Here is a 57671-nt window from a genome sequence, read left to right on the forward strand (position 1 = left end):
TTATTTAAAAGATTATAAAACTACTTTTTAATATTAAATCATAGAATAAGTAAATCTACTTAATTTTTTTATAAAAATTATATCAAAAATCTTTTATTTAATTAAACTAATTCAATTAATTATTAAAAGCATTAACACTCATGTCCATGATCTTGTGCGTAAATCGCGTGTTGTATTAAATTGTAATGCTGGTTGGATTAAAGTAAATCTTGTTTGAATTTTTTAATTATATTAATTATAATTCCCCTAACTTTAAATTAACATTTTGAATTTCACATCAGCATGAACGTAATAAAAATAAATTGCATTTTAAAACTTAAAAATAAAGAGGAAGTTATTTTCTAACTTCCTAATAAATAGAATTAGTGATACTGCACTAATTCAACGTCTTTTTCGTCCTTTTTGACTTTTTTCATAGCTTTTTTGAAGTATTTCATTTTAATATCTTCAGATTCCATATCATGCCTGAGTGTCAGCATGGCCGCTTCACGGCATACTGCTTCTATATCAGCACCGACATATCCTGCTGTATTTTTAGCTAGATACTTCAAGTCCACATCTCCTGCAATTGGCATATCCTGGGTATGGACCTTGAATATTGCAAGTCTTGTTTCTTCATCTGGTTCATCAACTTTAACATGCCTGTCGAATCTTCCAGGTCTAAGTAAAGCTGGATCCATTATATCTATCCTGTTTGTAGCTGCGATAATTGCAACATCCTGCAGTTCTTCCATTCCGTCAATTTCGGTTAGAAGCTGATTTACAACTCTTTGAGTAACTCCAGAATCGGTACTTCCTCCACTTCTTGTGGATGCAATGGAATCTATTTCATCGAAGAATATTACAGTAGGAGCTGTTTGCCTTGCCCTTCTGAAAACTTCCCTTACACCTTTTTCAGATTCACCAACCCATTTTGACAGAAGTTCAGGACCTTTTATTGCGATGAAGTTGGAATCACTTTCATTTGCAACAGCCTTTGCAAGTAAGGTCTTACCAGTTCCAGGAGGTCCGTAGATAAGGACACCTTTAGGTGGTCTGACTCCAAATTTTTCGAATTTCTCAGGATATTTAAGCGGCCATTCTACAGCTTCTTGTAATTCCTGTTTTGCCTTTTCAAGGCCACCTATATCGTCCCATTTGATATCAGGGACCTGTACAAGGACTTCACGAAGTGCTGATGGTTGAATTTCTTTTAAAGCTGCTTTAAAGTCAGCTTCTTTGACGATCATTTTCTGAAGAACTTCTTTTGGAATTTCCTCATCTGCTTTTATTTCTGGAAGAATCCTTCTTAAAACTCTCATTGCAGATTCTTTAGCAAGAGATTCAAGGTCTGCACCTACAAATCCATGTGTAACTTCTGCAATTTTTTCCAAGTCAACATCTTCATCTAAAGGCATTCCTCTTGTGTGTATTTGAAGTACTTCCAGCCTTCCATCTTTGTCAGGGACTCCTATTTCAATTTCCCTGTCGAATCTTCCAGGCCTTCTGAGTGCTTGGTCAATGGAGTCTACTCTGTTGGTTGCACCAATTACAACAACCTGTCCTCGGGATTTAAGGCCATCCATGAGGGTTAAAAGCTGTGCTACTGTCCTGCGCTCAACTTCGCCTGTAACTTCCTCACGTTTTGGTGCAATTGCATCGAGTTCATCTATAAACACTATAGATGGGGAATTTTCTTCAGCTTCTTCAAATATTTCTCTGAGCCTTTCTTCAGAGCCGCCTACATATTTGCTCATGATCTCAGGCCCGTTAATGGTTATGAAATGGGCATCGCTTTCGTTTGCAACTGCCTTTGCAAGTAAAGTTTTACCAGTTCCAGGCGGGCCGTGCATTAATACACCTTTAGGAGGCGATATTCCAAGTCTTTCAAAGAGTTCTGGCCTTTTAAGTGGGATCTCTATCATTTCCCTTACTTTCTTAACTTCATCTTTAAGGCCGCCTATATCTTCATAGGTCACATCTACAATGTTTTTAACTCCTTCAAGCTTGGAGACATCTACAGGGTTTGGTTGAATTTCAACATCAGTCATTTGGGTGACTTTAACTACACCCTTAGGTTTTGTTGAGACTACTGCAAGTTTTATTTCCCCCATAGGAGACATGTTCATCCCTACGTCCCTGAAGAACTCATCAAATAGACTTCCTCTCATAGCTGTTGCGGGTTGTCTAAAACCAGATATTATTATATCTCCTTTAGTTAAAACTCTTCCTGCAAATGCAGCCCTTACATCTCCTTTGACCATTATTTGCTGGTCTACAGGTGCTAAGACTACTTTTTCAGCATCATTTGTATCTGCACGTGTTACTGTTATTTCTTCACCGATTGAAGCGCCTACATTTTTCCTTATGTATCCATCAATCCTTATTATGCCTAAGCCAATGTCTGATTGAGATGATGCTGCTGTTGCTGCTGTTATTTTCTTTCCTTCAATTTCCACTATGTCCCCATCTATGAGACCTAATTCCTGCATACATGCTGGGTCAATTCTTGCAATTGATCTACCAACGTCAGACTGTGAAATTGCTTCTGCAACTTTTAGTTTCATTTCTTTATCAGCCATATTTTACCTCTTTTTATTTGATAATATTGATTTTATTTAATTAGAATTAATTTTAACTATGAATTACATTTTAGTTAACATTAGTTACTATAATAGGTTGTCAATTATAGTATATAAATGTTTTGGTTTTAAGCATCATATGTGCATTCTTTTTAACAATAAACACCATATATTATATTGTTAATAATAATATATGTAATTTAATTAACTTCTTTAAAAATTGTAGCCCATTGCTTCAATTTAAACATAAAATAAAAATTTAAATCGATATTTTATAATATTAATTTATAAATACGTCTAAACTTGACTATATCCATAATTTGTGCATTATTAGAACATATAAACAAATTTTAAAGGTAATATTGTGGATAAAATAGTTATAAATGCAGATGAAGCAAAAAAGAAGTCCCTTGAAGAATTATTAAAAAAAATATCTTCAAACAAGAAAGGTCTATCATCATCTCAAGCCCGACAAAGACTTCAAAAGTATGGACCTAATGAAATTTCAGAAAAAAAAGTTAACCCCCTAATTAAATTCCTTAAATATTTCTGGGGGCCAATGCCATGGCTTATAGAAGTGGCAATTATCTTATCTGCCGTGATTCAGCACTGGGCAGATTTAGGAATAATATCCGCATTATTGGCATTAAATGCCATTATAGGCTTCTGGCAGGAGCATAAAGCAAGCAATGCTATAGAATTACTTAAAGAAAAACTTGCACTAAAAGCAAGGGTACTGCGTGATGATAAGTGGCAGGAAGTATCAGCAAAAGAACTTGTTCCTGGAGATATAATTCATATAGGCTCAGGAGATATCATTCCAGCTGATGCGAAGATAATGGACAATATTTCAGCCGATGAATCTGCCTTAACTGGAGAATCACTTCCAGTGGATAAAAAGGCTTCAGATATTGCTTATTCAGGATCAATAATAAATCAAGGCGAAACAAATGCTCTTGTAACTTCAACTGGAATGAACACTTATTTTGGAAAAACTGCCCAACTGGTAGAAAAAGCTGAAACCAGAAGTTTCCTTCAAAAAACTGTTATAAAAATTGGGGATTATTTAATTATACTGGCTGCGATTATGGTAGCAATCATTTTTATAGCTTCATTGTTCCGGCATCAAAGTCTTTTTGATACACTGCAGTTTGCACTCGTCCTCGTGGTTGCATCAATACCTGTAGCTTTACCTGCAGTACTTTCTGTTACAATGGCTGTCGGTGCGGTAGCTCTGGCAAAAAAAGAAGCAATAGTAAGCAAACTGGTAGCTATTGAAGAAATGGCGGGCGTGGATGTATTATGTGCCGATAAAACAGGCACAATTACCAAAAATGAATTAAAACTTGGAGAAATAAAACCATTTGATGGATTTAAAGAAGATGATGTGCTTTTATATGGTAAACTAGCATCGCCAAAAGACAGTAATGATCCAATAGATGTTGCAGTATTATCCAAAGCACGAGAAAAATCTATCAAAATAAAAGGATATAAAATAACTAAATTCAAGCCATTTAATCCAGTTTCAAAGCGCACTGAAGCTTCAATAGCCAGTGAAAGTAAACATTTTAAAGTTTCCAAAGGTGCAACTCAAGTCATATTATCTCTTACAGGTGAAGATAAAAAAATCGCAGATAAAATGAATGAATATGTAGATAAATTCGCTGAAAAAGGATATCGTACACTTGGAGTTGCAATAACCGATAAATCAGGAAAATGGCAGTATGCAGGTCTTTTTGGGCTCTACGATCCTCCACGTGACGATTCAGCAGAAACCATAAAAACAGCTGAATCAATGGGAGTAGATGTAAAAATGGTGACCGGAGACCATATTGCAATTGCAAAAGAGATCTCTAAAGAGGTTAATCTTGGAACTAACATCATTATTCCCAAAGACTTTGTCGATGAAACAGATAGAAAAGCAGAGAAAATTGTTGAGGAAACAGACGGGTTTGCAGAGGTTTTCCCAGAACATAAATATCATATAGTTGAGTTACTTCAGGATAAAGGACATATTGTAGGTATGACTGGAGATGGTGTTAATGACTCTCCTGCACTTAAAAAAGCTAATGTTGGAATTGCAGTAGCAGGAGCAACAGATGCTGCGAAATCAGCTGCTTCAATTGTCCTTACCCAACCTGGAATTTCTGTAATAATAGATTCCATAAAACAAAGCCGTAAAATTTTCCAGAGGATGAACAACTATTCTATTTACAGGATAACAGAAACCATAAGAGTTTTATTTTTCATTACATTATCCATCATCATATTCCAGTTTTACCCAATTACAGCTTTGATGATAGTTTTACTAGCACTGCTAAATGATGCGCCAATTATGACAATCGCTTACGATAATGTAAAATATTCAAATGAGCCAGAAAAATGGGATTTAAGAATTATATTAGGCATAGCTACTTTTCTTGGAGTTTTAGGAGTTATAGAATCATTTTTTGTCCTTTATCTTGGAATTAACATATTAAAATTATCTCTTCCAGTTCTTCAATCTTTTATTTATCTTAAACTCTCGGTTGCAGGTCATTTAACTGTTTTTATGGCCAGAACAAAGGGCCACTTCTGGGAGATCAAACCTGCACTGCCACTATTTATAGCCATTATAGGTACACAAACAATAGCCACCTTAATTACAGTTTATGGAATACTGCTGCCAGCCATGGGCTGGTTTTTAGCAGGTATTATCTGGGCAGAGGCTTTAACTGCATTTTTCATAATTGATGCCATAAAAGTTCGCTTCTACAAGCTTCTGAGCCGAGAAGGAGTCGATGTATATAAATAGGCCTATGTGTGAATAAAAATAGATATTTGTCAATATAAAAAGAAAAATAAAATAATTAATCTTAATGTTATATTTAATCTCATTGAACGATGATGGTTCCAGTTATTGTAGGATTTAATGCATCATGATAACCATAAATACCAGTTTTAGCGAAGAAGAAGTTATAACTATCGCCAGGATTTAATGTATTACTCTGGAATGCTCCATTGTCACTCGATATCTGGTGTTGCACATTATCATTATTTATCCATTGGATATTAGTACCCGATTTAATTGTAATTTGGTTGGGATTAAATGTCATGTTCTGGATAGAAATTGTTGTTGCAGCAGAAGTCGTATTTGCACTGTTATTTCCCATACTTTGATTGGTTGAATTGTTCATACCGGTTTGTACATTGCGATTGGAACTTTGCGCATAATAAAGATATACACCGGCTGCGATTATAATGATTATAATTATAATCAATGCCAGAAGCCCTTTATTTGTTCTTCCATACACTCTTATCATACCTTTTTAATATTTCTCAAATATACTTTATTAATTATGTCGCTATTGTTATTAAAATGTACTGATTTAAAGCCCATTTGTACAGATATCAAACAATTTAATGAAAAAATGAATATACCCATTTAATTTTATTCCATTAATTTAATTCAATAAAATAAATATTATTCGCTCTAATTTAAGTTAAATTACTAAATAATAAAAAATTAACAGTTGATTCTAATATATTATGAAATTAGGCGAATATTTCATTTCAATAATATGTAATATCACTGCTTTTGAACTATAAATTGAGCATTAATAATTAAAATTCCCTGATAGAAAATAATAATAATATTTAGATTTATAATATTAATAGCCTAAAAAGCCACAATTATCTTAATTCAAACATTGCAAAAAGGTGATAATATGAAAATTTCTGACGAATTAAAAGGAAAAGAAGTTGTGGATGATTCTGGAAATAGAATTGGAAAGATAAGCGACGTAAAACGGAACCCTGAATCTGACAAAGTTGAATCTCTGGTAATTACTGAAGGAGGAGATGCAACCAAAATGGGACTAGGGGATAAAAAAGTGGTATCATACACTAATGTTGACTCCGTGGGAGACAAAATAGTTTTAAGAGGATCTCTTTCCAGATAGCGTATTTAAAGAAGTTAAGTCCTTATATTGTAATACAGCCTAAATAACAGAAGGTGATTAAAAATGGATGATAGAGGGCAATATTCTATATTATACTGGCTAATAGTTATAATAGTCATTATAATAATACTCAGACTACTTGGAGTCTGGTAATTAATAAATTGAGTGTAAATCATAAAACTAAGCCAGCCAACTATTTTACCATTATCCAACTAATTTAACCGCTAACTTATGAACCTTAAATTACTCATCATTTCTTTTTTTTACCACAGGTATGATCTAAACTCATATAAATTTCCCACTTAATGGTTTATGATGCGGTATGAGTTTAAGATTTCTAACCAGTTATCCTGTGAACTGATATCTGGTTAAAAAAGGAATAAATGAATCCATATAATGTATAAATAACTGGAAGTATTGTTTATGACTTCAGAATTACAGATAGTTTTACTGGCATTAATTGTAGCACTGGTTTTCGTATTTGTCCACTTGAGTTCACCCAAAATTTACGGGTTTTCAAAACGTTATAAAAAGAAAATACTATCTTTTTCTGGAGGAGTAGCTTCTGCATATGTATTTTTAGATTTATTACCCCTAATTGAAAATGCAGACCCACATCTCCATGCTATTCTTGGCAGCAGCCCATTAATAACAATATTTTTGGAAAAGGCAATTTTTGGAGTGGCATTTATTGGATTTTTAGTGTTCTTTGTACTGGAATATCTTGCATTAAAATCAAGGGGTTACAAAGCCCAGCAAACAACCAAATCATTAAAAGAAACAAATGCTTCTAGAAACGTGTTTTTTCTCCATATAATTTTAACTGCAGTTGTGAGCCTGATAATATGTTATTCCCTAAGATTTGAGATTTTAACAACCGGCTGGGGGATTGTAATTTATACAATAGCGCTTTCACTCCACTTTTTTATTTCAGACAGGTCTATGGAAGAACACTATGGTACACTTTACGTAAAATACGGGCGTTATTTACTGGCACTGATGCCAATATTGGGATGGTCTTTATCAATATTATTTCCAGAACGGACATCAGAGGCTTATGTACTGCTAGCATTTATTGCAGGTGCAGTTTTATTTAATGTAATTAAAGATGAAGTACCCAACTCAGGAACAGGTAAACCTCTATCCTTTTTTACAGGAGCTTTATTATATTCTGGGCTTATTTTAATTTTACCGTGGATCCACTAGAAATCCATTAAATTATTTTAAAAAAAAAGAAATTATTAAATAAAATTACATTCCTCTTCTTTCTTCACCCCATGCCTTAGCTACGTCTGTAGGCGACTTGAATTTGTCTTCAGGTAAATTTTCTATAGCCTGTAGAACATTTTGACTTGCATTATTCTTTTTTGCCTGTTGAACTAGATCCTGTTTATTTGCCGGGAAACTAATGCCTTTTAAGGACTTCTCTATCTCAGAAGTTATTCCTCCACGACGGGTTCCAACACTGCGTGTGGTCTGTTCACCTCTTTTTTCTTCACCCCACGCTTTGGCTATATCTATTGGAGAGTTAAACCGATCTTCAGGTAAATTCTGTATATCTTTTATAACTTCACGACTTGCATGGTTGCTTTTTGCCTGTTGAACTAGATCCTGTTTATTTGCTGGAAAACTAATACCTTTTAAAGACTTCTCTATCTCAGAAGTTATTCCACCACGGCGAGTTCCACCACGACGTGCCATGTTATCACCTCTCTTTCAATTTGTTATCTAGTTGACAAGATAACTGCTAAATTACATAATTTACAGTATAAACCAGAATTTCGCACAGATACTTTTAAAAATTCACTTTTCATGTTTGGGTTACACTTTTGAAGTTCATACTTAAAAAATATTATTTTTTTAGAAATAATTAATACTAATTAAAATCAAACTAATACTGGTCAAAACTTAAAAAATGAGGTTAGTATTTGTCATATAAAAATAAAGGAGATTTACCAGCACAGGTAAAGGAAAATTTACCAGAACATGCCAAAGAAATTTATTTGAAAGTATTTAACAATGCTTGGGATCAGTATAAAGAATCAAAAGAACGCAGAGGGAACGAATCAAGAGAGCAAACTTCCCATAAAGTTGCATGGTCTGCAGTAAAAAATGAATACAAGAAAGGTAGCTCTGGAAAATGGGAGAAAAAATAGAACATCCCTAAAATCATATTTTTTAAAGATAGTACTATTGGCTCAATTAGTTAAACTATCATGAGAAGTAAACTAACAAGATTAAATATCCATACCCTTGAGAATCCTAAAATTTTTTAAATGTATTCAAAACCATTCAAGGAATAATTAAAATGAGTAAAAAAGGACCTTTAGGACTATTATCTGTAATTTCAATCGGTATCGGCGGGATGGTAGGAGGAGGTATCTTTGCAGTTTTAGGATTTGCCGTGCAGCTTGCAGGGGGCGGAACCTATATTGCATTTGCATTAGCAGGTATTGTAGCTTTACTTACGTCTTATTCCTACGCAAAATTATCTGTAACCTACCCAAGTCAAGGTGGAACTGTTGAATTTCTTGATCAAGCTTTTGGTCCAGGATTAACCACAGGAGGGCTGAATGTACTTCTTTTTTTAAGTTATATCGTAATGCTTTCACTTTATTCTTTTGCCTTCGGTAGCTACCTATCAAGCTTTTTCCCAGCAGAATCACAGATGTTATGGCGACACATCGGTACCACCGGAATCATAATTTTAATGACCGCGCTAAACATTATAGGGGCAAAGGCCGTCGGGAAGGCAGAAGAATGGATCGTTGGGATCAAAATTTCTATTTTGCTGCTTTTTGTACTAACTGGAATATGGAGCGTAAATACTGGCCAATTACAACCATCCACATGGGCCCCCTTTATTTCACTCGTTGCAGGTGGAATGATTATTTTTGTAGCTTATGAAGGGTTTGAACTCATAGCAAATGCTGCAGAAGACGTAAAAGATCCGTCAAAAACATTACCACGAGCTTATTATTCTGCGGTGATATTTGTAGTGGCATTATATATTCTTATATCAATTGTAACTGTCGGGAATTTACCAGTAAACCAGATTATAGCTGCAAAAGATTATGCCCTCGCAGCGGCGGCACAGCCATTTCTGGGAGTCATTGGATTTACACTTGTAGCAATCGCCGCCCTTCTTTCAACAGGTTCAGCCATTAACGCTACTCTTTATGGAAATGCAAGAGTCAGTTATATCATCGCTAAAGAAGGAGAGTTACCTGTTGAACTAGAAAATAAAATCTGGAACCGCCCTATTGGCGGATTGCTACTTACATCTGCGATTACTTTAGTAATAGCCAATATTTTTGACATATCCAATATTGCCACAATGGGGAGTGGAGGTTTCTTAATTATTTTCGCAGCAGTAAACTTATCTAACCTGAAGGTACATGCAAAGACTTCAAGTAACAAATATCTTCCCATTTTAGGTGCTACAACATGCTTATTTGCATTGGCTGCACTGGTATGGCAAACTGCACTTACATCCCCATTTAATATTTTAATACTTGCAGTACTGGTAGTATCAGCCTTTGTTATTGAAATAATATACAGCAGATTTACAGGAAAACATGTTAAGCCTGTAGTAAAGCCTACTAAAAAAATGAAAGACATTAAAAAAGCTGAATCAAAAATGGAATCTGAAGTCCGTGAAAAATAAGTATTTTAAACCATTATAACGCTTTAATAAATTTGTATCGTCCCATAATATTGAATTATAGAAAATAGGTTTAATTTAAATTAATTTTAAAAAAATAAGAAGATGAAAACATGATAGAAAAAATGAGTGAAAGTGAAGGTAAAATATTGGGCTTTAAGGCAGTAGGCACTGTTACTAAATCAGATTATAAAGTGCTGGTGCCAGAGGTTCAAACACTTATAGAAAAAGAAGGGTCAATCTCTATGCTCCTGGATTTGAGACAATTCAAATGGGAAGATATAGGTGCATGGATGGCTGATATGAACTTTGGCCGTACCTACCACGATAAAATAGATAAAATGGCTATCGTAGGAGATAAAACCTGGGAAAAATGGATGACAGCACTTGCAGAACCTTTTTATTCCAAAAAAGCACGATTTTTTTATTCAGAAGACATAGATTCTGCATGGAAATGGTTAAAAGAATAAATTCCAGTTTTATACTGCAAAAATATATCATCCCAGCAATAAAACACCGAATATTCCACGATAAATAAGAATTAAAACTACAAATATAGAAAGTAAGGAAGTCCATAATAATAGAGCAATATTTGTCATTTTTTTAGCCCGGTTTATCCTTTCAGGATATATGGGCCTAATTTTTTGAGCCTTAAATGTTATGATACCTGCCAGATTAACACAGACCAGGTTTATAAAAAACAGCAAAAATGCACCTAATGCCAGCGAAAATTGTCCAGAACCGAATAACAATCCACATGTTACAAGTGGCGGGAGCAGTGCCACTGCCACCATTACCCCAATTAAAGTGGTACTGAAACCTGCAGTAAATGCTAATGCCCCTGCAATACCTGATGCAAAAGCAAGGGTTATACTCCCCAAATTAGTTTTAGCCCTCAAAGCGATTTCTGGAACACTTGGATTAACAGTAAAAATTAATCCCAAAACCGAAGATAAAATAAACACTAAAAAAAGCCCAAAATAATTAGTTTTAATTGATTCTACTGCTAATTTTGTATCTCCCAATATAGTTGCAAGTGATAAAGCCATATTTGGCCCTAAAAATGGTGCAATTACCATGGCCCCAATTATAACTGCAACGTTACTATTTAAAACGCCGATAGTTGCCACGATAGATGATAAAATCACCATAAGCATGTAAACCTTGGATAACCTGGCAAGATCAGATATATTTGAATATATTTCATGGCGGCTAAGCCTATCTACAAGTTCTCGCGGGTCAAGACGGTCTGTTAATTCTTCAATGGTACTATCACTTTCGTCCGGAGGCCCTTCTTGTTTTGACACTGCCTTTTCAATAGGTTCAGGTACTGGAAGTGAAGCTTCTACCGGGACTAAACTTATTCTAAAACCTTCTAAATCTGAAAATCGTTTTTGTAAAAGGTTAATTAAAGATTCTGTCTTTTCACGCCTTATAATTACATTAATAACTATCTGTTCACCTGAAGACTGAACATCCCAGTAATTAAGCACATCATATCTCTTTAATATATTTTTGATTTCCTTCAAAATTCCATATTCAGGTATAACAATTATGATCAATCGATAAGCCATAAAATCCACCAGATACACTGATTATAATTATATTATTAAAAATAATTAAATTTTTCATACAATTACATGACCCAAATATACCTAATTACAGAAGTATAAAACACATACATAATACAATACTTTTCATTCATACCTTAATAAATTATATGAAACCTTATTAATGCAAATAAAATAATTAAAATTGACGCCAATACCATAATTGATTTTTGGGTAATTATTTTAGCTTTTCTAGATTCTTCTTCTTCAATTGGTTTAATGTTTTGTGCCATAAATGAAATAGTTGCTGCAAGGTTAATGCTGATTAAATTAACTAAAAACAGCAAAAAAGCACCAAATGCCAGATAAAAATTCCCTGATCCTATAAGAAGACCAAATGCAGCAAGTGGGGGCATAAGTGCCACCGCAATCATCACACCAACTAAAGCACTGGTTAACCCAGTAGTTAAAGCTAAAGACCCTGCAAGTCCTGATGCCAAAGCAAGGAAAAAACTTCCCCTCCCAATATCAGTTCTCAAAACTATGGAAGGATTCTGAGGGTTCACTGCAAAAATCATTCCTACCACTATAGAAACAGCAGCTGCAATTAAAAACCCTATTAAATTAGTTTTAACAGATCTAACAATAAATTTCCTATTTCCCATAACAGTCGCTAAAGATAAACCTATATTAGGGCCTAAAAGCGGAGCTATAATCATTGCACCGATTATTACTGCCACATCATCATTTAAAAGCCCAATTGACGCAACAAAAGCTGATGCCGCAACAAGAACCATGTATATCCGGGTAAGCTGGCTCATCTCAGAAACATGGGCATATATCTCTTCCCTACTGATCCTTTCAGATTGTTTTTTCGTTTCCAGATTCCCAATATTTGATTCCTCTTCAGGAAAGGGAATGTAAGTCTCTATTGGAATTATTATTATTCTGAAACCATCAAGCCCCGAAAACTCTTTTTGAAATATTTCCAGTAATTCTTCAGATCTATCCATTTTAACGATGATATCAAACTTTAAATGGGTTTTAGAAAACATAGAATATGAATAATCCATTACATCCATTTTTTCTATTATTCTTTTAGTTTGTTCTTTTTTATCGTTGGGCAAAACTATTTGAATTAACCGAAAAATCATTATTAACTATTTTATATTTGTTATTATAATAATTTATCGCTGATTAATTAATTTAATCTGGCAAATCAACATAATACTCTTAAAAAATAGTTTTCAGTTAGTTATTGGCTCAGATGAAATATTAAAATACGCTCATGCCCATACCATGGATTAATGTTAAATTGTAATTTTAATTATCTTAAACTAGAGTTACTTCATGATACATTGGTAAATATAATTACATCACCTACGCAATGGGACATGAGCATTTAAATCCATTTAAATCTGATTCACCTTATAACAGCACCAAACCCTTTCAAGAGATTCTCAACATCAAACCTGGCATCAGAGTTTATAACTTCATATTTAATGGTAATGCTTATCTTCCCTGATGGTATTTGACTTCCATGATACATATCATCAACCGAAGCGCCAATAACTCCTTTTAAGCCCTCAATCGTATTTACAATGATATCGGGACTGCAGTTTTCTGGAAATACAGCAGAAACAAAGTAAGTTTTATGGAGGTAATTTTCAACTTTCAGGTCGTATATTTCTTTATCACTTAAAATTTCCACGTTAGATAATTTCAGCTTTGTTTTTTTGCCATTGATTTCCAAAGTTAAAAAATCGTGGGATAAACCTTTTAAAATTCCAATATGTACTTTTCCAGAGTATATATGCCTTAAACCTACTTCTTTACCTATAGACCCTTTAAGGATATTTACTTCCTCGGTTAAGGCAGATATCGCTTTATCTGACCTTCCAAGTGCAGCTTCCAGGTCATCCATATGTTTTGCAGCAGACCCCATAACTTTCACGAACCCTTCCTCATTTCCACTTGAAATCATTTCATTAAGCTCTTTGTAAATGGAAATAAAAGTTTCATGGGTTTTTTTAGTATACTTATTATGGGTTTGTATAGAATAGTAAAGGTAAGGATTTTGAGCTACAATTCTTGCAATCATATCAACCATAAGATCATATATTGGGCTTGCAAAATTTCGAGATTCTTTAATATCTACATCAAGCTTTTCTATGGTCGCTGCAATACTTATATAAGCTAAATGAGTCAGGCCCTGCACAACGCTCATCATTTGGTCATGTATCTCAGGAGTTGTAACTATTATCCGTGCGTTTTCCCTTTCAAAGAAATTATAAACTTTATTATACCATCTACCTTTATTAGTAGGTGTAACTACAATTACCTGACCATCTAATGATCTTATTCTTGGACCAAACATTGGATGAATCGGTAAAACTTCAACACCATAAGGAACATATTCTTGCATAATTCGGGAAGGTTCTTCTTTTACAGAAGTAACATCCATAATTAAAGAGCCTTTTTTCATAACTGGAGCCACTTCTTTTATAGCAGACAGTGTAACATCTATTGGAACTGAAACTATAACTACATCTGCTTGTGATGCTGCACTGGTATTGCTTGAGGTATAATCGACCCCCAATTTTTTTGAAACCCTTTCCCCAGCTATTTCATCTCTTCCAGTTACAGTTATATCAAATCCTTTGCTTTTTAAAAATCTAGCAATCCACTCACCTAATCCCCGTGTACCTCCAATTACTGCAATCTTCAAGAAAAAATCTCCAATTCATTTTTTTAATATAATCCGATTTATTTTATACTCTTTTTTTATGCTCATCTTATATAAAAAAATAGTTAAATTAGTAAAAATTTTCCAATTAATTCTTACAGATTCTCTAATTTCTGTGTGATATACCCCACAAAGAACCTGACCAATATATAATAACATGTGAAAATAACTTAAAAAGCATTATGTTAAAAAATAAGAGTATAAAAAGACTTATTTCAAGATATAATTTAATAGTAAAGTAATAACTGGTTTAAATCAGACTGTAATCTTAGATAACACTAAAAAAACCACACTTGTTCTTTAATAATACAGTTATAACATCTTTTATTTAATTGATTTTGTGTTTACCGAATGCAAAATCAGCTCATCTCTAATTTATGATTAATGAGATTTACAAGATTTAAACTACAAAAACAATTTCGTATTAAGACATGCAAATAGGTAAAAATACAGTACATGGCAAAAGATTAAAAAGATTTAAATTGCACTCAAACTCAGATTATAGGGGGAATTTAGTGTCAGATGAAAAAATTCTGATAGTTGAGGACGAAATCATCGTTGCAATGGCTCTAGAACAAAAATTGCTGGATCTAGAGTATGTTATAGTGGACACTGTTAGCACCGGCGAAGATGCAGTCAAATGTGCTAACCAGTTAAAACCAGATTTAATATTAATGGACATAATTTTAAAAGGGAAAATGAATGGTATAGAAGCTGCAAAGCAGATAAAAGATAAATTAGATATCCCTATAATTTACTTGACAGCATATTCTTACAGTGAAGTGGCAAAGTATGCTTCCATAATAGAACCCTATGAATATTTAGTTAAACCATTCAAGAAAAGTGAATTGAATAATTACATTAAAATGTCTCTTTCAAATCATAGATCAAAAAATACGGAAAATACCAACAAAGCATTGACTAAATTTCAGGGTTTTGTTAGAGCAACGAGAAACTAAAATTTACCTAAATAATTGAAATCTAAGACAGATTATACCTACAATCTCTCAATTATGTTCTAATCCCTTAAATTCAATTCCACTGCAAAATTTGTTATTTTATGATTAATTACAACTTAAAACACATGTCCATGAGGTTGTGTAAAATAATGTAATTTATATTCCCCTGCGGAATATCCCGAATTACATGTTTTTAAGATAACCCATAATAAGTATAATTCATGCACGTATTAGACATAAGCAACTTAAAATTGTATAATTAAAAGTTAAATATAAAAATAAAAAGTTGAATTTAAATTATAATTATATTTCAATAGCCCTAATTTCTTTCTTTTTAGCTCCTCCAGCTATAGCTTCAATAGCATCCAAAAGATCCATGACTCTATCGTTTTTAAAAACACTTTCAAAACCTTCAAACTCGGAGGTACTTTTTAAAAATAGACCTTTTCTTTTCATAGAGGTACCTCTCTCGTTTAAGGGATTGATTTCTACCATTATTGTTTCCCTATTATCATTTGCAGGAGTTTTGACCAGAAATACTCCTTCTACAGTAGTTGGTACTCTTTGCCATGGCTTAACATCTTTTAATGCTTCTTTTATTTTATTTTCTAACTCTGTACTCATTTAATGCCTCCAAATATAGTTTATATAGCTAGTTACTCACAGCACAGCTTACGGAACATATATTCATAAATATACTGCCATAATTATTATATAATTTTAAAGTATGCTATTTAAATAATTTCCAAGTAAAAACATTTGATTATAAAAAAATAGAATATTTATAACTGAAAAATGGATTTATAACATTCTACCGGTTAATTTTTCAATTTTTTCCGGGCTTAAAAGAAGATATATAAAAATAGAAAATAGAATTAATAAACAATAAAATCCAAATTTATTTTTCATTTAAAATTAAATAATAGAAATAAAAGAGATTATAAAGAAAAAAATCGTTTTAAATTAAAAATTTAAAATAATATTTAATTTAAAAGATAAATAATTTAAAGAAGAAATTTTCAAAAAGTTAATTTTACAGGATTAATTCTTAAAATAACAGTTTAAATGGTGTGAAAATGCGTATTGTTCATCAAGATAGAAAAAGAGGAGTAATTGAAATTGTTCCTGAAACATTAGACGACCTCTGGCATTTATCACATATTATAGAGCCAGGAGACCTGATATCATCTAAAACTACTCGAAGGATACAGGATACAACAGGAGAACGTTTAAGAAGTGATAGGGGTATTAAAAAAACATTTTTTATAGGTATAAGGGTGGAAAGTATAAATTTTCACAAATACACAGGAAAATTAAGGGCAACGGGAATAATAGAACAGGGCCCTGAAGATCTGGTTCCACTTGGAACCCACCATACACTTGATTTGAAACTTAAATATTCAGTTAGAATAACAAAGGAAAAATGGTCAAGATGGGTCCTAAAAAGGCTAAAAGATGCTGTTGACTCATCTAAAAAGCCATCAGCAATTATAGTGGCTATTGAAGAAGATGTTGCGGATCTTGGAATCATCAGGCAGTATGGAATAGAATACTACGGACCTATAATAGGAGGAATATCTGGAAAAAGAGTTATCTCCAAAAATAGGGGAAAAACTATAATCAACTTCTTTGATGAAGTTGCAAAAACTTTACTTGGGTTTGAAGATATTCAAGGCATAGTTGTTGCTGGACCTGGATTTGGAAAAGGTGACTTTTACGATTATTTAAGCCAGAAATATCCGGAACTTGCCAAAATTGCGACAGTTGAAAATACAGGTACTGGAGGGCGAGTTGGAATAAGAGAAGTCCTTAAAAAAGGTACAATCGAGCAAATGGCTACTGAGGGTCGAATAGCTCAGGAAATGAGATTGATGGGAAAAGTTCTGGAAGAAATTGGAAAATCATCACATTTAGCTGCATATGGAAAAAATGAGGTTACAAACGCAGCTAATGCAGGTGCAGTAGAAAGATTACTTGTTTTAGATGAAATGGTGCGCGAAGAAGATACCGAAGGTATTATGAACCTTACAGAAAGTACCGGCGGCAAAGTAACTGTGGTAAGCAGCGAACATGAAGGCGGGAAACAGCTGAAGGCATTAGGTGGACTTGCAGCTATTTTAAGGTATAGTTTGAGGTAAATATTAATATAATAAATTTTTTTTGTTTTATTTGAAACTAAATTAACATTCCGGACTATCTCATCACCTAAAAGTAAAGTTTTTAAGATATATTGAATAAAGAGAACACTTTAACATTTTGGAGGAGTATGAATAAAAAAAATAACCGGAATTAGTCTAATTATCATATTTATCATTTTAGCCTCATTATTTATAGGACTAGATTTGAATAGAGCATCTAATAATATTTCCTCAGATAATAAGACCACTGGAGAGGTTATAGGGAATACAAGTTATGGTTATGTTGAAGAAGAAGTTTATGGAAACCAGAGCTCCAATGAAACTGTAGTAATAATTACAGGTGTTCATCCCCGTGAATCTGGATTTCACAATGCTACTGCAGCTGCAGTAAATGACAAGTCAAAAAATTTATCTAAAAAATATATCCTTTACAGGATCCATGTCACAAAAAACGCGCTGAATTTTGATACAGGTAGAATGAACGGGCAGTTACTGGCAAATAAATTTGTAGTTCCAGATGTAATTAAAATCAAACCCCAGATCGTTGTAGATATACACGAAGATTTAGGAGAATCTGTCGGTTACAGGTACAACCGGTTTATATATCCCCTCTCTAAGGATAATGAAACTCAGAATTACTTAACCAGTATCACCCAAAATATGTCATTTTTAGAAATTTATTCTCCAGGTGGATCAAGTCCATCATACGTTACAAAGCCCATAGCACGCAAAGGAATTCCTGCTATAGTGTATGAGACTTATAAAAAGGATTCATATGAAAAAAAATATTCTGATGCATGCCAGTTTATTGATATACTGGACAAATTATAAATTTACACTTTCTTTAAATTTTTTGCATTCAAAGCCATATTTTTTTATTAAATAAATATGCGTAAATTGGAATATTAACAAATTTAATATAGCTCCATTCCTAATTTTTAATACAGGTGAACCAATGTATACCGAGATCATTCTAGCATTCCTGATATCTGCCATTTTAACACTGCTGTTCAGCTGGATAATTAAAAAAAGCGGCAGTAGTTTGTATACCAGTGTTAGGGGAGGAACACCCCGTGCCGTTGGAATTGCACCATTTATAGCCATATTGCTATTTTTACCTTTAAATTATAGTTATCTTGTAGCTTTAATTGGGATTTTTGCATTTTTAGATGATTTAATTGGAAGGAAAAAAACTAAAAGACTGCCGTTCGAGATAGGTCAGCTTTCAAGAGGCATGGGAATGCTTGCTGTAGCTGTAATTGGATTTTTTTATGTTGGACCCGCTTCAATCTTGATTGCACTTATGATTCAACCTTTAAATATTGCAGATATGCAGCCGGGAGCTGCCTGTTCTACTGTGATTATTATGTGCATTCTTGCGCTTATTTTAGCAGTGCCTGCTGGATTATCCATTTATATTCCCCTGGTTGTTCTGGCAGCGTGTATTGGCTACGCCCCGCTGGACTATAAAGGAAAGATCATGATGGGTGAAATTGGAAATCACTCATTTGCTGTAGCACTTGGAATTGCTTATGCCGTTTTAGGTGGATTCTACGGCAGTGTTTCCAGTATGGGATATCCACTTGGAAGTTTTTTAGGAGTATTGGCCTTATTTATCATTACATTATTTGTTATAGCATTCATAAGAAGAAAGAATCTAAACATCTTTTTAGAGGAGAAACTAGGCATAAAAAATCCATATTTTGGAGATTATGTCATGGATGTTCTTACTGGAGGGGGCCTTGGAGACCTAATACGTAAAATCATCCTTGGAAAACGTGAACTCATTATAAAAAGGCATGTATTTAAAATTTTAGGATTTAGAAGACTTTTCTATAACCCTCATGCTTACAGATAATAACTAAATTTCAATTTATTGAAAATTACAAAACACAGTACTATAAAATCATATTTTTCCAGTTATTCCAAAACAAAAATAAAAAAAATATTTTTTTTTTAAGATTTTATTTGAGCCTTATGTAACCTAAAATAGCAATAATTATACCAAATACAGGCCATATTACTCCAGAATAAATATCTTTAAGGTAAATGAAGCTGTAAACTCCAAGAATTATCATCACAACCGCACATAAATATACAATTAAGTTTGCTACTTTCATAGAACTTAATCGTCTTTTTTAAGTATTTAAGTCTTTTCAAATGTTTTTAACCAGCAGATGTAATGAGATAATTTTTATTACGCCATAAATTTTAGTAACGGCTAAATTTTAATCCCGATATCTTCCTTTGATTTTGTACCCTAGAGCTAGTCTAGAATGCCTAATTGGTAATTTTAACAGTATTAGCGCCATAAGCAAACATTTAAATATTTTTAGAGCAAATTATTAATATTAATTATTAAAATAATATATAATAGTACCATAAGGGATAATATATGAATATAAAATGGAATTTATCCAAATTTAAGCCTTTAATAATTATAATTTTAGTATTTATACTTGCATTTTCTCTTAGAATACAGTCAGCTTATTTACCCGGAGTATCTGGAGAAGTAAAGTCCAATTTCCAGGATCAAAATGGGCTTCCATATTTCAGTGAAATGGACTCATATTACAACTACAGGATGACATACGATTATCTTGATCACAATTATCTAGGTGACACACTACTTAATGGCAGCCCATGGGACCTGCACTCGTATTATCCTTCAGGTAGGCCCGCGGCATATCCTCCGCTGATTGTTTATATTACAGCATTTATTTATGAATTAATTAATTCATTTGTAAATGCACCTTTAAATGAGGTTGCTATCTGGTTAGCACCATTTATAGCTTCTTTATCCGTTATTCCAGCATACCTATTTGTAAGAAGACTTACCAATGAATATGGAGGGATAGCTGCAGGAATTTTAGTCGGTACAGTTCCGGCCTATTTTACCCACACATTTGCAGGATTCTTTGATACTGATATGTTCAACATGCTCTTTCCAATCTTGATTGTAGGATTTTTTATTGCAAGTATCACTGAAAAGGATATTAAAACCAGATCAGTTTATGTATCATTATCAGCAGTTTTTCTGCTTGTTTATTCCATGGCCTGGGAAGGCTGGTGGTACATTTTCTATTTGCTAGTTGGGACAGCCGTTGTATATCTCCTGATTTCAAATTACATGTTTGAAATGGAAACCATTAAATCATTTAATTACTATTTCGATAAAGTCAAATATATTATGCATCAACCGGCACTCTTTTCATTAATTGTGTTTGTAATTTTAAGTATTACATTATTAAGTGTTTATTTTGGGCTTCCAGGACTTATAGAGACTTTGACAAGATCTGCGGGTAATTCACAGCTACATACATCTATCCAAATTACCAGTTATCCGAACGTATACATATCTGTGGATGAACTTAAAATACCAACCATTACAGAAATTCTAGGAAAATTAGGCGGTATCATACCATTCATATTCGGCATTTTAAGCATTCCATGGCTTATATGGAAATTAAAACCAGAAAAAGATAAAAAAACGGAAAACATCCCTAAAAAGAAAAATAAAAATAGACGAAATGCCCGGGAAAAAATAAAAATAAATGAAAAGAGTACAGAGAAAAAGAATACAGTAAATCCCCATTTAATTAAAAATAAAAAGAACTATCTATTATATGCAATTTTGTTTACAATCTGGCTTTTGATCATGGGTTTTGCTTTAACACAGGGGTCAAGATTCATTGAACAGTTCTCAATACCAATAATATTGGGTGCAGGAGCATTTGTAGGCTTAATGACACCTTATTTTGCAAAAAATATTCCAAATAAGAGGTACTGTACAATAGCAGCCCTGATATTAATTGCACTTGTAGCATACGCTCCCCTATCTTCATCATATACATTTTCAAGTTCAATATATCCAAATGTTGATGATTCAATGTACAATTCACTAACGTGGATTAAAGATAACACGCCTCAAAATACAGTTATAACTTCATGGTGGGATTTTGGTCACTTTTTTACTGCAGTGGCAGATAGGCCCGTTACCTTTGATGGGGGGTCTCAAAACACACCGCGTGCTTACTGGGTTGGAAAGGCACTGCTAACAAATAATGAGAATTTATCTGCAGGAATACTCAGAATGCTGACTTCAAGCGGCGATAAGGGCTATTTAACCCTTGAAAATTATACAGGAAATACAAGTAAAAGTGTAGAAATACTGGATAAAATTCTACCTGTTGATAAACCGGCTGCCCAAGACATACTCACAAAAGATTATAAATTAACTTCTGATCAAGCTTTAAATGTGCTAAAATACACCCATCCCACTAAACCATCCCCACATGTCCTGTTCTTAAATAATATGTACCTCCTTTCAAAATCATACTGGTGGTCTTACTTTGGGAACTGGAACTTCCAAAATAACACAGGAAAAGGCTACAGTTATTCTGCTGAACAAGCGGCTTCCCATGAGGTTAACGGTACAACCGTAATTTCAGCTCAAAACGGTATTGTTGCACAGATAAACGGATCAAAAGTAGTTGCAGGTTTTCAATATGAGCAAAATAACCAGATCCACGTACTGGAGCCTCACAAGTTAATTGTGGTTCAAAATGGTAATGTTTCAATGAATAAGATCGTTTCCAATTCTAGTTCATTTAGTATAATCTTAGTAAAAGAAAATGATATTAATCTTGCTGTTATGTTGAATAAGGAACTTGAAGATTCCATGTTTACAAGATTATACCTTACAAATGGTGCAGCTTTAAGTAAATTCAAGCTTTTACATAAAGAGGGTAAAATAATAGATCCATATGGCGTAATGATCTGGGCTGTGAGTTTTAATAAATAATTTCATTTGTAGTAGCCTCTTCCCATCCCTTTTAAAATCACAAGTATCTTTACCAAATTTTCTTATTTCTAAGTAACTTGGATTTCAAACCAATTTGAAATTACAAAATAGCAAATTATATAATATTTATTTTATAAAAAGTATTAACGCATGATTTATATTAATGTAATGGCCCCACCAGGTAGAGTTATCTTCTGGCCATTGCCAAGTTCAAAGATAATTTTAATCTTTGAATTAATTTAAAAAAGGCAGGTGATAGAATGCATGCAAAAGATTTATCTGGAAAAGATATTGTTGATTCAAATGGAGATACCGTCGGTGTAGTTGATGATTTAGAGATAGATGTGTCAAAAAAAATGGTAACAGGCATCATAGCAAAAGAAGGCACTATCTCAGGAAAACTAGGTATGGGTGAAGAAAGAGTTATTTCCATAGATATGGTTGATGCAATAGGTGATAAAGTAATTTTAAGGCGTATGGAAAGACGAATGTAATGTTTCTTTTTTCTTTTTTCTTTTTTAGTAAATAACAATTTTTCTTTTTTGCCAAAACATTTATAACCAATTCCATACATAATCTATAGAATATATTAGTGTCTATAGATTAAAAGGAAGATTAAAAATGCTGATTTTAAACACACCCAATATTGAGGGGAAGAAAATAAGCGAATACTTTGGTCTAGTAACTGGAGAAGCGCTCTTAGGTGCAAACGTGTATAAAGACCTTTTTTCAGGCGTTAGAGATGTTGTCGGCGGGAGAACCTCAGCTTACGAAGAGGAATTAAAAAAAGCAAGGGAATTAGCGCTGTCCAGTATGCAGGAAAAGGCAGAAAAACTTGGCGCAAATGCCATACTGGGTGTTCAAATAGCCTATCATAACCTTGGAGGGACTATGGGAAACACCATCCTTGTCACCATGTACGGTACCGCAGTGCACTATGAATAATTGTCACGGGGGATAACTCTTGTTAATTTCACTAAAAAACAGCATCATAGACAAAAGATGGGGAATTCTTGCAGTAATTATAGGGACCACCCTAGGATTTATATCTGCCGTTATTTGTGTATACGCAAATTTAGTTATTTTCGGATTTAACATCATGTTTATACTATCCCCTTTAATTGCAGGGTTTAGCGAAGCATATATAGCCCAAAAAAAGTATGGCAGGAGCACGGGAGCCATCAGTGCCCTTTTAATATTTGTCATCATCAATATATACGGCTGGTTCTTCCCTAAAAATCCAATAACCATTAATTTATTCACATTAGGAGGTATTGCACTCACCATACAGGCTGCTGTCCCAATATTCGTTAATTACCTTTTGTTTGTTGTTTTCCTCGGGACTATAACTTACGTTATAGGGTTAATAGGAAATTTAATCTCAAAACTGCTTGGAAAAGAAATAGAAGAAATAGAAACTCCTAAAAATGTGGATTTACCACAGCTAGACCTTTTATTTGCAACTACAACCAATCTTAATGGAAAAAATATAGTTAAACAATTGGGCTTAATTACAGGAGAAGCTATCTTAAAAGAAGAAAAAGATGAGAATTCATCGCGTTTAAAAAAAATTGCCTCAAAAAATGGTTCAAATATAGAATATAAAATAGGACTGGTAAGAAATGAGGCGCTTCAAAACCTGGAAAGTGAAGCAAAAAAAATAGGTGCAAATGGTATTTTAGGCGTTAATATCGATTATAAAAGCGTTGGCGGGATCAAAGGGAGTACAGTAATAGTAACAGCTACCGGCAGTGCTGTACTGTACGAATAAATCTTCAGCCCCTAAATTCTTATTTTTAAACCATTTATTATCAAATTTTGTGGTTGGGAATCTATTATATTTATGATAATACATCAGCAATGTTTATATAACATCCATACAAATTTTGATTTAAATTAGCATAACTCCATTTAACAAACTTAAAATTAGAATTAACTAATTTTAAATTATGAAAAATCATTTTAGTAAAACTAAAAAATGATAATGGTTTCAAATGGATTTCAAATTTATAGATTTTTAGTTAAAAGGTGAATAAATGAAAGTATTATTTATGGTTACAGGGCGCGGGATCGGAGGAGACGCCGCAATTGCCCTTAATATAGCTAAGGCACTGTCTGAACATGGCGCCCACTGTGAATTTGCCCTGAATCACGACGCTCCAGGGTTATTATTTGAAAAGAACGGTATAAAATGGCATGAAACGAGTATTCCACAGGCAGGAGGGCATGCTGCTACTAAACTTACCCTTGTAAAAGGCGGTTTTAGAATTATCCATGCTGTTTTTGAAGCTATAAGCCTGTACCGGAAACTAAAACCAGATGTGGTTGTAGGATCAATAGGTGGAGGAGCAGTAGTCGGGTGCCTGGCAGCTAAAATTGCAGGTATTCCATCAGTAGGAGTTGTATCTACCCCTACTGATTCAAAAGTATCCAAATTTACCACTGTTGTCGCACTACCAGAATCTCCATTATTTAAATCATCAGTGAATAATAAAAATGTGCACAAAGTTTATATGCCTATAAATCCTGAAGTTGTAAGCGGAAACAAAGAAAAAGCACTGGAATTAATGCCCGAAGGTTACGACCCTGCGCTGCCTACAATACTCTTATCATCAGGATCTACTCTTTTTGAAAAAATGGCCCTTGCTGCACCTAAACTTAGAGACAGCGGAGTTAAAGCAAATATAGTGGTTATAGGGCATCCGCTGGATGAAAAATATCGAGAATATCTTGAAAGTGATGGAATACTCTATTTAGGTTATATCGACTGGGTGAGTGATCTCTACAAACTGGCAGACTTCGTAATCATCACAGACGACGGAGTGATGCTTCATGAAGCCATTGCCTGCAATTTGCCAATTATAACACTGCTTCGAGTTAAATACGGGCGTTATCACAATATGGGTGATGTATTCAGCGGTGCAATGGTTGAAAGCGATCTTGATAATCTGGATGAAGTTGTAAATGATTTCCTGAAAAACATCGACCAAACTAAAGACAGAGCTTCAAAATATGGGAAAGATGTTTTAGAGTCTGCAGATAAAATCGCAGGAATAATTTATGAGAAAAGAAAATAAAAAAAATGTGGATTTATTGTTTTTCCATTAATTTATTTTTAATTGCAGCACCGGCAATACCAAAAACAGCTCCAATAACTGCATAAATGACACATACTGCTATTAAAGTAACTACGTTAAGTCCTAAAGGTATAGCTGTCTTTGAAAAATAACTGATAAGTGCACTATACAACACTATAGAAATTATACTTCCAAAAAAGCTTATTGCGGCCCCATAAATAGCTGCCATCTTCAGTTCACCGCCGAGGATATATGTTCCAACTAACGGTGCAATAATAAAGCTTAAAATCGCCAGCGAAGACGCATTAAACATAAACATGAAAAACATCACAATTGCAAGAGCAATACCAAAACCTAAAGATTTCCAGTTAAGCATTTATTCACATCCTTATACTAATTTTTCCTTAAGTAAACTATTAATCTGCTGATATATAATTTAGTCTGAAAATCGTTCCACTTTAAAACCATAAAGATATATTAAAAGTTACTACCCACGTTATAACAGTGATCGTTATGCTAAATAAGATAAAAAACATCTATAATTTCTATGTGGCGCGCTACAAAAAACGCTTTTTATATTGTTTTGCGATTTATTACGGGCTTGTTATTATTGGAATGGTAATAGGATTGTTATACCCCCCAATAAGTACTGGAACAGGAGGAAATATAAGCAGTCAGTTTTCCACAGTATTTCCAGGATTACTGCAGGCTATTGGTGCAGGTGATGTAATTAAGGTAATTTTAACCATTTTCGTATTTAACAGTATTTTAGGGAGTTTTCTCGCTATTACATTGTTAAACCTGATTGGTATAGGAACACTGGTGTTCATTTACAGGCCTATCATGTGGGGATTGATTTATGCCCCTACAAGCCCCAGTGCAGCAGTGCTCTTAATAGCTGTCATTCCAACTTTAATATTAGAAGGAGTAGCTTATGTTATTGCATTTGCAGCCAGCCTTGACTTTATCCTGGCAATTGCAAAACCAAAAGCCCTTGGGGAAGAAAGCAGGTTTAAGGCATGGAAAAAGGCATGGGTATACAATTTAAAGTCGTATGTACTGGTTTTAATCATGCTGTTTGTGGCTGCAGTTGTTGAAAGCGTTACCATAATATCTTTAGCCAGGGTTTAACTCCCTTATTTTTTTTAATTTGATTAAATGATGTTTGAAAATTGAGAAACTTTATGTATAAATTAAATTCCAGAAAAAGTTTGATCCGAGCCTCTTTCAAGACTGTTTTCATCTTTTAAGTTATAGTAACATTAACAATTTTTCATTTTATAGCAGATTGGTAATATTGAGGTTAACTTACTGCATTCTATCATTTACTTCTTAACTTATGTTTATATTATCATTTGGTGCATTCACACTAATTATTGTGTTGGTTATGGCTCTTTATATCTCAGTTTTCAGAGGAATATTACTAACCATGTCTGAAATTTGACTAAATGCCATTCAAAACTCTGCCAGGCTGTAAATAATGAAAAAAGATTAATTTCTTTCATATGATTAATAACAATATATATTAGTAATGACTGATTATTCATTCATAATGAGTGATTAGTCATTCAACTATAAAATTTTTATACGTAAAAAAAGTACAAATGGAGGTAAAAATTATGAAAATAAGTGATGAAGTTTACGCATTGGATTCAACGAAAGGAAATTATGTTTATCTTATTTTGGCTGAAGAAATAATATTAATCGATACAGGACTTCCTAAGAATGGAGAGAACATTTTAAATGATTTAAAATCCATGGATATTAACCCTCATGATATTAACCATATTTTAATTACACATGATGATATGGATCACGTAGGTAGTCTGGCTTTACTGGAAAAAGCTAGTGGAGCTAAAATCTTGGCTTCAAAAGAGGATATACCTTATATCCTTGGTGATATAAATCGCCACGTGATTAAAAGAATTCTTAATTACATTATTAAACTTAAAAAACCGGAAAATATTAATTCATATCCTGAAGATGGAATGATTGGTAATATTAAAGTTATATATACTCCAGGGCATACACTGGGGCATGTGTGTTTGCTTTATAAAGATATAATGTTTGTCGGGGATTTATTTAGAACCAAAAATGGGGAAATAGCCATGGGGCCATCATTTGCTAATTGGAATAATTCGATTTTAAAAGAATCTATAGTCAAAATTGACGAGTATGATTTTAAGTGGATTTGCCCAGCTCATGGCGAACCAATTAAAAGGGATAATCACTTGAAAGATTTTATAAACAATCTAAAATAACTGAATTAAAAATTGGGACATATATACCATATCATAAAGAGTCTAAAACCCTTATTATAGGAGATACAATGAACATCAAAGATGAACAGCTTACTGGAAAGAATACTCAAATCAGGAATGAAGAAGAGATTAAAAAAGCTATAAATTCCCTTAAAAAGTTAAGGGAATACAACGTTGAAAATGTGATAACTTATCACAGCTGCCATTCAACGACAATCCCAATCAAAAAATTAAAGAATTAATCTTAGGTGATTAAAAATGATTGATATTCATTTGATTCTGCTTCCATTATTCGGATTGATTATAGGCCTCCTAGTATCCATGTTTGGTGGTGGTGGAGGAGGATTCTTTGCACCAGTCTTGATATTGTTTTTCGGTGTCACACCACAAGTAGCTGTCGCTGCTTCTTTAGCATCAGTGTTACCCACCTCAGTAGTAAGCACATTTAGTCACTTTCGCCAGGGCAATGTAGATTTCCGCACAGGATTAATCCTAGGAATCGGAGGAATAATAGGTACACTAATAGGAGCTGCCGTTGCCAATATTATTCCGCCTACCCTTTTACAAAGGATTCTGGGTATATTTACGTTGATAATGCTGATTCCAATGTTGAGAAGTTTAATACAAAGACATCGAAAACTGAAAGAAAAAAATGATGATAAAAAGGAAACATTAACCCTTACCGGTTCTAAAAGAATCATAGCATCTTTTTTTGGAGTCGCATCCGGATTATTAGCAGGAATTTTTGGAATAAGTGGAACACCACCAATTGTTGCAGGACTCTACAGCTTAGGCTTACCCGCTGCGATGGTGGTAGGTACCTCTGTATTCGTACTTATTTTCAACTCAATTGCAGGTATAGGAGGTTTTTACCTATTAGGACGGTTAGATCTGACTTTGATTATTCTCCTTGGCGGTGGAGCGGCTGTAGGTGCATTTATAGGACCTCTCCTGCTTAAGAAAATTAATCCTAAGACTTTTGAGAAAATCTATGGACCTGTAATTATAGGCATAATGGTTATTTTTGGCTTAGGTTTAATACTGGCATGAAAAATTAGATATTTCCTTTTTTTTTAAAAGTTTAAAATACATTTTAACTATAATTAAATTAAAATTGATAAAATATTAAAAAAAAATTGTGGTCAAAAATGGTTGTAGAAGATAAAAAAAAGAAAATTCTTGAAGCAGCATTGAAGCTATTTAACGAAAAAGGCATAGATAATACTTCAACTTCTCTAATTTCTAAAGAAGCAGGCGTTGCAACAGGGACTCCCTATTTATATTTTGAAAATAAGGTAGATTTGATTACTGAATTAGGCACATCTATACAAGAAGAAAGTTTAGGAAGCTTTCTGGATCTTATAGAATCTCTAGTGAGTTATAAATCTTTAAAAAAGTTCTGGCTCGAAAGAGTAGAGTGGGGAGTGAATAACCCCAATAAACATAAATTTATGATACAATTTAAGTCATCACCCTATAATAATAAAAAAAATACCAAACTTAAAATCCCTGATCATGAAAAAAAATTGTTAAATTTAATAGAAGATGGAATTAAAAACAAAACATTGAAGGATTTACCTCCTAAATACATTTCTAAGTTTTTTTCAGCTCACGTTACATTTACAGTTGAATACATTATCCAGACAAAGACCAAAGAAAGAAAAATATTTTTTGAGACATTTTTTGATGGAATAAAATACTAGTAAAAAGTTATTTTCATTGTTTATTAGTTATAGTCCTTAAATGCCGCTTTAAGTTTGAATTTGCATCGTCTCACCAATTATAGAAGTTTGTTGTTTAAATAATTAGCTTTCTTTCATAAATGTAATATATAACATAAATTATTCTAGATATATTAAAAGTGAAAAACTATTTTAAAATCTCAAAAATATAATTTGGTAATTGGCAAGTGGTTTATAAATCTAAATAAAATTTATCCTTAAAAATAACACATCATATATCAAAATAATGCTCATTGGGTTCCAAATAGCTTCAGTAACCGTCTATTTAAAATGATTTTAAGTATTTTTGTTTAATTTCATCAAACTCATCCTGACTGAGAACTCCCATATCCAATAGTTCTTTAGCTTCTTTTAATTTGTCTGCTAAACTTTGTTCAGGGTTTTCCTTGTTTTTAACTTGAAAAATACGAAAATTCAACCTGTCTACGAACTCCTGTAAAATCTCCATGCCAGCGACGTTTATTTCAATTTTTTTAGAAGTTGCGGCAGTTTCAAGGTATAGCTTGGGCCATTTGGATAAAAACCCTTTACCATAACGAACGTTTAATATATCCCCATATTTAATTAGCTCACTCTTTACATTATCTGAAAGAGGATTGTTACTTCTTAAGCTAATGCAAAGCCCTTCATCTTTTAATATAACGCTCCCATAGTTGGAATTATGGTTACAGGGTAAACTTATTTCTTCTTCTTTTTTCATCATTTCCTTTTCCTTAGATTAATTGTGTAAAATTAGTAAATAATTCTTGTAAGTTTTTATATTAAAAAATTTGGTGTATTTTGTGATAGATAAAAAATGCGCAAATATAGATTAGAAAACATTCACAAAAAGCTATTGCGCAACTCGGTTTGGAGAAATAATCCCAATGACCAGAAATTTAACATTAAATACACGAAACCTAACTAAAAGTACAACTACATGAACGGACCAGTTAAATGATATGAGATCCAGGTATGAAAAATAGGCGGTAACTAATGAAATCCTCTTAACTTTACATAGATCAACCCTAATCTAAAAAAAAGGGTAATTATATGATTGTAAATTATGTATTCTGAAGTAAGTTGGGTGAATTTAGATCATGGTCATGTCCATGATTCAGTTTATGTTTTAAGTTGAATTTTCATTAAAACTCATTTAAGGTACCATTTTTGTAACTTGTCAGTGATGGCTTTGAAAGTTAATTCAAGTAAGAAAATATCGCTATGTAATGCCTCATCAATTTTTATGACATCTAAATTTTTGGATTTTAAATCTTCACATTCCAATATAATCTCCGATAAATCACGCGTACCATAAATTAGAAGTAGTTTATCAAGATCAAACTCTAATAAATCCATATCATCATTTAATATATCAAATAAGCTATTATTGGAAGATTTATGAACTAAATAATCCATAGATTCTCTTATATTATTTTGTACCTCATTGCTAAAATTCTTACCAAGTGCAGGTGAAATTCCTATAGCATAATCTGCACTGCTTATAAGTGCAAACCTTCCCCCAAAAGAGTGACCAACTGCAGTTACTTCTCCATAGTTTTTGAAACGTGAAATAGCAGTTTCAATGTCTAAAAGAACGTCATCATCCAGATCAAGCTGGTGCTCGCCATGACCACGAAGATCAATACAACCCGTTATAAATCCTTTTTCAGCTATACGCCATGCTAAACCTAATGTCTTTTCTTTTGTACCACCATAACCATGAACCACAACAACAGCTCCTTTTGGATCTTGAGGAGTAATAGTCACGCAAGGTACCTTAAAACCATCGCCATCAATAAATTCTCTCATAATCTTCATTTAAAACACCTTAACTAATTTTTAAACCATAAATTGTGAAACTCATTGTTTTAGGTATTTTCCTTCTTTATAGGCTAAACCGACCTTATCCCCTAATTCCCAGTAAGATGCATTAGCAGAAGTGAATAATAATGGATTTATTTTATAAAAATCTAATTTTCCATTAGTTATGCATTCTTCATTTACATAGGTTTCAATAACTTCACCTATGAAAATATCACGGCCAGGAAGGTCAACTGTTTTTGTAAGTTTACAAAGCATATTTACAGGACAGTCTTCGATTAACGGTGCCTTATCTACTTTACCACAAAATGTTTTAAAAACAGTTGATTTATCAGTATTACTGCCAGAAATAAGGCCCACATAATCTGTTTCCTTCATTTGATCTACTGAAGGTATATTAACACCAAAATATCCATTTTCTTTGATCCCAATGTTTGTGTAATGTGGATCAACTGAACCAATATAAACATATGTAGTAGGTCTAGGTGCTAAAAGTCCAAAACATCCATAAGTGGCAAAATTAGCTTTTCCTTTAACGATTGAACTCGCTATACAAACAGGAACTGGAAATGGAACAACTTTAGTTTTAACTTTTGACATGATTAACCTCTCAAATCTTTCTATCCCCTACTTTTACACCATAAATTATTTATATATACCAGTAGGGCAAAAGTAACATTATTTCCTAAAAGTAAGTAATGAGTAGATTAACATGAGATATAAAAAAGAGAATAGATGCAAACTAGTAGATGCAATGGGAATTATTGGAAATAAATGGAATCTCCTAATCATCTGGCATCTCCGTGAACAGAAATTAAGATTTACAGAGCTTCAAAAAAAGATGTACAATGTTAACCCAAAAACCATCACAAAACACCTGCGAGACCTTGAAGAGAATAAAATCATAAAAAGAGCCGTATACCCTGAAGTTCCTCCCAGAGTAGAATATTCATTAACAGATAGGGGAATAGAGTTGATCCCCATTTTAAAGTCTATTATGGGATGGGCCTCAAAATATATGGGTATTGAGTTAGAATAGTTAAAAAAAGCGTGTAAAATTAAATATAAAAAGATAATTTTAAATTATTTTTGGAAAAGTAGCTACTCTGCTAAAATAAGTCGCATTTACCGAATTGGGTAATCTTGTTTATTTAAGTTTATATAACATTTTTACTATTTTATGCCAGATGATAAAGATTTAAAAATAGAAAGTTAATTTAAAAGATAAAACTTGTACTTGGCCGGAAATTTATATTTAAAAATAAAGATGATCGTTAGAATAACATTTATATATAAATTCAACCAATCTCCTAAAACACAAAAATAAATTTAATCATTTAATCAAAACTTAAAGGTGATTCTATATATGGTAAATTTACTGCTCAGCACTTCAATATGGAAATTAGGCGGCGCAGCAAAACTGGGAGGGCTTGGAAAGATAGGTTTTCTTGGTAAACTGGGTCTTCTTGGAATATTTGGAATGATAGCAATAGTAGTTGTAGTGCTTATTATACTGGCCATAGTTGCATTCTTCCTGTTTAAATTCATGAACAGATCCAAAAGAGTACATTAAATTTCTTTTTACCATTTAATTTTTCATTTATGCAATAGCTTAAATGTTATAAAATTCATGAACTTTTGTTTTTTTTATATTTATTCGGTTAAATTTGTTTTTTACTTTTCACATGCTCTTAGGTTAGATATATCGAACCTCAAAACAAGTTATTTATAACACTTATGGAGGAATTGAAGTGATAACAAACAATGTAATGCTGAAATTAAAAGATAACAACAATAAAATTATTTCAAATGTGAAAGAAGAACTGCTGAGTATGAAAGGCAATATCGAATTCCTAAAGGACATCACAGTAGAATTAAATATCCGTGAAGGAGCATCAAATTTTGACATTTTGTTTGTTACAACATTTGAATCAATGGCAGATTTCGATGCTTACCTCACCCATCCAGTTCATGTTAAGGTCTCGCAAAATATTGGAAGTAATATAGAAGAAAGTGCAGCTGTTTGTTTTGAGTCAAGTATAAATTAAATTATGTTTTATGTGTGGCAGATATCTTAAATATAGCTTATTAATCTGTTATATTAACTGAAAAGAGTAAGGTAAACCAATATGATATTGATTTATCTAGAATTTTTTACTCAAACCTTGCAAAAAATCTTAGCAGCTTGTATATCGCATCTGTAGAAGGGTGCACTTCCATAAAATCATCAAAATCATCTACTTTTTGCCCTTCCCTCAAGAGCTTGGACATATAAGCCATGCTTGTACGTGATGAAGGCGAAATTGAAAATATTTCATTTATATCCCCGTCTTCGCTGACATTCATCTTTGTAAGGCCTGTTTTACCGTCATGTACTCTCCAAAAAGATCCAGGGCCTGCAGAGCCTTTCATATGTCCATTAATACCATCCGTTTTATTTTCAGCATTTATAAATGCCACGTCCTGCTGCAGTGAAATTGCACTTGGTATAAACCTGTAATCCATCTCCTTAAAGATTCCACAGGCGTTTCTTGCTGCTGTGATCCCTTCTGCCCTTGCAACTGGTGTCGTGCCTATTCCCCCAGTTACGTCTCCAGCTGCATATATATCTTCATGGCTTGTCTGCATCATTTTATTTACAAGTATATTTTTCCTTTCTCCAAGATCTACAATATTAGATACAATTTCAGAATTTGGGACCATACCTGTTGCAAAAAATGTGAGCCCATTCATTTCTCCATTATCAGTAGAAATGCCGTCTTTATGAATACTGCTTACGTTTAAATTTTCATGTATGGTGACATCAGGAATTAGATTTTGAGTGACATATCTTTTAATATCCTCGTCAAGCATTTTTAAAAACTTATTTCTGCATAAAACATTCACTTTAGTTCCGAATCCAGAAAATACATTTGCAAACTCTGCGGCGATAACCCCGCTCCCAATAATATTCAGTTCTTCTGGGAGTTCTGTTAAACTCAATATATCTTTATAAGTTAGGGCATTTTCAAATCCTTCAGTTTGGGGAACAAACGGCTTTACACCTGTTGCTATTATCAATTTATCATATTCAAGCTCTTCACCATCAAAAATAACTTTACTGTCATCAAGACTTGCGTTACCCCTTTTAATTTCCACACCGGCATCAATGGTTTCTGTTTCAAGTATGTGCCTTATTTTGGCCACGGTCTCTTTAATGCCATCTATAAGTTTATCAAAATGCAGCTGGTAATCGCAGTCAATCAAACCCAAATTTTTGAAATTCTGTGCATCATTTATGAATTTTGCAACGTCATTTAAACCAGTAACCATAACACATCCTTCATTAAGACATGTGCCTCCAATTTTATCTCTTTCAATAAGAGTTACGCTTTCTCCAATGCTTGATGCTTCAATTGCAGCAGTTCTGCCTGCAGGCCCTCCCCCAATAACTACAATATCCATAAAATTTCCTCCGCAGAATTTTGAATTTAAATTTAATACGCATTTAAATATCTGATTTTTATTATAAAGCTTTATTTCCGGTTAATTTTGTAACCTAGATATCATTATACATCATATTCAATATTATGCAATTAATAATAGTTTAAAATAGATTTATAATTGATAAAGTTCTCCATGTCAGCCATTACCATTACCTCTAGATTTATTTATCATGCTCAATTATATGGACATTTTTTAAAAATCTTTAGCATATTTTTATATGTTAAGAGTACATATTAAAATTGATTAAAAAATTCATTTATAAAAACAAAAGATTAAGTTTATAACCATACTTTACAGCTAAAATTTAAATAAGAGGAGATTTTCAATGTGTATCGCAGCACCAGCACAAATAGTAGAAATTAACGATAATGTAGCAGTTGTTGACTTTGGAGGCGTAAGACAAAACGCCAAACTTGATTTAGTCGAAGATGTTGAAGTAGGTAGATATGTACTCGTTCACTCGGGATATGCCATAGAAGTTCTAAGTGATCAGGAAGCTAAAGATTCCTTAGAAGCATGGGAAGAACTGCTAAAAGTATTAGATGAAGAAGACAACCAGTAATTTAATTTTTTTAAATCTTATTTCATCTAAATTTCTATTTTAATTTATCAATTTTATTTTAAAATAATTATCAACATGTTAATTAGTTTTTAAGAGTGTTTTAATGGCATTTTCTAAATCTTTTCCCATAAAAGGTTTGGTTATGTAACTGCAGTGCCCTATTTGTCGGGCTCGTTCTAATAATTCCCTATTGGTACTGGCCGTGAGGTATATAATAGGTATCTTTAGAGTTCCAACGATTTTTTTAGCTGCATCTATTCCATTTATTTTTCCCTTAAGCAAGATATCCATTAAAACCAGATCTGGTTTGTATTCATATGCTTTTTCAACTGCTTCCTCTCCAGAAGAAATTACAGGAAGTACAATAAAACCTAAACCTTTTAATCTATTTTCGATATCTAAAGCAACTATATTTTCGTCTTCTACAACTAAAATTTTTATATTTTCCATTTAAATCCCTTTTAGCGCCATATTAATTATTAATATACGTTTAAACTTATTTTTAATAAATTAAACGCCTATTATATTAACACATTTATTTATTAATGATATAAAGGTTATATTATAGATATTAATCATTCCAACGTAAAGTCAGGTTGATGAACCCATGAATTTCACAATAAATAAGAATAAGTTTGCTCTTTTTCGAGGGATGTCAATCTTCTTTGCTGCTAGCTTGATAATTACAGCCATAATTATAGTTAACGAAAATATTGATCCCTCCAATAATACATTTGGAAATTTAGCCTTTTTTATACTAAATCTGATTGTTATAACCACCCTATTCTGTGTAGCAAAAAAATCATTTAAATACGGTAGAAGAGCATTTGTAAGCTGGACTTTAATAGCACTATCACAGTTAGTTACCATTTTAGGCAATGTACTATGGACCATTATGTATGCAGAACTTAATAAGTCCCCTTTTCCATCAATAGCCGATATACTTTATCTATCATATTACCCTTTACTTATACTTGGTATTTTGTTTTTACCAGTTGCCAGGATTCAGGAAACAAAAAAGTATCAAATTCTTTTAGATACTGGAATTATGATTTTATCGGCAGGCCTGGTGTTCTGGGCAGTTTTAATACCAATAATTGAAGTTCATAATTCAGACGTATTTAGCATGTTCATATATCTATCCTACCTGCTTATGGACATTTTTATACTGTTTATACTACTCTACCTGTTATTTGACTGGTTTGGACAGGTAAAAAAGATGCCTTTATTGTTACTCGCCTTAAGTGTGACAGTTCTGGTTATTACCAATGCTATTTACATCTGTCAATTTTTATACGTCATATACATACCCGGTAACTTTTTAGATCTAGGATGGCTAAGCTCATATTTTCTAACAGCACTGGCTGGTATTTCCTATATAACTGATAACTCCCAATCATCATTTAAAAGTTTAAAATATAAAACTCCATTCCTGAAAGCCAGCAGGAGTTCTTATTTACCTGTACTATGGCTTGCTTTTATATATATGCTGTTATACTGGATTTATACGCAGTTAACAGATGATAATTTGAATATTCTTGTTTGGGGAGCAGTAATTATTCTAACGATGATGTTTGTCCGTCAGATTTTGGATTTAAAAGAAAGTAACCAGGCACGGAAATTACTGCAAACAAACCAGGAAATATTAGAAAAACGGGAAAAGCACTTAAGTTTAATAACTGACAATATGATGGATTTAATAACAAGAATCGATACCAATGGAAAATATAGATATGTTAGCCCATCTGCACCTAAAGTTTTAGGTTATACACCCGAAAATATGCTGGAAAACAATATTTTAGATTTAGTGCATCCCGATGATCTGGAGAAGCTAAAATCATCAGCTCAAAAAGCAGTGAATACTCGTGCCCCTAATGAAGTTGAATATCGTCATAAAACACCTTCTGGAGAGTATATATGGATTGAAACAGCAGGCACTCCCATATTTGACAAAAATAAATTTAAAGGATTTGTATGCGGCAGTAAGAATATAAATTACCGGAAAATCGCAGAAGAGCAAATTAAAACCTCACTTGAAGAAAAAGAAGTACTGCTGAAAGAGATCCACCACAGGGTTAAAAACAATATGCAGATAATTTCCAGTTTATTAAGCCTCCAGTCCAGATACATCAAAGATGAAAATTACCTGGCAGTTTTCAAGGAAGGTCAAAATAGAGTTAAATCTATGGCCATGATCCATGAAGGCCTCTACAAAAGCGATAATTTGGCCAGAATTAACTTTGAAGAATATGTACACAACTTGATATCATGGCTTTTCAGTTCCTACGGAATAGATAAAGATATAATTAAAACAAAAATTAATCTGGATAATATCCTGTTGGATATAGATACTGCCATCCCATTGGGGTTAATTCTTAACGAATTGATTTCTAACAGCCTGAAACATGCATTTCCACACAATATTCCAAATTCTAAAAATTTCACATTTACAGATCATGCAGTTGAAATCAATAACTCATCAAACATACAATTTGCCCCTTCTGGAGGAATTACATCCGAAATAAATATTTTACTTTCACAAAATGAAGACATGCTGAAACTGGTAGTTGGAGATAACGGAATAGGATTTCCAGAAAATATCAATTTTAAAAACACAGAATCCTTAGGCCTACAACTGGTAAATACACTTGTAAACCAGCTCAACGGAGAAATAAAACTCGAAAAAGAAAATGGAACAAAATTTACGCTTAATTTAAAAAAATGAATTTGCTAAAATAATATAAAAAAACTAAAAATAATAAAAAAGATTTATAGATAAATTATTCAGCATTTAAATTTAATACATGAGTAACAAGAGATACAACTATAAATCCTGCTATGATGACTGAAAGAACTAAAATTGCCTGATCCATATTTAACACCTTACCAATTTTTTATCTTTTTAAACATTAAATTTTAACCAATATAATCTTTGCGTATAACTATTTAATAATTGGTTATAAACACTATTGATTTAAATTATAGTTACATATTACATGTTATTTTTAATTATATAAAGTTATATGACTACTACAACCTAAAATGTATAAATTTAATCATATCCATAATAATTTGAAACCATTTTATGCAATTACCACATAGTAATCCACGCTTATTCTAATTATATAAAGTCATATGACTATTACGACAACCAATTAGTTATATCCTAAAATAACCTGAAACCCGTTTATGTAACTTATCCCATATAATTCGAGCTTATTTTTACATAAATTTTGTTGTTAATAAATAGAAACCCTTTTTACACCTTCAATTTTTAAAAAATCATTGATTAAATTTCCCTCAATTGGTTTTTCTGTTATAATTGTAAGTAAAGGATATTCTTCAATCTCAGGGTCTCCAGCATGCACCTGCCTTATACTTATGCCTTTAAGTGATATCAATTCTGTAGCTCTGGCAATTATCCCAGGATTTTGAGCTTCAGCCTCTATTTCTACAACTCCAAATCCCAATTCTTTTGCTACGCCCTTAACCAGCGTGCCTGCAGGAGTAATATTCTGGAATATCTTTGCAAGCTGTTCATCGGAAAGTATAACATCTACTGTGGTTTTAATACTTCTCCTGTCCACATTTACCGCCCTTGCAAGCGCTACATCACTTATTTCAATATTACCACAGTATATTCTACCATTTTCTCCAACACGCAAACCGTGCTCAACTATTTTCCTTGCAACACTCATACGTGCCGGGAATTTTTCGAATTTATGCTTTATTTTCTCCCACATAAAGATCCGCCAGACTTTACTTTTCCTTTTTTACTGAAAAACATTATTTGGATAATATTTCAGTTATTAGCCACAAAATTGGATAAACAACATTGCTTTTGTTTAGTGCATTTTTGTATAAAATCAATCATGAATGTATAAAATCAAGCATATAAATTTTTCCGACTTTCAAAAAATTAATTTAAACTATCCTCAATAATACTAATTTCTTCAAAAAGCCCATATAACTAATATATAATCAAATTTATTCATAAATTTTAGAAACGTTATCCCCTATCTAATTCATTTAGAATACAGTTATATTTTCGTTTTACACCAACTTTAGGGTTTAATTTTAATGCTTTACTATAATTAGCTACAGCATCTTTTTTCGATTCATTTTTTAAGTGAATATCACCTATCATTTTATATACTTTTGCTTTAGTATTATCTGAGATATCGTTTTCTAATGCTCTTTTTAAAATAGGTATAACCTCTAAATAATATTCAGATCTGATTCTTTATTATTTAATCCATTTATTTTTTCTTCAGCTATGTTAAAAGCAATATAACCTACTGCAGATGATTCATTATATTTCATTAATTCTTCATTGTTTCTCTGTTGTATATCATCAGCAAATGTCTGAGCTTCCTTTTTATCATAAAAGAACATCGGAACGCAACTACATTCAAGATGAATTGGAGGAAGCATATATAATTGTTCAATATTAAATATATGACCCTTATATTTCTCATTGCAATAATTACACCCTCTTGGATCATAATCAATAATAAAATATTTCGCTCCTTCAATTATCCTTTGTGCCCATTCTGATAAATTTGAAGCTTGCATGGTTTCTGTATATCGAATAGATGTTGCTAATGATTCATTTCCTTTAAGAATTAGAGTTAAATCTTTAGTAATTTCATTAGGCATCCTAGAATTAGTATAACCTTCATTAATCGTGTTAATTATTTTTTTCTTTGTTTTATCATCAAAGTCATAATTATTCATAATACTTTCATTAATTATCATTTGATACATCTTATTTTCAGTTATTTCTTCTACATTTGGATTATCAGTTAAAAAAGTGCCATTCTGTAAATTTTGAATTATTTCTGATAGAACTTTAGGATCTTTGAATTTTTTAATAACTTTCTCATTTTCAGCATGCGCCATAATTAATATTTCTTTAATTATGTTTTTATTTTCCTTTAAATTAGCACTAACTGTAAAATTAATCTTTTTACCACATTCAAGACAAAAATTAGCATTATCCGGATTTTCAGTTCTACATTCAGGACAAAAAACCATATTTAACCCCCATGCTAATTAATAATACATTCAATACTATAAATTTTATGAAATAAGTCCATTCATACAAAAAAGCAGGGAAATAAGGATTTTAACATTAAGAAACCAAAAATTAATTAGAATCGAAACTATTCTCTATTTAATTGGTTTATCAAGCTAAAAAGTTACATTAAACAATACAACTATTATAATAAATGCCGTTAAAAATATTGCAAAAGCGAGCAGGATATACATCATATATCTAGAAATTCTTAGTAACTTGTAAAGAGGTGGATGTTTTTTATATATTTCCAGAGCTTTCTCCCTAGATTCCTCCTGTTTTTTCTTCATTTCGGGGTTTTTAATTGAAATATATTTGGAGTAAATATGGCTTATAATAGACATTATAAACAATAGTAATATTATAAGCCCAATATAACCTGTAATAGCACCCATAATGCCAATAATTCCTAAAATAAATGGAAACAAAATATATATTAAAGCTCCTTCTTTTTCAGGATGTAGTCTATAATGATTAACAGCTAAAATACCTAAAATTATAAAAAATATACCTATTATCAAAAATAATATAGCACCAATTCCCATAATCAATCCTTTCTAAATAAAATATAAAAATTTTTCGACAATCCCAAAAACAAGTAACAGGTAAACCTACCACGACCAAAAAAATCCCAAGGATACCCATAACTCGGCACGTTCTAAGCTCACATATTAAACATCAATTTCTAAACTAAACTTCAGGACTTATACTACCTAATTTTACTTAAAAATAGTTTTTACAGCGTATTATTCCTTAAATTTCAATATCCTAAAGGAAATCTCTCATCTTATCATTAATGTACATATCTGTACCTGAATCTACATATAAATCATTCTATTTTTAAAATTAGATGCATCCAAACACACGTTCACAATCTGAAAATTACATGTTTAAATATCTAAAACGTTAATATTTGGATGTTAAGAAAAAGGATTTTTGTAACAAAACAGTCCTTTGAAGTATTAATTGTGTAACTATTAATTAAATGAAAAAGTAATGGATCATTTAACAAAAATCAGTATTTAGAATGATTTTTTCAATGGTTTTTTAGTATAATTAGATTCAATCAATTTATCCTGCTACACACACCGTAACGGCCATACCATGAGTTCAAAAAAATCAAAAATAGCAAGTGGAAGTATTGTAATCCTCATAGGGTCATTCGTATTTCGTATAGGTGGATTCATCTATAGATTTATAATGAGCCGGTTACTGGATACTGCAGGATACGGTATCTTAGGCCTTACATTACCTTTCCAGAACCTTCTTACCATAACTGCCAACGGGGGCCTCCCTCCAGCTATTGCAAAGTACGTGGCACAGTATTCAGCGGTAGAACAGGACGATATGGTGCGGCAGATTATAATTACTGCCTTAAAGATCGTGGCCGTGACCGGGACCATCGGCGCTATTTTAATGTACATTCTTGCAGGAATTATTGCAATAGACTGGTGGCATAAACCTGAAGCACTTCTTCCCCTCCAGATTGTGGCCGTTATGGCACCGTTCAGTGTTATCGTAGGGGTTTTTAGAGGTGTTTTCCAGGGATACTACAAGATGACCAATATCCTGATCACCCGTGCATTTGAACAGGTATTTACAATCGCATTTGCCATAGCTCTGGTTATAATTGGTTGGTACGTTGCAGGGGCTGTTGTAGGTACTGCCATAGGTTTCATGGCATCTGCAGTAGTTTCAATATATCTCTTTAGAAAGCAGATATGGGGCAGGTTAAACCGCAGACATGACCCCCACAGCCTTAAACCAAATAAAGATAAAGTATTCACGCTTCGAGAAGAACTGAGAATAGCCAAAATGCTCATTAAGTTCTCAGTACCTGTAGTTATAACTGGACTGGCTGAAATGTGTCTTTACGACATCGGTACCATATTCATAGGAGTATACCTGGCAAGCCAGTATGCAGGGTACTATACCAATGCCAGCGCAATTGCAAGGCTTCCACTTATAATATCAACAGCAGTAGCTACATCAGCGCTTCCCGCCACTTCTGAAGCCCTTAGTCTCAGAGACGGCCCCTTACTTCAGACTTATATTTCCCAATCTTACAGATATGTGGGATTCTTTGTAGTGCCCATGTGTACAGTTACAATTATTTTTGCAGCCCCTATACTTGCATTACTCTTTGGTGATGCGTATACCCCTGGAGCAGGGGCTCTCCAAATATTTGTAACAGGAATGGTATTCTTTACAATATACAATATTTCATCAAGTATATGTCAGGGCCTTGGAAGACCATTTATTCCGATGCTTGCACTTATTGTAGGAACAACTGTAGAATTGATTCTCAGTGTGCTGTTGATTCCAAGTATTGGAATAGAAGGTGCTGCAACAGGTACAACAGTAGCTGCATTTATTATAATGGTAATAACTCTTTATGGAACCTTTAAACTCTCCAAAGTGAATATTCCAGTGGCAGATTTTACCAGAATAATAATGGCTTCCTTTTTAATGGGAGTTATCTTAATGCTTCTCCCCAAAACCATAGAAGGGTTCTTACTGTCAATTATATTGGCGCCTTTACTTTATGCATTATTCATTGCAGCAGTTGGCGGGTTAAGAAAGGATGATATTTCAGTTATGTACAGATTTGCAGGTAAATTCGGACCGGTTGCAGGAATACTCAGGAAATTAATTGGTTCTTTAGAGAGATTCACCCGATAAAAGTATATATCTGTGAATTTATGTGAAAATAAGAGTTTATTTTTTTAATTATTTTTTTAAAAGTATACATCTTAAAATATCAACGTACATATATGTACTATAAAGCTTTAAATAGGACTATATAGTATATAGGATACTGTAAGAAATACGTTAATAGGTGATTAATATGAAAGGCAGTGAATGTTTTTGGCGATCTTAAATTAAATGAGCCAGTTAGTATCGAACTTGATTTCGATTCCCCATTTGAATTGTTTAAAAATATTTATAGAAACTATGACAGTGCGTTTCTACTTGAATCCATGGAAAGTGACAGCGGACTTGCAAGGCTCTCAGTTTTAGGCTTCAAGCCGGCTGCAGTTCTACGAGCTTATGGAAATGTTTTACAGATAGAAAAAGATGGAGTTCAAGAAGAAATTGAGACTGAAAACCCATTTGAAGAACTTAAAAAATTAACATCTAAAAGTAATGGGAAAAAGGGATTTAGAGGGGGACTCGTAGGTTACATATCCTATGAATCAGTTCGACATTTTGAAAATATTGATGTTCAAGATTCAGAGTATCCTGATTTTGAGTTTGGTTTATTCTTAGATACCATTACGTTTGATCGGTTGCAGAACAAATGCGAATATGTGACCCTTGGTGAAAATAGAATCGAAGAAATAAACCAGATTGCAAAGGAATCACATGATATCGGTAGTATTGATTTCAAGTTTAAGAAGCACTATTTTTCCAGGGAAAAATATGAAAACATGGTTAGAGAAGCTAAGGAAAGAATAAAAGCGGGTGAAATCTTCCAGAGTGTCATATCAAATGCCCGTGAATATGAAATCACTGGTGATAAGCTTTCAATTTATAAGGCACTTCGTGAAATGAATCCCTCACCATATATGTATCATTTAAAACTTGGAAACCGTGAGATAATTGGTTCAAGTCCTGAAATGCTCGCCAGAGTTGAAGGAAGCGATGTGGAAACATATCCAATTGCAGGGACAAGGAAACGCGGTAAAACAGATGCTGAAGATGAAAAACTGGAAATAGAACTGATGAATGACGAAAAAGAACTTGCAGAACATTTAATGCTTGTGGACCTTGCAAGGAATGATGTGGGAAAAGTAAGCAAGTTCGATTCAGTACGAGTTCCAGAATACATGGGTGTTAAGAAATTTTCACATGTACAGCATATCGTTTCCCATGTAACAGGAAAATTGAGAGATGATATGACAGCAGTTGACGCATTCAGCTCCATTTTCCCTGCAGGGACATTAAGCGGGGCTCCAAAAATCAGAGCCATGGAAATAATAAACAAACTGGAAGGACTTCCAAGGGGACCTTACGGTGGCGCTTTAGGCTACTTCTCATTAAATGGAAATGCAGACTTTGCAATTGTTATAAGGACGCTGGTCTGCAATGGAAATAAAGCTAAAATACAGGCAGGTGCTGGAATTGTACATGATTCCGTCCCAGAAAATGAATATTTTGAATGCGAAAACAAAGCACAGGCAGTTATAAAGGCTCTTGAAGTTGCAAGCGGTAAGGGGGAACTGAAATGATACTGATACTGGATAATTATGATTCATTTACATATAATCTCTATCAGTTAGTTGGACAGCTTGAAAAAGACATAGTGGTTAAAAGAAATGATAAAATAACCATTGATGAAATAAGAGAGCTTCAGCCAGACAGCATAATAATTTCTCCAGGACCTGGAAACCCAACCAATAAAAAAGATTTTGGGGTTTGTAGCGATGTCATTAAAGAATTTAAAGGTAAAATTCCAATTTTAGGAGTATGTTTAGGGCATCAGGGTATTTTCGCGACATTTGGAGGGAAAATTAAAAGAACAGAGCCTATACACGGTAAATTAAGTGAAATTTCCCATAGCAACGAAGGGATCTTTAAGGACGTTGAAAACACCCTCGTTGCAACGAGATACCATTCACTTATCTGTGATGAAAACAGCACCCCTGATTGTATAGAAGTCATTGCAAAAACAGAAGACGGAACTATAATGGCCATAAAACATTTAGATTGCCCTGTTTTTGGTCTTCAGTTCCATCCAGAGTCTATAGGGACAGCCAGCGGATTAAAGATAATTAAAAATTTCCTGGAAGTTGAAGGAACCTGCAGTTCCAGAACACCAAAAACAAGGTTTCTGGAGGACTGTACATGATCAATTTCTCACAGATAATAACTGAAAGGGAAAAAGTGCTCAAAAGAGACATGAAATACAGGCCTTTAAGCGAATTAAAAGAAAATATCCGCGGGACAAAAATAAGGGCCGATTTTAAAAAGGCACTGCTTAATAAAGAGGATGTTTCTGTAATCTGCGAATACAAACCAGCGTCTCCATCTAAAGGCGACATTTCCAACATTCTGGTGGAAGATGTTGTTCCTCTCTATGATAAAGGAGGGGCAAGTGCTATCTCGGTGCTTACAGAACAGACATTTTTTAAAAGCAGCATTAAAAATCTACGTATTGCGTCTAAAGTAAGCAAGCTGCCACTTCTTAGAAAGGACTTTGTAATGGATGAATACCAGATCTATGAAGCCAGGTCCTGTGGGGCCAGTGCAGTGCTTTTAATGGCAGGTGTTTATAAAGATCTCAGATTTGGAATCGACCTCTGCCATTACCTTGAAATGGACGCCCTTGTGGAATGTAAAAACAGGGAAGAAATAGAAATGGCCGTAAAGGCAGGTGCGGAAATAATAGGAATTAACAACCGGGATTTCAGCGACTTCAGTATTGATTTTGAACGGACTGAAAAGCTTGCAAAATACATACCTGAAAATAAGGTTCTTGTATCAGAAAGCGGGGTTAAAAATTCTGAAGATGTTAAACTTCTTGGAAGCTACGGCGCAGATGCAGTCTTAATAGGTTCAACCATCATGGAATCAAACAACATACTTGAAACAGTACAGGAACTGGTTAAAGCAGGTAAAAACGCAAAGGTGAGTTAAGTGGAATTCAAAATTTGCGGGATTACAAGACTTGAAGACATTAAAGTGTGTGAAAATAAAGGCCCTGCTTTTATAGGGTTTATAAACATAAAGCGGTCCAAAAGATTTCAGGATATAGAAAAAATAAGAGAACTTGTGGACTCCATGAAAAATAAAGAAAAAGCAGTGCTTGTACTTGAGCCTGAAACTGTTGAAGAAGCCATGGACTCTATAGAAAAAAGCGGCGTTAAAAATATACAGCTGCATTCATTACAGGCAGAGGATATAGATAAACTAAAAGAAATTAATGTAATTAAAGCCATTGGAATTCCTGAGAAAATCGATGAATCTAAAAAAGAAGAAATAAAATCATTTGCAAAAGTTTGCAAATATCTAATATTTGATTCTATGATTCAAGGTAAAAGTGGCGGTACTGGAAAGCAAATTCCACTGGAAGTTGCAGCTGAAGCAGCAGAAATTGCAAAAGAAAGCAATAATGATATAAAACTGTTTCTTGCAGGTGGAATTAGTGCACAAAAGATGAAAAATAAAGGAAATTTAATTAAAGACATTTTTGATTATGTAGATGTTAATTCAGGCGTTGAAGATAGTCCTGGAATTAAAAATAGAGATAAAATAGCAGAATTTGTTGAAAATTGTAAGGTGATTTAATGATCTCAGATGGTAAATTCGGTAAATACGGCGGGATATTTGTTCCAGAACTTCTAATTCCTGCCCTTGAAGAGCTTGAGAAGGCATTTTTAAAGTACAAAGATGATAAAAAATTCAACGCCGAACTTGAATATTATTTAAGGGAATTTGCAGGTAGGCCCACCCCTCTTTACTACGCGGAAAATCTTTCAGAAAAACTTGGGTGTAAAATCTACCTTAAGAGGGAAGATCTGCTCCATACAGGTGCCCATAAAATAAATAACACCCTTGGACAAGGACTTCTTGCAAAATATATGGGTAAAGAAAGGTTAATAGCAGAAACTGGAGCTGGACAACATGGTATTGCAACTGCAACTGTAGGTGCCCTGTTTGGGATGCCTGCAGATATCTATATGGGTAGCGTAGATGTGGCACGTCAGAAATTAAATGTATTTAGAATGGAAATATCTGGGGCTAAAGTTATCCCTGTAGAAAGTGGAGCTAAAACTTTAAAGGATGCTATGAACGAAGCTATGAGGGACTGGATAACAAATGTTGAAAATACCCATTACCTGCTGGGTTCCACTGCAGGGCCTCACCCATACCCCGCAATGGTAAAACACTTCCAGACAGTTATTGGAAAGGAAACAAAAAAAGACATCCTTGAAAAAGAAGGTGAACTCCCAGACGCTGTAATAGCATGTGTTGGTGGTGGAAGTAACTCCCTGGGAATATTTTCAGAATTTATAGACCATAAAGAGGTAGAACTTGTAGGTGCTGAAGGTGGGGGAGACGGTTTAGAAGGAAAACACGGTGCCACACTCAGTGCAGGTACTGAAGGAGTTCTACATGGGTCTTTATCATTTGTCCTTCAGGATGACTATGGACAGATCTCTGAAGCCCACTCCATATCTGCAGGGCTGGATTATCCTGGTGTTGGGCCGGAACATTCATATTTGAAAGTCACTGGACGTGCACAGTACGGCCCTATTACTGATGAAGAAGCATTTAGAGCATTTAAGCTTCTGTCAAAATATGAAGGTATCATTCCAGCACTTGAAAGTTCGCATGCTGTTGCAATGGCTGAAAAGTACGCTAAAGAGAATCAAGGAAAAACAATAGTTATAAACCTCTCAGGAAGGGGAGACAAAGATGTTAATATAATTGCAGACTACATGGGGGTAAAATTATGAAGATAAAAAGTTACGACGAGGCATTCCAGCAGGCTAAGGCCAAAAAAGAAGGCGCATTTATTCCATTTGTAGTTGCAGGCGACCCTGATTTCGAAACATCCCTTGAAATTGTAAAAGTTTTTGTAGAAAACGGCGCTGATGCACTTGAAATCGGTTTCCCATTCAGTGACCCTGTTGCTGACGGGCCTACAGTTCAATTAGCCGATATAAGGGCGCTTAAAGCAGGTATGACTGTTGAAAGGGGTTTTGAATTCATAAGGCGGATCCGTGAATTTACAGATATTCCAGTTGGAGTTCTCACATACTATAACCTTATTTACAAAATGGGCCTCGATAAATTTTATGAAATGGCCAGAGATAACGGTGCAAATGCAATACTTGCAGCAGATTTACCCCCTGAAGAAGCAGGTGATGCTCTGGAAGCCGCTCAAAAGAATGGTGTCCAGCAGATTTTCATGGCAGCGCAAACCACAGGTAACGAGAGGCTGCAGGAGATAACAAAAATGTGCTCTGGTTTCCTTTATGTGGTTGCAGTTATGGGAACCACCGGTGCAAGAGCTGAACTCAAAACAACCACTGTTGACCTTATTAAAAGAATAAAAAGCCACAGCGACATTCCAATAAGTGTAGGGTTTGGTATCTCAAAGCCGAAGCACGTTAAGGAAGTTATAAATGCAGGCGCTGACGGAACAATTGTTGCAAGTGCCATATTAAACATAATAACTGAAAATCTCGAAGATAAAGAAGAAATGCTGCAAAAAGTTGGTGAATTCTGCGCCGAACTTAAAGAAGCTACTAAAAGTTAAAAAGTGATTTTTATGATAGCTGAATGCATAAAAAAGGTCGCTTCATTTGAAGATCTAAATGAAAAAGAAGCTTACGAATGTATGACCCAAATAATGAATGGGAATGCAAGCGACATTCAAATAGCTTCTTTTTTAACTTCCCTTTCCATGAAGGGCGAAACTGTTCCAGAAATAACCGGTTTTGTAAAGGCCATGCGAGAAGTCTGCGTACCAGTATCTCCAGATATAAACGCTCCCCTTGTAGATACATGCGGTACTGGTGGCGATAAACTAAAAACGTTTAATATAAGTACCATTTCAGCGATAATAGCAGCATCCTGCGGTGTGGTAATAGCAAAACATGGTAACAGAAGTATAACAAGTAAATGTGGTGGTGCAGATATACTGGAAGCCCTTGGTGTAACCATTGACAGTGGGGCAGAAGAAGTGGAAAAAAGTATGGAAAAATCAGGCATTGGGTTTATGTTCGCGCCCAACTTTCACCCTGCAATGAAGTACGTGATGCCTGTGAGACGGGAGCTTAATATAAGGACAGTCTTTAACATCTTGGGCCCACTTACATCACCGGCAAATGCAGATATTCAACTCCTTGGAGTTTTTGATCCGGACTATGTTGAACTGGTGGCAGATGTACTTAAAAATTTAGGTGTAAAAAAAGCCATGGTAGTTCACGGGTTTGACAGCAATGGAAATCCCGCGATGGATGAGATATCTACACTGGGAAAAACCAAAGTGGCAATTGTTGATAATGGGGAAATCAGTATTAAAGAAATTTACCCTGAAGACTTCGGTATCCAGAGGACCCGTGAAGAACTGATAAAAGCTTCCTCAGATATCGATGAAAATATGCAGATCGCAGTTGATGTCCTTAAATGTATGGAAAGAAATGAGACTGAAAAGGCAAGGCTTGATCTATGTCTCACAAATGCCGCAGCTATCCTTTTTATAAGTGGAATCGTGGATAATTTTCCAGAAGGCGTGGAAGTCGCTCGAGATGCAGTTGAATCAGGATCAGCCCTTAAAAAGCTTTATGAATTTGTAGAAAATAGTTAATAGAGTAAAATACAAATAATAAATCCTTAAAATAGCATTATGTGAAAACAGAAGGTATTTAAAAAGGTTTATAAAAAAAATATAATAAAATGAGGTAATTGATTACCATCATTGCTCCAATCTATAATATGGAACATCTTGAAATATAAATTTTTTTATAACCAAAATCCCCCTTTTTTATTAAAATTATAAAAATTCAAAAATTGACTTATTTATTAAATAAAGTTTCAATAACTATTTTATCCAGTTAATTTCCAACCATACACCTTTTTAGAACAAATAGGAAATTTTAATACAATTATACTGTTTTAAAGAAGTTTATGTTTAATATTAAAAATTTGTTATTATTTAATTAAAAAAATAGAGTTAATTTAAGCTCTCTAAAATCGCCATATATCTATGAAATTATTATTAAATTTCGTGTAGCTACTTTTAAACATCTTCTTAAATATTATATAATTTTTTCAATGTTTTCAAAGATTTTACTCCAAAATCATTGATTTTCGAACCTTTTCTACAATACATTGATTTTCAAAGTACCATCAGATATTAAACAAATTATTAGTGAAAGTAAAAGAATCTGTTTAAAAAATAGACCCAAATCATACCAGTTCATACTAGAAATATCTTAAACTGCAGCCATGTAAAAACAAAGCCACTGATAGCACCTGCAACAACCTGTGCCAGTGTATGTTTGTTAAGGTAAAGCCGGCTCCACATGACCATAAACAATGGAAATAAAAATAAAAGTCCTGAAGATCCAAAGACATATACCATTGCTGCTGTAGGTCCAGCAATACCCATAGAATGCAGACTGATTTTCCAGAAAAACGTTATGAATATGGTCAGTAATGCATTTGAAAAGTAACAGAACATTAACACGGTGACAGCGGCAGGTGCTCCCGCAATAAAAAGTATAACTGTACCAATAATGTATGATAAAACCCCAAAAAGTAATGGAAATGTGCGTTCATCCTTATCAGCTATATCCAAATCTAGATCTCTATTTTTAATCCACATCCAAACTGCTGTAAATGGTAAAAAAGTTGCAAAAAGCAGGCAAATTAATGTAAATATTAAAAAACCAGTTCCACCCGTTACAAAATAATTTAAAATGACAAAAATAGGTATAGTAATTATTATAGGTTGTACCAGGCGTGAAATAGATCGGGCAAAGTCATATTTTGGTTCAAAATTGGAGTTAATAAATCTCATGGTAATACCTATTACAACTGATATCCCACTTTTTAATTTTCTCTTTATTAAATTTATCTATTTTAATTATTAAATTATGTTTAATAGCATATAATAAATAAATTTTACAGTAAATTTATCTTATTATCAATCTATTCATATTTTAAGGCATATTATGTTCATTTAATCATCTAATAACATTCTAAATATTAATTTAAATGAATAAATAAACTATAAATAGATATTAACTTCAAATAGCTATAAATTCAGGAATTCAATCATAGAATAAAGCATATTTACCAAGTTATATCTTTCAAAATAAGTTCAAATTAATTAGATAATTAAAATTTGATTTTTTTAATTTAATACCGATATAACTTTAACTAAAAATAAGAGAGTAATTTTCGAAAATATGAAAATATTAGACCTATATTATTAAAATAGAGAATGTTTAACATTCTTTATTAAAAGTAAATGGGCCCGCTGGGATTCGAACCCAGGGCCTCACGGTTATCAGCCGTGCGCTCTAACCATGCTGAGCCACGGGCCCCATTTGATTTATAGAAACAAATTATTTCACTTATACAGTTTTACAATTTGAAATCTGTAAAGGGGTAGATTCAAGATTTAGTCTTCATCCTATATAAGCTTTACGCTTAAATTTGGATTTTTTTTATAATAAACTGCCAGTACCCAAAAGATTTTTTAGTTTTAAAAAACAATCTTCCAAATTATCATTTTCAAGTACTATCAAATTACACCCCAAAATAGCAGAACATACAGCCATTGAAGTCCTCAATATATTCATATGTTCATTTAAACTATTTATAGTATCAATTATCCTTTCTTTAGTATCTTTATGCCTTCGCTGGAGTATATTATCCTTAGAAGACTCTATTACCACAATTATATCTGGAGATATAATTTCTATGGGTAATGAAAGAATATAACCAATTGGGGACTGATCAACACCGTGTAAATCTACAAGAACACAGTTCATATCTTTTATTTTTAAAGATGCGCCCTTCCAAATTTTTTGCTGGGTGTCTATATCCAAACTAAACATTTCAGAATCTGTAGAAGCGAGATCTTCGCTTTTAGCTATTTCAAGCATCAGATCTCCATAGTTTACGTAATTGTAACCCAAATCTTCAGAAACTCGTCTACAGAGAGTTGTTTTACCAACTCCAGGAACACCAGTAACAACTACAACGTTCCAAGGTAATTCCATTTCATTACACCATTTGCATGTTATGAAGTTCAAACGATGAGTTATTAGGGTAATTCCAGTTGAATCTTAAAAATTATTTGTTGACCATTTCAGAAATTGCATCAGCCATCATGTGGCCTTCGATAAGTATTTCAACTTTATCTACGCCTTCTACCTTTTCAGCTGCGAGTTTTGCATTCATTGCTATGTTTGCTGCGCTCATACAGCCAGGGTTTGTTGGCCTAATTGTAAGTTTTGCAACGGTAGTTCCATTTTTTTCTATTTGAACGTCCTGGAGAATTCCCATCTCAACTATGCTAATACCCATGTGAGGGTCAGCTACTGTTGAAACTGCTTCTTTTATCTTTTCAACTAATTCATCTGCCATGATATCTCCTCAAATACATAAATTTAATTCATATCTATTTTAAACAGTTAAACTTGTTTTTGTTTATATTTATTCCTATTTCAACAAATTTTAAATAATATCTAAAAATAGGGTGTTTTTATATGTTTTTATTTATTGCATTTATAGTTATTTATAATTTTTTGCCCCCTATTTTTTTCTATGCCTTATTTTCACTGCAACACCTTTAACGGCCCTTTCCATTTCTTCCCCACTTAAAATAGCCTTTCCAACTGCTACAGCTTCATCATCTTTTAAAATCACCACTTCATCACCAGGTATAATATCTGGATCAGCTTCAGTTACCCCTGGAGAGAATAAAGTGTTTGTTTTAAGCTCAAAGTTAATTTTAACCCATTTTTTATTGATATTCTGCAAAATTTTTCCGCCTTCTAGATTCAACGAATATAATCCATTATTGAAATGCAGAGTAGCGATTTGTTTTCCATCCTTAAATATTCGTTTGTCAAATCTTCCACGGGTTTTAACATCATCAGGTATTAAACAATCAGCTTTTTTGCTGTTAAATTGATATCTTGCAATTGATCTGAGTTGATGTAGTGTTTTAGCTCTTCCTTTAAGTTTAGGGTGCTTTTTAACTTCCATTTTAAGGTTGTTCATAGATTCTGACGATGTGGTTTGACCAGTTGATGTGTAGACAGCATTGTCCAGGTATTCTTCGCACACCTGCTTATAACCGCCTTCAACATGAGCTATTACTTCCTTTTCACCGACATAATCCCTTAAACATTCCCCAACAACTTTAATTTCTTCATGTGACCATTCACCTGTTGTTGAAGTGTCGTATGATTGTATGGGATATATTTTTTCCACTTCACGGGGACAAACTCCAAATGGAGAGGTCAGTATGACTTCCTGTATGCCCTTTGTCGCTTTCATAAATATTGAGTGAGATCGTGATGATGAATAGGGTTTTTTCATACTGCACGGCAAAATAACCAGCGCATCGCCCAATGGTTCAAGAAGGCCCATTCTCTCCCGCCATCTTACTGCTTCTGGACGGAAGAGTGATTCTTCAGTTATACAGAGAACTTTCATAGTTTTTTTCCTCTAAATTAAATAAATAACAAAATTTACAGATTATTTTTTTTCATTTATACAGTTTTTATATTCCGTACTATTTATCCTTTATATTTTAGATAATTAAAAATCCAGCACAAAACGAATGCCTCCAAATTCAAAATTGTTTATTGAATTAATCGCTGAAACATCTAAAACGTGAAAATTTAATTTAAAATTAACGCAAACAAACGAGTTGAATTATAAAAAAGAGATAAAAATAAAAAAAATGTACCTGAAAATATTCTGCATTTTAATTACCATAAAATCAGACTTGTTACATATTGACGTTAGCTGACCTGACAGTTATACTACCCACACTGTTCGAGTTAGTCAAAATTATAACCGGGTTAAACGTGTTAGTATTTCTTATAATATATGTATTGCTTGAAGAGGAGTTACTAGCTGCCCCGTTAGCATTGATATTTGATAAACGGTTGTTGTTTACAATAGTTGAAGTTTGAGATTGGGATTGAGCTTGACCAGGGTCCTGAGTTTGACTTGGGCTCAATATTGATGCATTGCCCCCAATAGTTACGTTTCCTGTAACCTGCAGTAATGGAGGATCAGCTAAAATTGAGGCATTTGCTTCATTATTTTCGATATTTGGATCGTACATTTGTGCTGTAGCTACACTACATGCTGCAAACACTATAAATGCCATTAAAACTGCTGTTGTAATTTTTTTTCTAATTATTCCACCTCCGTATGTTCAGTAATTGCTTTAGAAAATAGTTATTCGTTGAAATAATCGCAGTAAATTTAGGCAGTGCAATTGATAAAATCTCAAAGGGTGTGTGAGATTAAAAATCCATTTGAAATTTACAATCAATTCACCGGCACTTATTATGCAAACAGAAAACACTATTTTCCTGTTATGATAGTATGTTATTACTTACTATATTAATATTATTATTTATATCTGAAAAAACATTAAAAATCGTTTAATCCCCAACAAATGGTGAATGTACACTTTCCTAAATAAAAATAGAACTAAAAATTAAATTTAATGTTTAAGACGCCGAAACATGTTTAGATAAAAAAAATAAGATATTTAAAACAAAATTAATCTAATTAATCATTCATTTAAATCTTACAGGATCTGTATTGATATCTACAATAACTGGTTTATTTTCCAAAAGAGCTTTTTCAACTGCATCTTCTAATTGTTCAGGCTTTTCAACATTGATTCCAATACCACCACAAATTCGGGCATATTCTGCAAAATCAAAGTTGTAAAGTTCAGTCTGCCAGTTTTCATAGCCTTCCATCAACTGTTCCTGGCGAATCATGCCAAGCTCCCTGTTATTTAAAATAAATATCTTTACTGGAAGTTCATATTTAATAGCAGTTACAAAATCCGCCATTAGCATTGAAAAACCACCATCTCCAGCAACGCATACCACCTGCCTATCTGGATAGATAAGCTGTGCTGCAATCGCTGCTGGAAGTCCAAATCCCATAGAAGCTAAATAACCCGAAAGTATCATCTTCTGTGTGTCTTTCATCCAGAAATTCCTTCCAAACCACCATGTATTTTCCCCAATGTCCAGAGTTATAACCGCATCATCTGCAAGTTTATCATTGAGAACTTTAATTATATACGGCGGACGTACTGGTGTTGTTTTTGAGTCTATTTCCCCCTCCAATAACTTTAACCAGTCCCTTTTAAATTTTTTAATTTCATCAAGGTAACTTTCTTTCTTGTTTTCTTTAACCAGGTCATTAAGTTTAGGTAGTATCTCAGCACTGTTTCCAAGCAGTCCAACTTCTACAGGGTACTGCTTGGCTATCATCATTGGATCTATATCGATTTGTATGGTTTTCTTCTCGGGTATCTGGGTCATATCTGAGAATGAAGACCCGACCACAATTAAAAGATCAGCACTTCGAACCAATCTGGTGGCTGCAGTTGACCCAATTCCCCCATGGCTGCCTACATAAAGATCATTAAACTCATCTACCACCCCTTTACCTCTAAAGGTACTGACAATTGATGCTGAAATTTTTTCTGCAAGTTCTAACAGGTTAGCTCCCTGTCCCATTGCACCAAAACCTGCGATTATCACAGGTCTCTTTGACTGATTAATGATCTGGGCAGCCTGCATTATCACAAACATTGGCGGCGATATAGCTTTATTCGGAAAACTGCCGTCAAATGAAATTATTTTTTCAGTATGAGGTAATTTTTGGACATCATTTGGAATACCAATATGTGCCACGCCCCTACCTGTGATTGCATGTTTCATTGCAAAGGTTGTAAGGGTCACTGTCTGGTTTTCAGACATCAATATCTCATCAAATATAGTAATAGGCTTAAAAAAAGAGTGCTGGTCTATTTCCTGGAAAGATCCCGGGCCAATTAACTGTCTTTTAACCATTCCAGTAAGTGCTAAAACAGGTGAATGGTCCAGTTTAGCGTCGTATAGTCCTGTAGCTAAGTTTGTAGCACCCGGCCCTGCTACTGTCAGGCATGCTGACACATGCCCCTTTAATTTACCGTGGGCAGATGCCATAAATGCCGCGGATTCCTCATGACGTACCTGTATGTATTTAATTTTTTCATTTTTCCGTATTGCATCTATAATTCCAAGGGATGAAGTTCCAGGTATCCCAAAAACATATTCCACTCCCCACTCAGCCATCTGTTCCACTAAAACATCAGAAACTGTTGATTCACCCTCCTTAAGCTCCTTAACTTCTTCAGTAAGCAGTACAAATTCGCTCTTTGGAGAATTACAAACTGGACACGTCCAGTTTTCAGGCAAATCCTCAAATTTAGTGCCTTCTTTTTCCTCATCATACACATAGTTACATACCGTACATCTATATTTTGCCATGTGAGTCACCAAGCCATTTTAAATTTCAATACAACTTAAAATATTTTATTTCATTATATTAAAAACGTTCATATTCCGCAATATGCCATATAAACTGCAAAACATCGAAACTGCGCATAATAAGCTAATTTTTACCATAAAGTTACCATCATACATTAATATGATCGTAAAAAGTAATAAAATATTCTATGCCACATTATAAAGCGTTCCCCCATTTAAAGCTTTAAATTATTAAAAATAGTGATTTAAGATATGATTGATTCATAACTGAATTTTATTATAATATTTTCAATTAATGAACTTACAATAATCTAAATGCTTAACCAGTAACTCAAAATTTTATTATAAAGGTTCCAATGTTGAAACAGCTATTTTACCGGTTATCTGCATTTATATACTTTTAAAATCAAAACATTACTCTATGGAAAAATATAAAGTAAGTTCTGCAGGTAATAATGAACTTTTCCTAATCACCGATTGCTACAAAAAGCTTTGCCAGATAATGAAAGGCTTGAAAAATGACAGAGGTAAAATAGTCCACGTAATCGGGGCTCCAGGTACTGGTAAATCAGCGAATATTTACCACGCCATAGGTGATCTTAATTTAAATATTTATGATATGAAATTACGTTTAAAATCAGTGAATGTAAGCTCAAAACATGTTTTTAACACCATGTTTGAAGGAATAAGTGAAGATCTGGAAGTAAAATCAAAAGAAGAGATTTATAGAAAACTTTCAGAATATGATGCAGTTTTAATTGCAGATAATTTTCATGATTCACATAATTTAGACTCTAACTACATAGGTTTTAGTAAATGGACTTATTATTCAGGTTTTAAAGCTCTTTATTTTTACTTACTGTGTATAACTGAATATTTAAGGCACAGAAAATACTTCAAAAATATAAACATTATTTTACAGACTGCATGGCGAATTCATATAATGGGGAAAAAATATGATTTATTTTCAGATCTGGGCTTATTTTCAAAAATTCTTGTAAATATACTCAACATATTTTTTGATGTCGTCGTGATATGTTACTCAGAAAAAGAAACTATAGAAATTGTAAAAATGCATGTTAAAGATGCAGATACAGATACAGTTAGAGAATACATCCATAAATATGGCCATAAACCAAGATTTATATGTGATGCACTCAAAAAATAAGATTAAACTTTTTTCGCAGTTAGCTGTCAAACTACAAATAGATACATGAATCAAGTTGAGTATGTAATGAGGATAAAAGA

58 protein-coding genes and 1 tRNA gene (1 of these 59 only partly in view) are annotated in these 57671 nt (G+C 33.3%); 35 read left to right on the top strand and 24 right to left on the bottom strand.

The window, feature by feature from the left end; genetic code table 11:
- Positions 1–362: 362 nt before the first annotated feature.
- On the bottom strand, positions 363–2561 hold the full coding sequence (locus AAGU07_RS03340) for a CDC48 family AAA ATPase (protein WP_342457795.1): 2199 nt from the start codon (positions 2559–2561) through the stop codon (positions 363–365).
- 364 nt (positions 2562–2925) lie between these two features.
- Between AAGU07_RS03340 and AAGU07_RS03345 the strand changes: the two genes are divergently transcribed.
- Positions 2926–5355: a plasma-membrane proton-efflux P-type ATPase gene (locus AAGU07_RS03345; protein WP_342457796.1), complete on the top strand. Its 2430-nt coding sequence runs from the start codon at positions 2926–2928 to the stop codon at positions 5353–5355.
- Positions 5356–5434: 79 nt separating this feature from the next.
- Here the strand turns inward: AAGU07_RS03345 and AAGU07_RS03350 are convergent, their stop codons facing one another.
- Positions 5435–5863: a cupredoxin domain-containing protein gene (locus AAGU07_RS03350; protein ID WP_342457797.1), complete on the bottom strand. Its 429-nt coding sequence runs from the start codon at positions 5861–5863 to the stop codon at positions 5435–5437.
- 405 nt (positions 5864–6268) lie between these two features.
- Here AAGU07_RS03350 and AAGU07_RS03355 point away from each other — a divergent pair, with 405 nt between their 5' ends.
- Together AAGU07_RS03355 and AAGU07_RS03360 are read left to right on the top strand one after the other, a co-directional pair.
- Positions 6269–6502 (top strand): PRC-barrel domain-containing protein, encoded by a 234-nt coding sequence (locus tag AAGU07_RS03355; protein ID WP_342457798.1) that lies wholly within the window; start codon positions 6269–6271, stop codon positions 6500–6502.
- Between the two features lie 423 nt (positions 6503–6925).
- Complete coding sequence (locus tag AAGU07_RS03360) at positions 6926–7708, top strand: hypothetical protein (RefSeq protein ID WP_342457799.1); 783 nt, start codon at positions 6926–6928, stop codon at positions 7706–7708.
- 45 nt (positions 7709–7753) lie between these two features.
- Here AAGU07_RS03360 and AAGU07_RS03365 read toward each other — a convergent pair whose 3' ends face one another.
- Entirely contained in the window at positions 7754–8203 is a 450-nt protein-coding gene (locus AAGU07_RS03365; protein WP_342457800.1) for a DUF2795 domain-containing protein, read from the bottom strand.
- 227 nt (positions 8204–8430) lie between these two features.
- Here AAGU07_RS03365 and AAGU07_RS03370 point away from each other — a divergent pair, with 227 nt between their 5' ends.
- The 3 genes from AAGU07_RS03370 (at position 8431) to AAGU07_RS03380 (ending at position 10636) form a co-directional block, all read left to right on the top strand.
- Positions 8431–8658 (top strand): ChaB family protein, encoded by a 228-nt coding sequence (locus AAGU07_RS03370; protein ID WP_342457801.1) that lies wholly within the window; start codon positions 8431–8433, stop codon positions 8656–8658.
- 152 nt (positions 8659–8810) lie between these two features.
- Complete coding sequence (locus AAGU07_RS03375; protein ID WP_342457802.1) at positions 8811–10169, top strand: APC family permease; 1359 nt, start codon at positions 8811–8813, stop codon at positions 10167–10169.
- 110 nt (positions 10170–10279) lie between these two features.
- Positions 10280–10636: an STAS/SEC14 domain-containing protein gene (locus AAGU07_RS03380; RefSeq protein ID WP_342457803.1), complete on the top strand. Its 357-nt coding sequence runs from the start codon at positions 10280–10282 to the stop codon at positions 10634–10636.
- Positions 10637–10663: 27 nt separating this feature from the next.
- Here the strand turns inward: AAGU07_RS03380 and AAGU07_RS03385 are convergent, their stop codons facing one another.
- The 3 genes from AAGU07_RS03385 to AAGU07_RS03395 all read right to left on the bottom strand — a co-directional run bounded on the left by AAGU07_RS03385 (position 10664) and on the right by AAGU07_RS03395 (position 14444).
- Positions 10664–11740 carry a TIGR00341 family protein gene (locus AAGU07_RS03385; RefSeq protein ID WP_342457804.1) on the bottom strand — a complete coding sequence of 359 codons (1077 nt, stop codon included), beginning with the start codon at positions 11738–11740 and terminating at the stop codon, positions 10664–10666.
- A 134-nt stretch (positions 11741–11874) separates the two neighbouring features.
- Positions 11875–12870 carry a TIGR00341 family protein gene (locus tag AAGU07_RS03390; protein WP_342457805.1) on the bottom strand — a complete coding sequence of 332 codons (996 nt, stop codon included), beginning with the start codon at positions 12868–12870 and terminating at the stop codon, positions 11875–11877.
- A gap of 269 nt (positions 12871–13139) precedes the next feature.
- Positions 13140–14444, bottom strand: a complete 1305-nt coding sequence (locus tag AAGU07_RS03395) for a prephenate dehydrogenase (protein ID WP_342457806.1) — start codon at positions 14442–14444, stop codon at positions 13140–13142.
- A gap of 533 nt (positions 14445–14977) precedes the next feature.
- On the opposite strand from AAGU07_RS03395, the gene AAGU07_RS03400 reads away from it, so the two are divergent.
- The gene (locus tag AAGU07_RS03400; protein WP_342457807.1) at positions 14978–15421 is read left to right on the top strand and encodes a response regulator; all 444 of its coding nucleotides are present in this window, start codon (positions 14978–14980) and stop codon (positions 15419–15421) included.
- 303 nt (positions 15422–15724) lie between these two features.
- On the opposite strand, the gene AAGU07_RS03405 is transcribed toward AAGU07_RS03400, so the two are convergent.
- On the bottom strand, positions 15725–16045 hold the full coding sequence (locus tag AAGU07_RS03405) for a hypothetical protein (RefSeq protein ID WP_342457808.1): 321 nt from the start codon (positions 16043–16045) through the stop codon (positions 15725–15727).
- Between the two features lie 452 nt (positions 16046–16497).
- Between AAGU07_RS03405 and AAGU07_RS03410 the strand changes: the two genes are divergently transcribed.
- The 3 genes from AAGU07_RS03410 to AAGU07_RS03420 all read left to right on the top strand — a co-directional run bounded on the left by AAGU07_RS03410 (position 16498) and on the right by AAGU07_RS03420 (position 19417).
- The gene (locus AAGU07_RS03410) at positions 16498–17559 is read left to right on the top strand and encodes an mRNA surveillance protein pelota (RefSeq protein ID WP_342457809.1); all 1062 of its coding nucleotides are present in this window, start codon (positions 16498–16500) and stop codon (positions 17557–17559) included.
- Between the two features lie 204 nt (positions 17560–17763).
- Positions 17764–18390: a hypothetical protein gene (locus AAGU07_RS03415; RefSeq protein WP_342457810.1), complete on the top strand. Its 627-nt coding sequence runs from the start codon at positions 17764–17766 to the stop codon at positions 18388–18390.
- 124 nt (positions 18391–18514) lie between these two features.
- On the top strand, positions 18515–19417 hold the full coding sequence (locus AAGU07_RS03420; RefSeq protein WP_342457811.1) for a cell wall biosynthesis protein: 903 nt from the start codon (positions 18515–18517) through the stop codon (positions 19415–19417).
- A gap of 106 nt (positions 19418–19523) precedes the next feature.
- Here AAGU07_RS03420 and AAGU07_RS03425 read toward each other — a convergent pair whose 3' ends face one another.
- Positions 19524–19679, bottom strand: a complete 156-nt coding sequence (locus AAGU07_RS03425; RefSeq protein ID WP_176720215.1) for a hypothetical protein — start codon at positions 19677–19679, stop codon at positions 19524–19526.
- Positions 19680–19954: 275 nt separating this feature from the next.
- Here AAGU07_RS03425 and AAGU07_RS03430 point away from each other — a divergent pair, with 275 nt between their 5' ends.
- From AAGU07_RS03430 to AAGU07_RS03450, 5 genes are all read left to right on the top strand, one after another.
- Positions 19955–22363 carry an STT3 domain-containing protein gene (locus AAGU07_RS03430; protein WP_342457812.1) on the top strand — a complete coding sequence of 803 codons (2409 nt, stop codon included), beginning with the start codon at positions 19955–19957 and terminating at the stop codon, positions 22361–22363.
- Positions 22364–22623: 260 nt separating this feature from the next.
- A complete protein-coding gene (locus AAGU07_RS03435; protein ID WP_342457813.1) occupies positions 22624–22857 on the top strand; it encodes a PRC-barrel domain-containing protein in 234 nt (77 codons plus the stop codon).
- A 127-nt stretch (positions 22858–22984) separates the two neighbouring features.
- Complete coding sequence (locus AAGU07_RS03440; RefSeq protein ID WP_069583303.1) at positions 22985–23308, top strand: YbjQ family protein; 324 nt, start codon at positions 22985–22987, stop codon at positions 23306–23308.
- Positions 23309–23327: 19 nt separating this feature from the next.
- The gene (locus AAGU07_RS03445) at positions 23328–24134 is read left to right on the top strand and encodes a heavy metal-binding domain-containing protein (protein WP_342457814.1); all 807 of its coding nucleotides are present in this window, start codon (positions 23328–23330) and stop codon (positions 24132–24134) included.
- Between the two features lie 265 nt (positions 24135–24399).
- Entirely contained in the window at positions 24400–25440 is a 1041-nt protein-coding gene (locus tag AAGU07_RS03450) for a glycosyltransferase (protein WP_342457815.1), read from the top strand.
- Between the two features lie 13 nt (positions 25441–25453).
- Here AAGU07_RS03450 and AAGU07_RS03455 read toward each other — a convergent pair whose 3' ends face one another.
- A complete protein-coding gene (locus AAGU07_RS03455; RefSeq protein ID WP_342457816.1) occupies positions 25454–25816 on the bottom strand; it encodes a DUF5518 domain-containing protein in 363 nt (120 codons plus the stop codon).
- A gap of 137 nt (positions 25817–25953) precedes the next feature.
- Between AAGU07_RS03455 and AAGU07_RS03460 the strand changes: the two genes are divergently transcribed.
- The 5 genes from AAGU07_RS03460 to AAGU07_RS03480 all read left to right on the top strand — a co-directional run bounded on the left by AAGU07_RS03460 (position 25954) and on the right by AAGU07_RS03480 (position 29404).
- Positions 25954–26571 carry a stage II sporulation protein M gene (locus AAGU07_RS03460; RefSeq protein ID WP_342457817.1) on the top strand — a complete coding sequence of 206 codons (618 nt, stop codon included), beginning with the start codon at positions 25954–25956 and terminating at the stop codon, positions 26569–26571.
- A gap of 488 nt (positions 26572–27059) precedes the next feature.
- Positions 27060–27701: an MBL fold metallo-hydrolase gene (locus AAGU07_RS03465; RefSeq protein ID WP_342457818.1), complete on the top strand. Its 642-nt coding sequence runs from the start codon at positions 27060–27062 to the stop codon at positions 27699–27701.
- Between the two features lie 68 nt (positions 27702–27769).
- Positions 27770–27943: a hypothetical protein gene (locus AAGU07_RS03470; protein WP_342457819.1), complete on the top strand. Its 174-nt coding sequence runs from the start codon at positions 27770–27772 to the stop codon at positions 27941–27943.
- A gap of 16 nt (positions 27944–27959) precedes the next feature.
- Positions 27960–28751: a sulfite exporter TauE/SafE family protein gene (locus tag AAGU07_RS03475; protein ID WP_342457820.1), complete on the top strand. Its 792-nt coding sequence runs from the start codon at positions 27960–27962 to the stop codon at positions 28749–28751.
- Between the two features lie 98 nt (positions 28752–28849).
- Positions 28850–29404, top strand: coding sequence for a helix-turn-helix domain-containing protein (locus AAGU07_RS03480; protein ID WP_342457821.1), 555 nt, complete (start codon positions 28850–28852; stop codon positions 29402–29404).
- A gap of 304 nt (positions 29405–29708) precedes the next feature.
- Here the strand turns inward: AAGU07_RS03480 and AAGU07_RS03485 are convergent, their stop codons facing one another.
- The 3 genes from AAGU07_RS03485 to AAGU07_RS03495 all read right to left on the bottom strand — a co-directional run bounded on the left by AAGU07_RS03485 (position 29709) and on the right by AAGU07_RS03495 (position 31846).
- Positions 29709–30146: an SHOCT domain-containing protein gene (locus tag AAGU07_RS03485; protein WP_342457822.1), complete on the bottom strand. Its 438-nt coding sequence runs from the start codon at positions 30144–30146 to the stop codon at positions 29709–29711.
- 428 nt (positions 30147–30574) lie between these two features.
- A complete protein-coding gene (locus tag AAGU07_RS03490; protein ID WP_342457823.1) occupies positions 30575–31243 on the bottom strand; it encodes an alpha/beta fold hydrolase in 669 nt (222 codons plus the stop codon).
- A gap of 42 nt (positions 31244–31285) precedes the next feature.
- On the bottom strand, positions 31286–31846 hold the full coding sequence (locus tag AAGU07_RS03495) for a flavin reductase family protein (protein WP_342457824.1): 561 nt from the start codon (positions 31844–31846) through the stop codon (positions 31286–31288).
- A gap of 112 nt (positions 31847–31958) precedes the next feature.
- Between AAGU07_RS03495 and AAGU07_RS03500 the strand changes: the two genes are divergently transcribed.
- The 3 genes from AAGU07_RS03500 (at position 31959) to AAGU07_RS03510 (ending at position 33294) form a co-directional block, all read left to right on the top strand.
- Positions 31959–32285, top strand: coding sequence for a helix-turn-helix domain-containing protein (locus tag AAGU07_RS03500; RefSeq protein ID WP_342457826.1), 327 nt, complete (start codon positions 31959–31961; stop codon positions 32283–32285).
- Positions 32286–32612: 327 nt separating this feature from the next.
- On the top strand, positions 32613–32819 hold the full coding sequence (locus tag AAGU07_RS03505) for a hypothetical protein (protein WP_342457827.1): 207 nt from the start codon (positions 32613–32615) through the stop codon (positions 32817–32819).
- A gap of 178 nt (positions 32820–32997) precedes the next feature.
- Complete coding sequence (locus AAGU07_RS03510) at positions 32998–33294, top strand: Dabb family protein (protein WP_342457828.1); 297 nt, start codon at positions 32998–33000, stop codon at positions 33292–33294.
- A 106-nt stretch (positions 33295–33400) separates the two neighbouring features.
- Here the strand turns inward: AAGU07_RS03510 and AAGU07_RS03515 are convergent, their stop codons facing one another.
- Entirely contained in the window at positions 33401–34690 is a 1290-nt protein-coding gene (locus AAGU07_RS03515) for an NAD(P)/FAD-dependent oxidoreductase (protein ID WP_342457829.1), read from the bottom strand.
- Between the two features lie 367 nt (positions 34691–35057).
- Here AAGU07_RS03515 and AAGU07_RS03520 point away from each other — a divergent pair, with 367 nt between their 5' ends.
- Positions 35058–35294, top strand: a complete 237-nt coding sequence (locus tag AAGU07_RS03520) for a HypC/HybG/HupF family hydrogenase formation chaperone (RefSeq protein WP_048081265.1) — start codon at positions 35058–35060, stop codon at positions 35292–35294.
- Between the two features lie 78 nt (positions 35295–35372).
- On the opposite strand, the gene AAGU07_RS03525 is transcribed toward AAGU07_RS03520, so the two are convergent.
- Entirely contained in the window at positions 35373–35744 is a 372-nt protein-coding gene (locus AAGU07_RS03525; RefSeq protein WP_342457830.1) for a response regulator, read from the bottom strand.
- A 157-nt stretch (positions 35745–35901) separates the two neighbouring features.
- Here AAGU07_RS03525 and AAGU07_RS03530 point away from each other — a divergent pair, with 157 nt between their 5' ends.
- Entirely contained in the window at positions 35902–38019 is a 2118-nt protein-coding gene (locus tag AAGU07_RS03530; protein WP_342457831.1) for a histidine kinase dimerization/phosphoacceptor domain -containing protein, read from the top strand.
- 514 nt (positions 38020–38533) lie between these two features.
- Here AAGU07_RS03530 and AAGU07_RS03535 read toward each other — a convergent pair.
- From AAGU07_RS03535 to AAGU07_RS03545, 3 genes are all read right to left on the bottom strand, one after another.
- A complete protein-coding gene (locus AAGU07_RS03535; protein WP_069583056.1) occupies positions 38534–39037 on the bottom strand; it encodes an amino acid-binding protein in 504 nt (167 codons plus the stop codon).
- A gap of 475 nt (positions 39038–39512) precedes the next feature.
- A complete protein-coding gene (locus tag AAGU07_RS03540) occupies positions 39513–40331 on the bottom strand; it encodes a zinc ribbon domain-containing protein (protein WP_342457832.1) in 819 nt (272 codons plus the stop codon).
- A 156-nt stretch (positions 40332–40487) separates the two neighbouring features.
- Positions 40488–40916 (bottom strand): hypothetical protein, encoded by a 429-nt coding sequence (locus AAGU07_RS03545; RefSeq protein ID WP_342457833.1) that lies wholly within the window; start codon positions 40914–40916, stop codon positions 40488–40490.
- Between the two features lie 559 nt (positions 40917–41475).
- On the opposite strand from AAGU07_RS03545, the gene AAGU07_RS03550 reads away from it, so the two are divergent.
- The 8 genes from AAGU07_RS03550 to trpD all read left to right on the top strand — a co-directional run bounded on the left by AAGU07_RS03550 (position 41476) and on the right by trpD (position 49693).
- The gene (locus AAGU07_RS03550; RefSeq protein WP_342457834.1) at positions 41476–43053 is read left to right on the top strand and encodes a flippase; all 1578 of its coding nucleotides are present in this window, start codon (positions 41476–41478) and stop codon (positions 43051–43053) included.
- Between the two features lie 176 nt (positions 43054–43229).
- Positions 43230–44603, top strand: a complete 1374-nt coding sequence (gene trpE, locus AAGU07_RS03555; RefSeq protein WP_342457835.1) for an anthranilate synthase component I — start codon at positions 43230–43232, stop codon at positions 44601–44603.
- A complete protein-coding gene (locus tag AAGU07_RS03560; RefSeq protein WP_342457836.1) occupies positions 44600–45223 on the top strand; it encodes an aminodeoxychorismate/anthranilate synthase component II in 624 nt (207 codons plus the stop codon). Before trpE ends, AAGU07_RS03560 begins: the two co-directional genes overlap by 4 nt.
- On the top strand, positions 45220–46011 hold the full coding sequence (gene trpC / locus AAGU07_RS03565) for an indole-3-glycerol phosphate synthase TrpC (RefSeq protein ID WP_342457837.1): 792 nt from the start codon (positions 45220–45222) through the stop codon (positions 46009–46011). Before AAGU07_RS03560 ends, trpC begins: the two co-directional genes overlap by 4 nt.
- The gene (locus tag AAGU07_RS03570; protein WP_342457838.1) at positions 46012–46662 is read left to right on the top strand and encodes a phosphoribosylanthranilate isomerase; all 651 of its coding nucleotides are present in this window, start codon (positions 46012–46014) and stop codon (positions 46660–46662) included.
- On the top strand, positions 46662–47834 hold the full coding sequence (trpB, locus tag AAGU07_RS03575) for a tryptophan synthase subunit beta (RefSeq protein ID WP_342457839.1): 1173 nt from the start codon (positions 46662–46664) through the stop codon (positions 47832–47834). The genes AAGU07_RS03570 and trpB overlap by 1 nt, the downstream gene beginning before the upstream one ends.
- Positions 47831–48640 (top strand): tryptophan synthase subunit alpha, encoded by an 810-nt coding sequence (gene trpA / locus AAGU07_RS03580; RefSeq protein ID WP_342457840.1) that lies wholly within the window; start codon positions 47831–47833, stop codon positions 48638–48640. Before trpB ends, trpA begins: the two co-directional genes overlap by 4 nt.
- 12 nt (positions 48641–48652) lie before the next feature.
- Entirely contained in the window at positions 48653–49693 is a 1041-nt protein-coding gene (trpD, locus tag AAGU07_RS03585) for an anthranilate phosphoribosyltransferase (RefSeq protein WP_342457841.1), read from the top strand.
- A gap of 612 nt (positions 49694–50305) precedes the next feature.
- On the opposite strand, the gene AAGU07_RS03590 is transcribed toward trpD, so the two are convergent.
- The 7 genes from AAGU07_RS03590 to AAGU07_RS03620 all read right to left on the bottom strand — a co-directional run bounded on the left by AAGU07_RS03590 (position 50306) and on the right by AAGU07_RS03620 (position 56423).
- A complete protein-coding gene (locus tag AAGU07_RS03590) occupies positions 50306–50908 on the bottom strand; it encodes a PAP2 family protein (protein WP_342457842.1) in 603 nt (200 codons plus the stop codon).
- A 454-nt stretch (positions 50909–51362) separates the two neighbouring features.
- A tRNA-Ile gene (locus AAGU07_RS03595) sits at positions 51363–51437 on the bottom strand.
- A 123-nt stretch (positions 51438–51560) separates the two neighbouring features.
- Complete coding sequence (locus AAGU07_RS03600) at positions 51561–52118, bottom strand: adenylate kinase (protein ID WP_342457843.1); 558 nt, start codon at positions 52116–52118, stop codon at positions 51561–51563.
- Between the two features lie 73 nt (positions 52119–52191).
- Complete coding sequence (locus tag AAGU07_RS03605) at positions 52192–52485, bottom strand: iron-sulfur cluster assembly protein (RefSeq protein WP_342457844.1); 294 nt, start codon at positions 52483–52485, stop codon at positions 52192–52194.
- 168 nt (positions 52486–52653) lie between these two features.
- Entirely contained in the window at positions 52654–53562 is a 909-nt protein-coding gene (locus AAGU07_RS03610; protein ID WP_342457845.1) for a DUF5591 domain-containing protein, read from the bottom strand.
- A gap of 298 nt (positions 53563–53860) precedes the next feature.
- Entirely contained in the window at positions 53861–54247 is a 387-nt protein-coding gene (locus tag AAGU07_RS03615; protein WP_342457846.1) for a hypothetical protein, read from the bottom strand.
- 418 nt (positions 54248–54665) lie between these two features.
- A complete protein-coding gene (locus AAGU07_RS03620; RefSeq protein ID WP_342457847.1) occupies positions 54666–56423 on the bottom strand; it encodes a thiamine pyrophosphate-dependent enzyme in 1758 nt (585 codons plus the stop codon).
- Positions 56424–56844: 421 nt separating this feature from the next.
- Between AAGU07_RS03620 and AAGU07_RS03625 the strand changes: the two genes are divergently transcribed.
- Together AAGU07_RS03625 and AAGU07_RS03630 are read left to right on the top strand one after the other, a co-directional pair.
- The gene (locus AAGU07_RS03625; RefSeq protein ID WP_342457848.1) at positions 56845–57591 is read left to right on the top strand and encodes a hypothetical protein; all 747 of its coding nucleotides are present in this window, start codon (positions 56845–56847) and stop codon (positions 57589–57591) included.
- A gap of 79 nt (positions 57592–57670) precedes the next feature.
- A protein-coding gene (locus AAGU07_RS03630; RefSeq protein ID WP_342457849.1) for a UbiA family prenyltransferase crosses the window boundary here: on the top strand, position 57671 shows a 1-nt sliver of it. 797 nt of this gene lie beyond the right edge of the window; only 1 of the gene's 798 nt is visible here; its start codon straddles the right edge of the window (only 1 of its three bases is visible, at position 57671); its stop codon lies beyond the right edge, outside the window.

Source organism: Methanobacterium sp., assembly GCF_038562635.1.
Lineage (GTDB): Archaea > Methanobacteriota > Methanobacteria > Methanobacteriales > Methanobacteriaceae > Methanobacterium_D.

Excerpts from the sequence above, each read along its gene's own strand:
- AAGU07_RS03340 (WP_342457795.1), bottom strand. The coding sequence starts at position 2,561 with ATGGCTGATAAAGAAATGAAACTAAAAGTTGCAGAAGCAATTTCACAG.
- AAGU07_RS03350 (WP_342457797.1), bottom strand. The coding sequence starts at position 5,863 with ATGATAAGAGTGTATGGAAGAACAAATAAAGGGCTTCTGGCATTGATT.
- AAGU07_RS03355 (WP_342457798.1), top strand. The coding sequence starts at position 6,269 with ATGAAAATTTCTGACGAATTAAAAGGAAAAGAAGTTGTGGATGATTCT.
- AAGU07_RS03360 (WP_342457799.1), top strand. The coding sequence starts at position 6,926 with ATGACTTCAGAATTACAGATAGTTTTACTGGCATTAATTGTAGCACTG.
- AAGU07_RS03365 (WP_342457800.1), bottom strand. The coding sequence starts at position 8,203 with ATGGCACGTCGTGGTGGAACTCGCCGTGGTGGAATAACTTCTGAGATA.
- AAGU07_RS03375 (WP_342457802.1), top strand. The coding sequence starts at position 8,811 with ATGAGTAAAAAAGGACCTTTAGGACTATTATCTGTAATTTCAATCGGT.
- AAGU07_RS03380 (WP_342457803.1), top strand. The coding sequence starts at position 10,280 with ATGATAGAAAAAATGAGTGAAAGTGAAGGTAAAATATTGGGCTTTAAG.
- AAGU07_RS03385 (WP_342457804.1), bottom strand. The coding sequence starts at position 11,740 with ATGGCTTATCGATTGATCATAATTGTTATACCTGAATATGGAATTTTG.
- AAGU07_RS03390 (WP_342457805.1), bottom strand. The coding sequence starts at position 12,870 with ATGATTTTTCGGTTAATTCAAATAGTTTTGCCCAACGATAAAAAAGAA.
- AAGU07_RS03405 (WP_342457808.1), bottom strand. The coding sequence starts at position 16,045 with ATGAGTACAGAGTTAGAAAATAAAATAAAAGAAGCATTAAAAGATGTT.
- AAGU07_RS03410 (WP_342457809.1), top strand. The coding sequence starts at position 16,498 with ATGCGTATTGTTCATCAAGATAGAAAAAGAGGAGTAATTGAAATTGTT.
- AAGU07_RS03420 (WP_342457811.1), top strand. The coding sequence starts at position 18,515 with ATGTATACCGAGATCATTCTAGCATTCCTGATATCTGCCATTTTAACA.
- AAGU07_RS03425 (WP_176720215.1), bottom strand. The coding sequence starts at position 19,679 with ATGAAAGTAGCAAACTTAATTGTATATTTATGTGCGGTTGTGATGATA.
- AAGU07_RS03430 (WP_342457812.1), top strand. The coding sequence starts at position 19,955 with ATGAATATAAAATGGAATTTATCCAAATTTAAGCCTTTAATAATTATA.
- AAGU07_RS03435 (WP_342457813.1), top strand. The coding sequence starts at position 22,624 with ATGCATGCAAAAGATTTATCTGGAAAAGATATTGTTGATTCAAATGGA.
- AAGU07_RS03440 (WP_069583303.1), top strand. The coding sequence starts at position 22,985 with ATGCTGATTTTAAACACACCCAATATTGAGGGGAAGAAAATAAGCGAA.
- AAGU07_RS03450 (WP_342457815.1), top strand. The coding sequence starts at position 24,400 with ATGAAAGTATTATTTATGGTTACAGGGCGCGGGATCGGAGGAGACGCC.
- AAGU07_RS03455 (WP_342457816.1), bottom strand. The coding sequence starts at position 25,816 with ATGCTTAACTGGAAATCTTTAGGTTTTGGTATTGCTCTTGCAATTGTG.
- AAGU07_RS03460 (WP_342457817.1), top strand. The coding sequence starts at position 25,954 with ATGCTAAATAAGATAAAAAACATCTATAATTTCTATGTGGCGCGCTAC.
- AAGU07_RS03465 (WP_342457818.1), top strand. The coding sequence starts at position 27,060 with ATGAAAATAAGTGATGAAGTTTACGCATTGGATTCAACGAAAGGAAAT.
- AAGU07_RS03470 (WP_342457819.1), top strand. The coding sequence starts at position 27,770 with ATGAACATCAAAGATGAACAGCTTACTGGAAAGAATACTCAAATCAGG.
- AAGU07_RS03475 (WP_342457820.1), top strand. The coding sequence starts at position 27,960 with ATGATTGATATTCATTTGATTCTGCTTCCATTATTCGGATTGATTATA.
- AAGU07_RS03480 (WP_342457821.1), top strand. The coding sequence starts at position 28,850 with ATGGTTGTAGAAGATAAAAAAAAGAAAATTCTTGAAGCAGCATTGAAG.
- AAGU07_RS03485 (WP_342457822.1), bottom strand. The coding sequence starts at position 30,146 with ATGATGAAAAAAGAAGAAGAAATAAGTTTACCCTGTAACCATAATTCC.
- AAGU07_RS03490 (WP_342457823.1), bottom strand. The coding sequence starts at position 31,243 with ATGAAGATTATGAGAGAATTTATTGATGGCGATGGTTTTAAGGTACCT.
- AAGU07_RS03495 (WP_342457824.1), bottom strand. The coding sequence starts at position 31,846 with ATGTCAAAAGTTAAAACTAAAGTTGTTCCATTTCCAGTTCCTGTTTGT.
- AAGU07_RS03500 (WP_342457826.1), top strand. The coding sequence starts at position 31,959 with ATGAGATATAAAAAAGAGAATAGATGCAAACTAGTAGATGCAATGGGA.
- AAGU07_RS03505 (WP_342457827.1), top strand. The coding sequence starts at position 32,613 with ATGGTAAATTTACTGCTCAGCACTTCAATATGGAAATTAGGCGGCGCA.
- AAGU07_RS03515 (WP_342457829.1), bottom strand. The coding sequence starts at position 34,690 with ATGGATATTGTAGTTATTGGGGGAGGGCCTGCAGGCAGAACTGCTGCA.
- AAGU07_RS03520 (WP_048081265.1), top strand. The coding sequence starts at position 35,058 with ATGTGTATCGCAGCACCAGCACAAATAGTAGAAATTAACGATAATGTA.
- AAGU07_RS03525 (WP_342457830.1), bottom strand. The coding sequence starts at position 35,744 with ATGGAAAATATAAAAATTTTAGTTGTAGAAGACGAAAATATAGTTGCT.
- AAGU07_RS03530 (WP_342457831.1), top strand. The coding sequence starts at position 35,902 with ATGAATTTCACAATAAATAAGAATAAGTTTGCTCTTTTTCGAGGGATG.
- AAGU07_RS03535 (WP_069583056.1), bottom strand. The coding sequence starts at position 39,037 with ATGTGGGAGAAAATAAAGCATAAATTCGAAAAATTCCCGGCACGTATG.
- AAGU07_RS03540 (WP_342457832.1), bottom strand. The coding sequence starts at position 40,331 with ATGGTTTTTTGTCCTGAATGTAGAACTGAAAATCCGGATAATGCTAAT.
- AAGU07_RS03545 (WP_342457833.1), bottom strand. The coding sequence starts at position 40,916 with ATGGGAATTGGTGCTATATTATTTTTGATAATAGGTATATTTTTTATA.
- AAGU07_RS03550 (WP_342457834.1), top strand. The coding sequence starts at position 41,476 with ATGAGTTCAAAAAAATCAAAAATAGCAAGTGGAAGTATTGTAATCCTC.
- AAGU07_RS03560 (WP_342457836.1), top strand. The coding sequence starts at position 44,600 with ATGATACTGATACTGGATAATTATGATTCATTTACATATAATCTCTAT.
- trpC (WP_342457837.1), top strand. The coding sequence starts at position 45,220 with ATGATCAATTTCTCACAGATAATAACTGAAAGGGAAAAAGTGCTCAAA.
- trpB (WP_342457839.1), top strand. The coding sequence starts at position 46,662 with ATGATCTCAGATGGTAAATTCGGTAAATACGGCGGGATATTTGTTCCA.
- trpA (WP_342457840.1), top strand. The coding sequence starts at position 47,831 with ATGAAGATAAAAAGTTACGACGAGGCATTCCAGCAGGCTAAGGCCAAA.
- trpD (WP_342457841.1), top strand. The coding sequence starts at position 48,653 with ATGATAGCTGAATGCATAAAAAAGGTCGCTTCATTTGAAGATCTAAAT.
- AAGU07_RS03590 (WP_342457842.1), bottom strand. The coding sequence starts at position 50,908 with ATGAGATTTATTAACTCCAATTTTGAACCAAAATATGACTTTGCCCGA.
- AAGU07_RS03600 (WP_342457843.1), bottom strand. The coding sequence starts at position 52,118 with ATGGAATTACCTTGGAACGTTGTAGTTGTTACTGGTGTTCCTGGAGTT.
- AAGU07_RS03605 (WP_342457844.1), bottom strand. The coding sequence starts at position 52,485 with ATGGCAGATGAATTAGTTGAAAAGATAAAAGAAGCAGTTTCAACAGTA.
- AAGU07_RS03610 (WP_342457845.1), bottom strand. The coding sequence starts at position 53,562 with ATGAAAGTTCTCTGTATAACTGAAGAATCACTCTTCCGTCCAGAAGCA.
- AAGU07_RS03615 (WP_342457846.1), bottom strand. The coding sequence starts at position 54,247 with ATGGCATTTATAGTGTTTGCAGCATGTAGTGTAGCTACAGCACAAATG.
- AAGU07_RS03620 (WP_342457847.1), bottom strand. The coding sequence starts at position 56,423 with ATGGCAAAATATAGATGTACGGTATGTAACTATGTGTATGATGAGGAA.
- AAGU07_RS03625 (WP_342457848.1), top strand. The coding sequence starts at position 56,845 with ATGGAAAAATATAAAGTAAGTTCTGCAGGTAATAATGAACTTTTCCTA.